The organism is Spirosoma validum (assembly GCF_014699035.1).
In the GTDB taxonomy this organism is placed as follows: domain Bacteria; phylum Bacteroidota; class Bacteroidia; order Cytophagales; family Spirosomataceae; genus Spirosoma; species Spirosoma validum.
Genome location: NZ_JACXAA010000007.1, coordinates 115,343 through 173,013 on the forward strand (window position 1 = coordinate 115,343; position 57,671 = coordinate 173,013).

Annotated in this window: 44 protein-coding genes (2 of these 44 running past the window's edge); 18 read left to right on the forward strand and 26 right to left on the reverse strand. The window is 48.1% G+C overall.

What is annotated here, in order from left to right:
- Positions 1-569, reverse strand: the 5' portion of a protein-coding gene (locus tag IC230_RS19095) for a M48 family metallopeptidase (protein WP_191040646.1). 256 nt of this gene lie to the left of the window's left edge; 569 of the gene's 825 nt are visible here — the first part of the coding sequence; it begins with the start codon at positions 567-569; its stop codon lies beyond the left edge, outside the window.
- A gap of 218 nt (positions 570-787) precedes the next feature.
- Here IC230_RS19095 and IC230_RS19100 point away from each other — a divergent pair, with 218 nt between their 5' ends.
- From IC230_RS19100 to IC230_RS19145, 10 genes are all read left to right on the forward strand, one after another.
- Positions 788-1,399: a fumarylacetoacetate hydrolase family protein gene (locus IC230_RS19100; RefSeq protein ID WP_191040647.1), complete on the forward strand. Its 612-nt coding sequence runs from the start codon at positions 788-790 to the stop codon at positions 1,397-1,399.
- Positions 1,400-1,630: 231 nt separating this feature from the next.
- Positions 1,631-3,568, forward strand: coding sequence for a M23 family metallopeptidase (locus IC230_RS19105; RefSeq protein ID WP_191040865.1), 1,938 nt, complete (start codon positions 1,631-1,633; stop codon positions 3,566-3,568).
- Positions 3,569-3,618: 50 nt separating this feature from the next.
- On the forward strand, positions 3,619-4,068 hold the full coding sequence (gene bcp, locus IC230_RS19110) for a thioredoxin-dependent thiol peroxidase (RefSeq protein WP_191040648.1): 450 nt from the start codon (positions 3,619-3,621) through the stop codon (positions 4,066-4,068).
- Positions 4,069-4,139: 71 nt separating this feature from the next.
- Positions 4,140-4,997 carry a transketolase gene (locus IC230_RS19115; RefSeq protein ID WP_191040649.1) on the forward strand — a complete coding sequence of 286 codons (858 nt, stop codon included), beginning with the start codon at positions 4,140-4,142 and terminating at the stop codon, positions 4,995-4,997.
- Between the two features lie 43 nt (positions 4,998-5,040).
- A complete protein-coding gene (locus tag IC230_RS19120) occupies positions 5,041-6,024 on the forward strand; it encodes an AAA family ATPase (RefSeq protein WP_191040650.1) in 984 nt (327 codons plus the stop codon).
- Complete coding sequence (locus IC230_RS19125; protein WP_191040651.1) at positions 6,018-6,587, forward strand: ubiquitin family protein; 570 nt, start codon at positions 6,018-6,020, stop codon at positions 6,585-6,587. Before IC230_RS19120 ends, IC230_RS19125 begins: the two co-directional genes overlap by 7 nt.
- A 45-nt stretch (positions 6,588-6,632) precedes the next feature.
- Positions 6,633-7,586 (forward strand): transketolase family protein, encoded by a 954-nt coding sequence (locus IC230_RS19130; RefSeq protein WP_191040652.1) that lies wholly within the window; start codon positions 6,633-6,635, stop codon positions 7,584-7,586.
- A gap of 84 nt (positions 7,587-7,670) precedes the next feature.
- Positions 7,671-8,243: an RNA polymerase sigma factor gene (locus IC230_RS19135; RefSeq protein ID WP_191040653.1), complete on the forward strand. Its 573-nt coding sequence runs from the start codon at positions 7,671-7,673 to the stop codon at positions 8,241-8,243.
- An 83-nt stretch (positions 8,244-8,326) separates the two neighbouring features.
- Positions 8,327-8,788, forward strand: coding sequence for a hypothetical protein (locus IC230_RS19140; RefSeq protein ID WP_191040654.1), 462 nt, complete (start codon positions 8,327-8,329; stop codon positions 8,786-8,788).
- Positions 8,789-8,795: 7 nt separating this feature from the next.
- The gene (locus tag IC230_RS19145; RefSeq protein WP_191040655.1) at positions 8,796-9,251 is read left to right on the forward strand and encodes a hypothetical protein; all 456 of its coding nucleotides are present in this window, start codon (positions 8,796-8,798) and stop codon (positions 9,249-9,251) included.
- Positions 9,252-9,350: 99 nt separating this feature from the next.
- Here IC230_RS19145 and IC230_RS19150 read toward each other — a convergent pair whose 3' ends face one another.
- The 15 genes from IC230_RS19150 to IC230_RS19220 form a co-directional block, all read right to left on the reverse strand.
- Positions 9,351-10,514 carry a Gfo/Idh/MocA family protein gene (locus IC230_RS19150; RefSeq protein WP_191040656.1) on the reverse strand — a complete coding sequence of 388 codons (1,164 nt, stop codon included), beginning with the start codon at positions 10,512-10,514 and terminating at the stop codon, positions 9,351-9,353.
- Positions 10,515-10,562: 48 nt separating this feature from the next.
- The gene (locus tag IC230_RS19155; RefSeq protein ID WP_191040657.1) at positions 10,563-11,600 is read right to left on the reverse strand and encodes a sugar phosphate isomerase/epimerase family protein; all 1,038 of its coding nucleotides are present in this window, start codon (positions 11,598-11,600) and stop codon (positions 10,563-10,565) included.
- A 157-nt stretch (positions 11,601-11,757) separates the two neighbouring features.
- Positions 11,758-12,978, reverse strand: coding sequence for a class I mannose-6-phosphate isomerase (locus IC230_RS19160; RefSeq protein WP_191040658.1), 1,221 nt, complete (start codon positions 12,976-12,978; stop codon positions 11,758-11,760).
- Positions 12,979-13,073: 95 nt separating this feature from the next.
- Positions 13,074-14,138: an aldose 1-epimerase family protein gene (locus IC230_RS19165; RefSeq protein WP_191040866.1), complete on the reverse strand. Its 1,065-nt coding sequence runs from the start codon at positions 14,136-14,138 to the stop codon at positions 13,074-13,076.
- A 93-nt stretch (positions 14,139-14,231) separates the two neighbouring features.
- Positions 14,232-14,978, reverse strand: coding sequence for a 3-keto-disaccharide hydrolase (locus tag IC230_RS19170; protein WP_394355495.1), 747 nt, complete (start codon positions 14,976-14,978; stop codon positions 14,232-14,234).
- 177 nt (positions 14,979-15,155) lie between these two features.
- Entirely contained in the window at positions 15,156-17,831 is a 2,676-nt protein-coding gene (locus IC230_RS19175; RefSeq protein WP_191040659.1) for a c-type cytochrome, read from the reverse strand.
- Positions 17,832-18,118: 287 nt separating this feature from the next.
- A complete protein-coding gene (locus IC230_RS19180) occupies positions 18,119-19,648 on the reverse strand; it encodes a RagB/SusD family nutrient uptake outer membrane protein (RefSeq protein ID WP_191040660.1) in 1,530 nt (509 codons plus the stop codon).
- 129 nt (positions 19,649-19,777) lie between these two features.
- The gene (locus tag IC230_RS19185; RefSeq protein WP_191040661.1) at positions 19,778-23,011 is read right to left on the reverse strand and encodes a SusC/RagA family TonB-linked outer membrane protein; all 3,234 of its coding nucleotides are present in this window, start codon (positions 23,009-23,011) and stop codon (positions 19,778-19,780) included.
- A gap of 219 nt (positions 23,012-23,230) precedes the next feature.
- Positions 23,231-25,435, reverse strand: coding sequence for a c-type cytochrome domain-containing protein (locus tag IC230_RS19190; RefSeq protein WP_191040662.1), 2,205 nt, complete (start codon positions 25,433-25,435; stop codon positions 23,231-23,233).
- Between the two features lie 83 nt (positions 25,436-25,518).
- Positions 25,519-26,973 (reverse strand): DUF1501 domain-containing protein, encoded by a 1,455-nt coding sequence (locus IC230_RS19195; protein ID WP_191040663.1) that lies wholly within the window; start codon positions 26,971-26,973, stop codon positions 25,519-25,521.
- 98 nt (positions 26,974-27,071) lie between these two features.
- Positions 27,072-29,387 carry a PSD1 and planctomycete cytochrome C domain-containing protein gene (locus IC230_RS19200; RefSeq protein ID WP_394355496.1) on the reverse strand — a complete coding sequence of 772 codons (2,316 nt, stop codon included), beginning with the start codon at positions 29,385-29,387 and terminating at the stop codon, positions 27,072-27,074.
- A 162-nt stretch (positions 29,388-29,549) separates the two neighbouring features.
- Positions 29,550-31,001 (reverse strand): DUF1501 domain-containing protein, encoded by a 1,452-nt coding sequence (locus IC230_RS19205; protein ID WP_191040665.1) that lies wholly within the window; start codon positions 30,999-31,001, stop codon positions 29,550-29,552.
- A 110-nt stretch (positions 31,002-31,111) separates the two neighbouring features.
- Entirely contained in the window at positions 31,112-33,472 is a 2,361-nt protein-coding gene (locus IC230_RS19210) for a DUF1549 domain-containing protein (protein WP_191040666.1), read from the reverse strand.
- Positions 33,473-33,593: 121 nt separating this feature from the next.
- Positions 33,594-35,090 (reverse strand): RagB/SusD family nutrient uptake outer membrane protein, encoded by a 1,497-nt coding sequence (locus tag IC230_RS19215; RefSeq protein ID WP_191040667.1) that lies wholly within the window; start codon positions 35,088-35,090, stop codon positions 33,594-33,596.
- An 11-nt stretch (positions 35,091-35,101) separates the two neighbouring features.
- Positions 35,102-38,215: a SusC/RagA family TonB-linked outer membrane protein gene (locus IC230_RS19220; RefSeq protein ID WP_394355499.1), complete on the reverse strand. Its 3,114-nt coding sequence runs from the start codon at positions 38,213-38,215 to the stop codon at positions 35,102-35,104.
- A gap of 390 nt (positions 38,216-38,605) precedes the next feature.
- Here IC230_RS19220 and IC230_RS19225 point away from each other — a divergent pair, with 390 nt between their 5' ends.
- Positions 38,606-39,622, forward strand: a complete 1,017-nt coding sequence (locus IC230_RS19225) for a GntR family transcriptional regulator (RefSeq protein WP_191040669.1) — start codon at positions 38,606-38,608, stop codon at positions 39,620-39,622.
- A 108-nt stretch (positions 39,623-39,730) separates the two neighbouring features.
- Here the strand turns inward: IC230_RS19225 and IC230_RS19230 are convergent, their stop codons facing one another.
- The 3 genes from IC230_RS19230 to trpF form a co-directional block, all read right to left on the reverse strand.
- Positions 39,731-40,786 carry a LiaI-LiaF-like domain-containing protein gene (locus tag IC230_RS19230; RefSeq protein ID WP_191040670.1) on the reverse strand — a complete coding sequence of 352 codons (1,056 nt, stop codon included), beginning with the start codon at positions 40,784-40,786 and terminating at the stop codon, positions 39,731-39,733.
- 85 nt (positions 40,787-40,871) lie between these two features.
- Complete coding sequence (locus IC230_RS19235; RefSeq protein ID WP_191040671.1) at positions 40,872-41,357, reverse strand: PspC domain-containing protein; 486 nt, start codon at positions 41,355-41,357, stop codon at positions 40,872-40,874.
- Between the two features lie 201 nt (positions 41,358-41,558).
- Complete coding sequence (trpF, locus tag IC230_RS19240; protein WP_191040672.1) at positions 41,559-42,179, reverse strand: phosphoribosylanthranilate isomerase; 621 nt, start codon at positions 42,177-42,179, stop codon at positions 41,559-41,561.
- A 208-nt stretch (positions 42,180-42,387) separates the two neighbouring features.
- Here trpF and IC230_RS19245 point away from each other — a divergent pair, with 208 nt between their 5' ends.
- From IC230_RS19245 to IC230_RS19260, 4 genes are all read left to right on the forward strand, one after another.
- A complete protein-coding gene (locus tag IC230_RS19245) occupies positions 42,388-42,726 on the forward strand; it encodes a PadR family transcriptional regulator (RefSeq protein WP_191040673.1) in 339 nt (112 codons plus the stop codon).
- Entirely contained in the window at positions 42,723-45,419 is a 2,697-nt protein-coding gene (locus tag IC230_RS19250) for an ABC transporter permease (protein WP_191040674.1), read from the forward strand. Before IC230_RS19245 ends, IC230_RS19250 begins: the two co-directional genes overlap by 4 nt.
- A gap of 89 nt (positions 45,420-45,508) precedes the next feature.
- On the forward strand, positions 45,509-47,107 hold the full coding sequence (locus IC230_RS19255) for a sodium:solute symporter (protein WP_191040675.1): 1,599 nt from the start codon (positions 45,509-45,511) through the stop codon (positions 47,105-47,107).
- Between the two features lie 160 nt (positions 47,108-47,267).
- A complete protein-coding gene (locus tag IC230_RS19260) occupies positions 47,268-48,212 on the forward strand; it encodes a dihydrodipicolinate synthase family protein (RefSeq protein WP_191040676.1) in 945 nt (314 codons plus the stop codon).
- 105 nt (positions 48,213-48,317) lie between these two features.
- On the opposite strand, the gene rplT is transcribed toward IC230_RS19260, so the two are convergent.
- From rplT to IC230_RS19290, 6 genes are all read right to left on the reverse strand, one after another.
- Positions 48,318-48,662, reverse strand: coding sequence for a 50S ribosomal protein L20 (gene rplT, locus IC230_RS19265; RefSeq protein ID WP_191040677.1), 345 nt, complete (start codon positions 48,660-48,662; stop codon positions 48,318-48,320).
- A 180-nt stretch (positions 48,663-48,842) separates the two neighbouring features.
- On the reverse strand, positions 48,843-49,037 hold the full coding sequence (gene rpmI, locus IC230_RS19270) for a 50S ribosomal protein L35 (protein ID WP_191040678.1): 195 nt from the start codon (positions 49,035-49,037) through the stop codon (positions 48,843-48,845).
- Positions 49,038-49,272: 235 nt separating this feature from the next.
- Positions 49,273-49,830 carry a translation initiation factor IF-3 gene (gene infC, locus IC230_RS19275; RefSeq protein WP_191040679.1) on the reverse strand — a complete coding sequence of 186 codons (558 nt, stop codon included), beginning with the start codon at positions 49,828-49,830 and terminating at the stop codon, positions 49,273-49,275.
- A 180-nt stretch (positions 49,831-50,010) separates the two neighbouring features.
- The gene (gene thrS / locus IC230_RS19280; protein ID WP_191040680.1) at positions 50,011-51,954 is read right to left on the reverse strand and encodes a threonine--tRNA ligase; all 1,944 of its coding nucleotides are present in this window, start codon (positions 51,952-51,954) and stop codon (positions 50,011-50,013) included.
- Positions 51,955-52,095: 141 nt separating this feature from the next.
- Positions 52,096-53,364, reverse strand: a complete 1,269-nt coding sequence (locus tag IC230_RS19285) for a tetratricopeptide repeat protein (protein ID WP_223860719.1) — start codon at positions 53,362-53,364, stop codon at positions 52,096-52,098.
- A complete protein-coding gene (locus IC230_RS19290; protein ID WP_191040681.1) occupies positions 53,361-54,254 on the reverse strand; it encodes a class I SAM-dependent methyltransferase in 894 nt (297 codons plus the stop codon). The genes IC230_RS19285 and IC230_RS19290 overlap by 4 nt, the downstream gene beginning before the upstream one ends.
- A gap of 347 nt (positions 54,255-54,601) precedes the next feature.
- On the opposite strand from IC230_RS19290, the gene IC230_RS19295 reads away from it, so the two are divergent.
- The 3 genes from IC230_RS19295 (at position 54,602) to IC230_RS19305 (ending at position 57,027) form a co-directional block, all read left to right on the forward strand.
- On the forward strand, positions 54,602-55,693 hold the full coding sequence (locus IC230_RS19295; protein ID WP_223860720.1) for an alpha/beta hydrolase: 1,092 nt from the start codon (positions 54,602-54,604) through the stop codon (positions 55,691-55,693).
- A gap of 34 nt (positions 55,694-55,727) precedes the next feature.
- Entirely contained in the window at positions 55,728-56,444 is a 717-nt protein-coding gene (locus IC230_RS19300; RefSeq protein ID WP_191040682.1) for a DUF92 domain-containing protein, read from the forward strand.
- 160 nt (positions 56,445-56,604) lie between these two features.
- Positions 56,605-57,027: a hypothetical protein gene (locus tag IC230_RS19305; RefSeq protein ID WP_191040683.1), complete on the forward strand. Its 423-nt coding sequence runs from the start codon at positions 56,605-56,607 to the stop codon at positions 57,025-57,027.
- A gap of 43 nt (positions 57,028-57,070) precedes the next feature.
- Here IC230_RS19305 and IC230_RS19310 read toward each other — a convergent pair whose 3' ends face one another.
- Positions 57,071-57,671, reverse strand: partial view of an MFS transporter gene (locus IC230_RS19310; RefSeq protein ID WP_191040684.1) — the 3' portion only. Its footprint extends 581 nt past the window's final position; only the last 601 of its 1,182 coding nucleotides appear in the window; its start codon lies off the right edge, out of view; the stop codon is at positions 57,071-57,073.

A 57,671-nucleotide genomic window follows, 5' to 3' on the forward strand; every position in this document is an offset into this window, starting at 1 on the left:
CCCACTACGCCAAATGCCTGCTGAAATATAGCCTGCGTCTGCGCACTCTTTCCTGCTGTACCAATGCCCGTTGCTACCTGACCAGCCTGCAACAATCCATTGGCAACCAATCCTTCACTCATCCGCTCGTTTCCGTGCTCAGCAATGGCATGCGACACTTCATGGCCCAGTACCGTTGCTAAACCCGCTTCATTCTGCGTATATGGCAATATGCCTGAATAAACCACGATTTTCCCTCCAGGCATACACCAGGCATTCACCTGATTGCTCTGTACTAAGTGATACTCCCACTGAAAACCTTCAAGCCGTTTGCTATACCCGTTACTGTTCATGTAGCTTTCAACAGCCTGACGAATGCGGGTGCCCACCCGGTTAACCATTTCGGCATCGTTGCTACTCGTCGGAACGACCCGGCTTGTGTCCAGAAATTGTTTGTACTGCGTAAAACTCATGGCAAGCATTTCACTGGGTGGCACTAAAATCAGTTGTTTACGCCCGGTTAGAGGCACTTTCTCGCAGGCCGTAACGGCGAATGCGAGTGACAACATGACAATTATGGCTTTTTTCATTTACGTGTGTGTTTTAGAATGATTGGGTATTCTGACGTTATATGACCCGTAAGTTACCCGATTTGTTCAAAATTTTCCGGGCCGGTACGATCAAGCCCTCTTTAGTCGTTAGATTTGCGCTACTGCTTTAGGTTTAAATAGGCATTCTTCATCATGTATATCATTGTTCACCAATGACTCTTGCGGATGGCTATCTAATACGTACTTAATGACTCTTTATGAAAATCATTTGTGTTGGCCGAAACTACGTTGAACATATTCAGGAACTTAATAACGAAAAGCCTGAAGACCCCGTCATTTTTCTAAAACCCGAAACAGCTGTCCCGCTCAAAAATGAGCCGTTTTTCTACCCTGATTTTTCACAGGATGTTCACTATGAAGTTGAGATTCTGGTAAAAATCAACCGAGTCGGGAAGAACATCGACGAGAAGTTTGCTCATAAATATTACGATGAAATTGGTATCGGTATTGACTTCACGGCGCGCGACGTGCAGAGTAAATTAAAAGCCAAAGGACTTCCCTGGGAGCTGGCCAAATCCTTTAATGGCTCCGCGCCAATTTCCTCCTTCGTGTCAAAAACTGATTATCCTGACTTACAGGATCTGAATTTCCGGTTGGATCTTAACGGCGAAACCCGACAACTGGGCAATACGAGTTTAATGCTGTTTAAAATTGATTACCTAATCTCGTTTGTATCCCGGTATTTTCTGTTGCAACAGGGCGATATTCTGTTTACCGGCACTCCAAAAGGTGTTGGTGCCGTACAAATTGGCGACCGACTGACTGCCTTCATTGAGGATAAAAAAATGCTCGAGATCGATGTAAAATAAAGTTCCTGTCGAGCTCTGCTACGTATCGCGGTAAGCTCGCCAAACAACTCTCTTCTTTTGAAACGATTCACCATTTCTCTTTTTTTTGCGCTATTATCGGGTCTCACCCACTCGTTTGGGCAGGTCGGGGTTACCCAGCCTCAATCAACTACTAGTCCTGCTGTACCCACGACGTCCAGGCTAACGGGTCTCATTCAGCCGGGTTATTTCCTGTTTCCCATTCAGCCGGGTATGGCGAATTCGCTGGCGGGTGGTTTGGGTGATTTGCGACCAAACCATTTTCATGCAGGTATTGACATCCGTACGGGCGGTCGCGAAGGGTTGCCGGTTCATGCCGCTGCTGATGGGTACGTTTCGCGCATTGCGGTTTTTACGGGCGGCTATGGCAATGTAATCTTCATCAAGCATCCGAATGGCCTGACAACCGTTTACGGGCATCTTAAAACGCTGAACGATACGCTCGGTACATATCTCCGCGCAAACCAATACCAGAAGAAAACCTTCGAGATTGATCTACGTCCGGCACCGGGGCAATTTCCGATTACGAAAGGCGATGTCATTGCTGCATCGGGCAACACCGGCGGATCAGGGGGACCGCATTTACACTTTGAAGTTCGCGATGGCAACGATAATCTGATCAATCCGCTTTTGTACGGCTTCTCCGAAATTCGTGATGAGGTCCCCCCCTATTTTGAACGGGTTGCCCTGAAAACCATGACCGCTACGTCGCGCATCAACGGCGAGTATCAACGGGTCAGTTACGCGCCGGTTCGCCAATCCGACGGTACGTATCGCATTACGCAACCCATTACGGCATCGGGCCTGATTGGTATGGAGGTTCTGGGATACGATAAAACGACTGGGTCACCTTATCGAAATGGGATTAGTTGTCTGGAAATTCGGCTCGATGGTCGGGAGGTGTTTGCGTACAATATGAATAGCTTCCCGAATGAGCAAACGCGGTTTATGAATGTCCATGAGAATTACGAAGTGGAACAAACGAATGGTCAACGTTATCACCGGGGCTACATTGCCGACGGAAACATTTTAAACCTATACAAACTGCAGAGCAACGTTGCCTACCGAGGCCGTTTGCCCTTGCTGGATGGAAAGCCTCACGAGGTGACATTGACGCTATACGATGCTTATGATAATTCGGCTCAGCTAACCTTTACCTTGCTGCCTGAAATTTCAGTTTCTAGTTCTTCTATAGTCGACTCACTTGGGGAAGAAGAAACGCTCAGCGTCGCTCCTGAGCCCTTACCAGTTGGTGACCCAACGGTGACCATTACGACCGACGAAAACGTATTAAAGTTAACAGCTAAAAATATATCGGTAAGCAATCCGCCAGTGGCCAAGCTAATTACGGGGCGAACGGTAACCGAACAACCTGTTAGCTATATACGCCGGGGCGCCGGACCGAACAACCAAGTGGTTTATCTTATAGATTTGCGTCAGACATTACCCGACTCCGTTCAGTTCGGTCGTGGGGTGGTGAGAACCAACTTTAAGAAACGGATCATACCAGGTCGGAATGATGTGTTTACAAACGCAACTACCCGATTGGAATTTGGGACGAGAACCTTATTTGATACGTTGCATCTGACTATGCGTTCGTTACCAGGAGGAATTTTGGAGATCAACCAGCCAACGATTCCCTTGAACGATTATCTAACTATTCAATACGTACCAAATTATCCGATCGCCATTGACACGATGCGGACTAAAGCCTATTGGGTGAGCGGTGGTCGTGAGAGTTTTCTTGGTGGAAAGTGGAATAAGGGCCGTATTGAATTCAAGACGCGTTCACTGGGCCGATTCCAATTACTGACGGATGCGACGCCACCCAGAGTAGACATTGTTTCAGCAACGCCTAAAGGTATTTCGGCAAAAATTCGGGATGATCTGTCAGGTATTGCCGAGTTTCGGGCACTGGTCAATGGCGAATGGGTGCTGATGCAGTACGATTATAAACGGGCTTTACTCTGGTCCGATAAATTAAATCCCGATGAACCGTTTGAAACAGGTTCCGAAGTGCTCGTCCAAGTAAAAGACCAGTCAGGCAACATCGGTTCAGACAGTACGACGATTCAGGAATATCGACCCGTTGTGAAGCGAAAAGCGGCCAAACAAAAAGCCGCGCCGAAACGAAGCCGAAAAAGACGATAAATTCGTTCAGACCTATAAGGTTTTGAAACCTTATATAACCAACATAAGTAATGAGCCTGACTATTGGCGATCCTGCCCCAAACTTTACAAGTACTGACCAGAACGGTAATCCGGTCAAACTCTCCGACTTCAGAGGTAAAAAAGTGGTGCTTTATTTCTATCCGAAAGACGATACGCCCGGCTGTACGGCTCAGGCCTGTAGCTTACGCGATAATTATACTAATTTGCAGGCAGCAGGTTACGAAGTTCTTGGCGTTAGCATAGATGATGAAAAATCACACCAGAAATTCAGTAAGAAATTCGACCTGCCTTTTCGGCTCGTTGCCGATACCGATCATCAGATTGTTGAAGCCTACGATGTGTGGAAAGAGAAATCGATGTATGGCCGCAACTTCATGGGCATCGTTCGAACGACGTTCGTCATCGATGAAAACGGCATTATCACCGAGATTATTAGTAAAATAGATACGCAAAATCACGCAGAACAGATTTTAACGTAGTGCGGACGTTCCGCCGATGCGGGGAAACCCGTGTAAATTGATCAAAAGCGGGTTTCCACCCGCGTTATTTTATGGAAATCGAACAACTCGAACACATTGCTACCGCCGTTCGGCGCGACATCGTCCGCATGGTTGCGGCTGTTAATTCTGGCCACCCCGGCGGATCACTTGGCTGCACGGATTTCATGGTTGCTCTCTATTTTGAGATCATGCGCCGGAAACAGGATGCCGATGGCAAACCCATCTTCGACATGGACGGTCGAGATGAAGATCTTTTCTTTTTATCGAATGGCCACATTTCACCCGTATTCTATTCGGTACTAGCACGGGCGGGCTACTTTCCCGTAGCTGAACTAGCTACATTCCGTAAACTCGATAGTCGTTTGCAAGGCCATCCTACCACGGCTGAACATCTGCCCGGTATTCGGATTGCATCGGGATCGTTGGGGCAGGGTTTATCCGTAGCTGCTGGAGCCGCTTATGGAAAAAAACTAAATGGCGATGACAAACAGGTATACGTACTAATGGGTGACGGTGAGCAGCAGGAAGGCCAGATCTGGGAAGCCGCTCAGTTTGCACCAAATAAAAAACTCGGCAACCTGACCGCTGTTATCGATTTCAACCATGCGCAAATCGATGGCTCCACAAAAAACGTAAACGACAACCGTGATCTGGGAGCCAAATACAAAGCATTCGGCTGGCACGTCGATGAGATGCAGGGCAACGACATGGCCGACGTTGTGAAGACGTTACGTAAAGCACAAGAAAACCCCGACGTACCGACGCTAATTCTGATGCATACAGAAATGGGCTTTGGGGTGGATTACATGATGGGAAGCCATAAATGGCACGGCATTGCCCCCAACGCCGAGCAGCTTACCCAAGCCTTAAACCAATTGCCACTGACAGTTGGTTATTCAGATTATTAATTTTCTGTAGAGATGTAACTCCTTACGTCTTTACAGCTGCTCCATGAAAATCAAACGCCTGGTCATTGAAAATTTCAAGTCTATTGAACGGATTGAGCTTATCGAGCCAAATCCGTTCACGGTCTTTGTCGGCCCCAACGGGTCGGGCAAATCGAATATTTTCGAGGCTTTGGAGTTTTTTAACCTGTCTGCCAGAACAAATCGAGGAACCGTTGAAAGTCTGTTTGGTGGTAAAGAATACTTTGTTAATCGAAAAAGTAATTCTGATACAGTCCAGATTGAGTTTGACTTGGAGGGGTCGTCTAGAATACGCCTTGTACAGCAACCTAATTCAAATGATCAACAGGAATATACAATAAAAGGTACACGTTGGGGTAAATATGATCCAACTGAAACACAGCAGTTAGTCGCCAATTTTTCCCGATTATTCGTTGGTCAAGCCGATAAGCAGAAGTTGAATTATGCAGATGATCTTCAATTAACACTTTCCACAAGTAACCTCGAAAGAGTCTTAAAACGAGTACTTAGCAATGATGTACTCAAAGCTGAAATATTCGAGTGGCTTGAGCTATTTATACCTGAATTCAAATCAGTTGAGATAGCAACAAATTCTTTCGATGGCCGTGATACGTTACTTTGGTACGAGCAATACACAGAAAAGCCTTTTAGTAAGGAATTAATCTCCGATGGTACGTATAATATCTTGGCTCTTCTAACCGCTGTCTATCAAAATGATGATAGGCCCCAATTTTTATGCATTGAAGAACCAGAGAATGGTCTTCATCCACAGGTCGCAGGTGAATTAGTCGATTTTTTCCGAATCATGTGTGAGGAACGCGGTCATCATATCTGGCTAAACACGCATTCGCAATCAATGGCTTCACGGGTTAGACCCGAAGAATTTATTGTTGTGGAGAAAAAACAGGGCGCGACAACGGCACGCCAATTTAATAAAGAAGATTTTAGTGGAATGCGTACTGACGAAGCCTGGCTTACAAATGCGCTGAATGGAGGACTGGCATGGTGAACGTTGGGTTTATATGTGAAGGTGATACAGAAGTTAAGATTGTAAAATCAGATGCCTTTCAATATCTGTTAGAGCAATTATCGCTTCGATGCATTTTTCCTGTCGAAGATGCAGATGGTAACGGAAACCTGTTACCACATAATATTCTTGCGAAGCGTAACACACTTGAGAAAGCAGGTGCTGACAAAATTTTTATTTTAACAGATCTGGATACAGATGCATCTGTTATAAGTACTCGTCAACGGATTGGTGAATACTTCAACCAACGTATCATTGTAGCCGTACAGGAAGCAGAAGCTTGGTTTCTAGCGGATTCAGCTACCCTCACTACGTTACTCGGAAAATCAATTTATTTCGACTATCCTGAGCAAGCAGTAGAACCGTTTGAAGTGATACGTCAGTTGTTTTTAGAAGAAACAGGTCGGGGTGTTGGCACAAAACCTATACTTGCCCGGCGGATGATTAAATACGGTTTTACCATCGAAAACGCAGCCCAACATCCGAATTGTCCCAGCGCCAATTATTTTTTGACCAAATTGCAAACCCTCGCTTCGGCGAATTAAACAGACGTACCGTAATTCCGCAACGGCGGACCGGTCTTATAAACAATGAAAAAATACGAGTATACTGACAAAAAAGATACCCGCTCGGGATTCGGTGCGGGCATTGCCGAACTTGGCAAAACCCACCCGAACGTAGTGGCCCTGACCGCCGACTTAGCCGGATCACTAAAACTGGAAGCGTTTATTAAAGATAATCCTGACCGGTATATTCAGTGCGGCATCGCTGAAGCGAATATGATTGGCGTATCAGCCGGCCTAACCATCGGCGGAAAAATTCCGTTTGCCACTACGTTCGCCAACTTCGCTACGGGTCGGGTGTATGACCAAATTCGTCAGTCAGTTGCTTACTCGAACAAGAACGTAAAAATCTGTGCCTCGCACGCGGGCGTTACGTTGGGCGAAGATGGCGCTACCCACCAGATTCTGGAAGATTTGGGGATGATGAAAATGCTGCCCAATATGACCGTCATCAACCCGTGCGATTACAATCAAACGAAAGCCGCAACCCTTGCCATTGCCGATCATGAAGGGCCTGTTTACCTACGCTTTGGTCGTCCCGTGATTCCGGTCTTTACGCCTGCTGATCAGAAGTTTGAAATTGGCAAAGCCTGGACCGTAAACGAAGGAAAAGATGTATCGATTTTCTGCACGGGCCACCTCGTTTGGGAAGCCATTAAAGCCGGTGAAATCCTGTCCGAAGAAGGCATCGAAGCAGATATTATCAACATTCACACGATTAAGCCGTTAGATGAAGAGGCTATCCTGGCATCAGTGAAGAAAACCGGATGCGCTGTATCGGCTGAAGAGCATATGATCAATGGTGGTTTAGGCGATAGCGTAGCGAACGTATTGGCGCGTAATTATCCCGCCCCACTCGAATATGTGGGTGTTCACGATACGTTCGGCGAAAGCGGTACGCCTGAACAGCTAATGAAAAAATATGGCCTCACCGCTGACAAGATTGTTGAGCAGGTGAAAAAAGTGATGGCAAGAAAGTAGAGACGCAGTCCCTTGCATCTCGTACTGGATGGTATTAGCAGATCCCGTATGAGATGCAAGGGATTGTGTCTCTACAGATAAAAAATGACTGACGCAGAACTCCTCGCCAAATACCGCGACCCGTCGAGCCGGAATTATGCCTTTAATCTGATGGTGCGGCAATACCAGCAGAAAATTTATTGGCATATCCGCAAGATGGTCATCGACCACGATGACGCCGATGATCTGGTGCAGGAAACATTTATAAAAGTATGGAATAGCCTGGAACAGTTTCGGGGTGACAGTCAGTTATATACATGGATATACCGCATTGCGACCAACGAGTGCCTCAACTTTCTGAACAAGAAACGGCGACGCTTTTTCCTGCCAATCGGCGACGTCGAAGGGGAGTTAATGGAAAAGTTGGAGAGTAATTCAGACTACGTTACATCTGGCAACGAACCAAGTGGCGAAGAAATCCAGATGAAGTTGCAGAAGGCATTGCTCAAACTTCCTGATAAACAGCGATTGGTTTTCAATATGAAATACTTCGATGATATGAAATACGAAGATATTTCAGAAATTACCGGCACGTCGGTTGGTGCGTTAAAGGCTTCGTATCACCTGGCCGTCAAAAAAATTGAGGATTATATAACAAATACTGATACAACAGATTAAACCTGAAACGCCTGATGCTGTCAAACTCGTAAAACCAGGAGCTTACGGGATTAGAATTGTGTAGTATATACACACCAATGACCATGAACGACAAGAATGAATTTCGGCTTGATGAATTACCACCAGAGCACCCCATGCGGCAACTGCCGTTTACAGCTCCGGATGGTTATTTTGATACGTTACCCTCGCGTGTGCAGGCCCGCGTAATGCGTAAGCCTAAACCAGCGTTTACGATCAGCTGGTCGTGGCAGCGGACAGCCGCATCGCTGGCGGGTGCTAGTCTTATTGCGATACTGGTGTGGCAAACACTGCCTCAACGTCAGGAGTCATTAGGCAGCGAGGCACTAGCAGGCGTGAGTAATGACGTAATCACAGCTTATCTCGATGATCAGGGAATCAATCCAGACCAATTCGCTGATAGTCAGCAAATTCATTCCTCACTGGGCAATGACACCACAGCTATTCAATACCTCAATGTGAAGCCTGCCGACATTCAGCGGCACATTGACGAAGCGAACGCTATGGGTAGTCCCCTCGACTCCTGATTTTAACATGGTTAACTTTACCACAATGAGACACCTATGGATTGGTTGGCTGCTGAGTTTAATACTGATAACGCAGATAGCCCACGCACAGAATGAACTCAACGGCCGTCAGAAAATCGAATCAGCTAAGATTGGGATGATTACGAATCGACTGAATTTAACGACCGAACAGGCTCCCCAGTTTTGGGCCGTTTACAATGAGTACAATGCAAAAAAGCAGGAGTTGAACCGACGGATTCGGCAATTGAATAATGAACCGTCACGGAGCAACTTAAATAACAATCAACTTTTAGATGGCTTACGGGAAGTGAACGCCACCAAACAGAAACTGGCGGACCTTGATGATGAATACATGAGCCGCTTTCTGAAAGTTATTAGCCCGGCGCAGCTGGCTGAGTTGTATAAAACCGAGCAGGTTTTTAATAAAATGTTGCTTAATCGGTTAAATAACCAGAACAATTAGGGGTCAAGAGTTGACCAAAGAAAAAGCCTGACTTCTGATGAGGTCAGGCTTTTTTATACAACGTAGCGTGGACCGCTGATCCGTGGTCTACGCTATTTTTCAGTCGAATGTACCCGAAACGCCTGTGTCTTTCCAGCTTTTCGAAGCAGCGGAATCCAGAACGGCTTCGCATACTTTTTGGGTTGCCAGCGAATCTTTGAACGTTGGGTTACAGGCTTTACCCGTTTCCAGACTTTTGAAAAAATCAGCCACCTGGTGAATAAAGCTGTGTTCGTAACCAATCCCTAAACCCGGTACCCACCACTTGTCCATGTAGGGTTGATCGCCATCCGTTACGTGGACGGACCGCCAACCACGCACAATCCCTTCGTCGCGATGATCAAAATATTCAAGCCGGTTCAGGTCGTGCAGATCCCAGCGAATGGAAGCATTTTCACCATTGATTTCAAACGTATAGAGCGCTTTGTGCCCACGAGCGTAACGCGTTGACTCAAAAAGTCCCAGCGAACCGTTTTCAAAATGGCAGTGGAAAATACAGGCGTCATCAATACCGACCGGTTCCACTTTGCCCGTTCCCTGGTGGAAACGTTCTTTCACAAACGTTTCCGTCACAGCTGATACGTCGGTGATGGCGCCGTTAAGCCACATGGCTGTGTCAATGCAATGTGCCAGCAGATCACCCGTTACGCCCGAACCGGCAGCCTCAACATCCATCCGCCAGGTACCGGTGCCGCCCTGAGGCACGTCGGCGCTAATGGTCCAGTCTTGCAGGAAGTTAGCCCGGTAATGGAAAATTTTACCCAGCTTGCCCGAATCAATAATCTGCTTGGCTAAGGTAACGGCTGGTATGCGTCGGTAGTTATACCAAACCGTCGTTGCTACGCCTGCTTCTTCAGCGGCATCGACCATCTTCTGGCCTTCTGCTATGTTGCGGGCAAGTGGCTTTTCACAAAGGATCATTTTACCCGCCTTAGCTGCCGCAATGGCAATTTCAGCGTGCGTATCGTTGGGTGTACAAATGTCTACCGCGTCGATATCGTCCCGTGCCACGAGCGCTTTCCAATCCGTTTCGATAGACTCGTAGCCCCACTGATCGGCAAAGGCCTGCACCTTCTCGGCGTTACGTGAACAAACCGCTTTTAAGACTGGCGTATACTCCAGTTCAGGGAAAAAATTAGGTACGCGATTATAGCCGTTGGAGTGCGTACGGCCCATAAACCCGGTACCGATTAAGCCAATACGTATTTCTTTTTTTTGTGCCATGTTTTATAGGGATAGGATTTTGTAGAGACGCAACTATGTGTCTCTACATTATTTCTCTGCTTCGTACCAGCCGTGCTGCTGACGGACTTTAATCATGGTTGCCAGAATATCGTTCCAGGTTTGCTGGCTGGTCATTACGCTATTCGGGAACATACAACCGTCCCAGCAAATGTGTTTGAACGCTTTGGTCAGTTGACCATTTTCGTCGCGTAACCAGTAACCCGCATCGTGAACGACATCGAGTTTACCATTCGGGTCCAGCGCCTGACAGTGACGGCCGGTTTTGTCGTGCGAACCTGAGCCGAATACGGTTCCGTCATTCTGCGCTACGTGGAAATCGATTGTCCAGGGACGTAGTGCATTCGTCAAGGTACGTAGTGCCTCGCTTAGGGCTTTGCGATCATTCCAATCAAAATCGGGCGGCAGAATACGGTCCTGCTCGCGGTTATAGCCCATTGTATACAGCAACGTGTGCGCCATGTCAGCCTGGAAACCCATATTCGGGCGATCAACTAATTCCAGCGTTTCGAGCATGGTTTTCCAACTGTGCATACCACCCCAGCAGATTTCACCCTCGGCTGCCAGTTTTTCGCCGTAATCAGCCGCTACGTCGCAGGCTTCCCGAAAAGTTTGAGCAATCAGTTTAGAGTTTCCCGACGGATCAGCATCCCAGGCTGTGGGCGACGTAGACGAATCAATCCGCACAACGCCACTTGGCCGAATACCAAGCTCCGTAAGTTTCTGACCGATATGACACGCTTTACGTACCATGTCGACGAACGTTGTTCGTTCTTCTTTCGTACCCATAGCTGAGCCGCCCCAGATCGGTGCAACCAGCGAGCCGATTTTCAAATTATAGCCCCCAACTTTATCAACTAGTTTTTTGATCTCGTCATCCGACATATTGACGTCCAGATGTTCGAACAAAGCGAGATCGACGCCATCAAATTTCACGCCATCGACCTCAGCACCAGCGGTCATTTCCAGCATGGTATCGAATGGAACAACCGGTTCGGAGTCGGGGCCTTTTCCAACGACACCCGGCCACATTGCGTTGTGGAGCTTTGGATAATTATTCTCGTTCATGAAGGTATTATGGTTTAAGGTTTTACTTGTGCCGTCGGTTACTATAACCGACAAGTGAGGTTTCTTAAAACCGGGTCTGATTACTCAGTTCGGTTTTAAGAATTGCAACGGCGAACCGTCCTCACTTATCAAATTTAAGAATCCAACACCACTCAGTTTATAACACTAGATCTGGATTCATTGGGCCGAAGTGTTTCAGCATGACAATAGGATCGGTCGATGAGAGATTCGTAATAACGACGCCTTCCAGAGCCGCTTTTTCGCTGACGAAGAACTCATCATTTGTCAGTTGACCGTAGCGAATCATCGTTGGGGTTTCGATATCCCAGTCACCCATTTTGCCGTGGCCTTGCATCATAATCAGGCCATAAGCAGCACTGTCTTTAATGGTTACAGTTTGGCCAGGAAAAACGGTTAATTCTTTGGCACTGAACGCTTCGTTTTTATAGCAAACCCATACTTCGCTATAGCCTTCGGTTTGTATCGTCTCATGGACCGGCTTGGGACGCATAAACCGATTGGCCATCATTTGTGGGTCCGTGTTTAATTCCCAGTCGATGGCTTCCATCAGCTGATCATAGTCTCCGATACGTTCTTTGGGCGTACCGTTCCAGAGCAGTTCTTCCGGAATGATCGCTTCGTTTACCAGCGACTGATACATGGCGAAAACGTCAGAGGCTTTCTGTGGCTCGTAGGTACATAGACTACCCGGCGCGTGAAGCAGGCCAGGCGGTACGTCCCAACCCGTTCCCGGTTCGAGCCGATACGCTGACGAATAATTTGTGATTTTATTATCGCCTTTGGTAAAATTCATCAGGCACTCTTTGATCTGCTCTTTTGTGGTACCGGGCGCAATGCCGATAAATGTGTAGGGGAAATCTCCGCCGTGGTTGTTGACCTGGGGTGGGAAATAATACGCTTCCGGTTTACCCAGTTGCCCGATCAAAGCTGCCTGCTCGTCGTTATGATGCAGGTGATGCGGCAATGGTCCCATGTTATCGAAGAACTTGGAATACATTGGCCAACCCTTGTATTCATCCCAAAGACGGTCACCAATCAGTTCGCCTTTCAGCTCTTCAACGGCGTCTTTCAGCAAAAACTGATGTTCTTTGCCGTCTTCATCGGTGAAAACGATATGACTTAAGCCTTCATTTTCACCGGTTAGGGGGCCATTCTTGGCAGGTGTAGTCGACGAGAACCAGCGTTCGTCAATACCACCCCGTTCACCACCCAATACGTAGTAATCGTCGGGGTGAAGTTTGATACGTCGACCCGGCACGCAGAATGATCGGGGAACCCAGGTTGGAGTCAGTCGAAAAATGCCTTTCCCTTGTTCTAATGCCTTGCTGGCCAGACTTACTGCTGAGGTTGTTTCCATACGAATTAGTGTTACTGTACTTGGGTTTAATGGACCGCCGATTCTCATGATTGTTAAGATTTTATAAGATCTTAATCATCATAAGAACCGGCAGTCTATGTCTGTTGTATTTTCAAAAATTCACCAATTGCAGCCTGTTCCGTTAGAATCTCCAGTTCCAGATCATACGTCCGGGTTCCTCCGGGTTCCAGAAACAGGAGTTCGTTACGTTCGCGGGCCTTGGCCTGGCCAATAAGTGGATTGGTAGCGGGTTCGAGACCCGTTACGTATTCGCCCTTGCCCCAGTGCTGCCAGTTGATAAACCAGGGAAGTTGAGACTTCTGAAACCTCAACGCCAGTGCTACGCCGAGTTGAGCGTTATGCAGACCGACTGTGCAAAGCCCTGAACTATCGGGCGTAACATCAATCGACGCAACAGCCTCACCCGTACCATTATGATCCTCCAAAGGAGCCGGGCACTTTTTGAAATCGTTGCCTTCGCGGAAGATTCGATCATTGATACCACCTTCGCGCGCTTCCCAGTTTCCCTTCCAGATAATGTCAGTCCCTTCATCGACCAGCGGCCAACCGAAGTTGAAATGATATAACAACATGTGGGGCGCCGACGTATTACCGCGATTTGTTACTTCGTCATGAATCCGAATAGTAGGCTGGCCTATAGTGCCGGATATGGTCCGTTTCAATTCCAGACTGGGACCAAATATTTTCGTTTCTTTGATACGTCCCGTAATGCTCATTTCCAGCTTACCCAACATTGGATCAGGCTGAATAATGGATTCGATCTCGGCCGGACTATTACTGATTTTCCCGTGTACTCCCCGCTCCCCGAACGCATCCGTTTCAGGACCACCTACATGCGAAAGACCACAGGTTATCAACAACCCACCGCCGAAGGTTCTGAGCCAGTCAGCGCCTTTGTCTGAAAAAGGTTCGGGTGGAGTTATGCCTGTATGGTTTAACCAGGCCAAACTGTGCTGGTTGTAAAAGGCATCGAAAATATCCATCGCCCGGTCCAGGACGACTTTATAACGGAAACCCGTTCCGGTATTGATCCAGGCGATGCGGGTGCCTCGTCCGATCCCATTGTCTAAAATGGAGGTTTCTATGCCGCCAATCTGGGCCGGATTGCCTACTTTATCTTTCCAGGGTTGTTGTGTCAAAACAGCGTCTTTTTCACCCCTTAATCCCCTGAAGGGAACTTTGCTCACACGTAGGCTAAGTTCCTTTCAGGGGATTAAGGGGTATTTCATTTTCTACATTTCTTTCAGCATCAAATTCCGGTACTGTACCTTCATGGGTGGTCCTACGTGTACCTGTACACCCAACAGACCTTTCGCTTTGCCGTTGACGGTATCGTCGTCGGTTACGTCGCTCATCAGTACGTCGTTGATATAATGCTGTAAGTGATTACCTTTTATAACCAGATGAAACGTATTCCAGTCGCCGGGTTTAATCAAGGTTTTGAGCGAATCCGAGCTGCCGAGAGAGCCCACTACGTTCATACCCGTCCAAGCATTTCTACTAACCTTCGCCCGAATGGCTTCTGGCGTATTTTCACCAGTATAAGGAGCAATGGTTGTTTTCTGACCACGATACGCTAACGTGGTCCGTTTACGCTCTTCGTAGTTCTGACCTGTATAGTTATTTTTACCATCGATGTCGGCCTGATAACCGCGTAACGCAAACGGTACGTCAGTCAGCTGATCGCTACGGTAATTGATGCCTGAGTTACCAGCTTCTGTAATCTTGAATTCACCTTTAAACTCAAAATCGGCAGGTTCACCACCTTTCCAGATAATGAAATTATTGGTTTTCAGCAACGTACTAGGTGTAATCTCACCCGTTAAGTTTCCGTCTTCCACCTTCCAGTACGTAGGATCACCGTCCCAGCCTTTAAGGGTCTTCCCATCGAAGATCTGTACATAGCCGTCTTTTTTACTCTTCTTACTCTGCCCTACACAAGACGTCTCAATACTACCAGTCAATATGACCGTCAGCATGAGTCCTATCGGAAGGAATTTGCTATTCATTTTTGTCAGCATCATGATTCTGTTTTGTAAATGTCAGGCTGTTTGTTTTTTGTCATGCTGACGTAGGAAGCATCTTCTGTAGCTGGATAAATAGTCTCACCCGAAGATGCTTCCTACGTCAGCATGACAAAAAAGTAACCCGGCTATTTATTTCCCACCTGATTTATATACTTCATTTTTCTCATTACCGCCAGACTTAAGATAAGCCATCAGGTCTCTGAGCTCCTGCGGATTCAGGCTATTAATCAGTCCAGGATACATGATTGACTCAGGCGAATACCGCTTCGACGTAACGTCTTTCTTCGGAATTTTGCGGAGTTCATTAGCGGCAAATGGATTCTGAGAAATCGAATAGTTTGTATTGTCTTCATTCACTAATCGACCGACAACCGATTGGCCATTTTTCAGCACAAAGACCGTCGAAGCGTATTGATCGGAAACCGCTTTGCTCGGATTGATAATGGCGTCCAGAATATCCTTATTTGAGAAACGGGTTCCGAGCTGAGTAAGATCAGGACCGATGTCTCCGCCAGACCCCTGCATAGCATGGCAATTACCACACAGAATTGCTCCGTAGATTTTCTTACCTGTCTCAAAATCCAGCGCTGTCTTTCCGCTATCGACTGCCGCCACGGCATTGTCCAGTGACCAGCGTCGGCCCGGTCCTTTAGGTGTATACCCTGTTTGGGCAATATCATTTCCGTTACTTGTCAGCAGATCAGCACCCGACATTTTATTATACTTATCGAACTGATCTTTTGGTACGTGGGCCAGCGCCAGTTTCCGGGCTCTGTCGATAAAGCCAACGTAGCTCCGTCCACCCTCATATTTGAAGGCATTGCCGAACCAGCTGAAGTATTTATCCCGAAGCGCTGGCGTCCAGCCATTTTCTGCCCGGCTCATCATTACGGCGTAGTACGTTTGCTGAAGTGGTGGCACTTTCGCCAGCATCTTGGCGATGTCCATCCCGTATTGTGGATTACGCAGAATCAGATCAGAGGACGCTGTAGTTGTTTCCAGACCTAAATCCTTCATACCCGGCTCAGTTTTCAGATCCATCAGTGCCAGCGTTTTATTTACAACATCGGGTGCTTCCAGGTAAATCAGATCTTTGCTGAGACCACGGTTCAACAGCGCGTTTTTTGCCGGATAATGCGGATTCAGATAGGCAACGATTTTTGCTTTATCAGCCGCTTCAGGCGCACCCATTCGCAAGAAAATCAGTTCGAAGGCACGTAACAGATCAAATTGCTGAGACTCAGGCAATTTGTCATAATTAATTTTCAACAACGTAGCGATGGCTTTACTTTTCAGATCAGTACTCCCTTGACGGGCCAGCGCTACAATGGCTTGAGTTGCGCGTTGTGGATCGGTTTCGGCCAGTGCTTTCTCCTGCCATTGCGCCACCGGCTGATGTTCAACGGCAATGCGAGCGGCATAGCGAACAAAACGGTCCGGGTGGTTCAGGTTAGGCCAGGCAGCAGCAATAGCAGCAGGATTTGCTCCTTCATGGAACTTCTCCAGGCTGGTTCTCAGCTTGTGTTCTGCAGTCAAATTGGGTGTTGGAGCCGTAGTCGCTTCGTTGCCCGCATAATAAACCCGATATAAGTCAGATTCCAGACGACGTCCGCCGGTCAGGAAATACATCGCTCCGTCAGGGCCTATAAATCCATCCGTTAATGGTAGTGGGGTCCCTGAAATAAACTCTTCTCGTTCGCCCTCATACGTAGCACCTTTGGGCTTCATGTGGATGGAATAAATGATCCCGAAACTCCAGTCAAAGGCAAAGATGGACTGACGATATTTTTGCGGGAATTTAGCATTCAACCCCGACATTACGTTCGTCGGCGATCCCTGACCAATGTTTACGACTGGCGGCAGGTTATCCGGATTGCCGGGTAGCCATTTACTATCGCCCGTACGCCAGCCAAATTCAGCACCGCTGGGAACATGGCAAATTCGAGTCGGACGATACCAGGGCAGACCAAAGTCCCACTCCATGTCCGAATCATAGGTAAACAAATCTCCGGCTTCGTTAAAGGCAATATCAAACTCATTTCGGAAACCCGCACCCATCAGCTCCCAGCGTTTCCCTTCGGGATCGATTTTAGCAATCCAGCCACCCGGCGCGTAGCGGTCGTTCGCGTGGCCTCGTGGGTCTTTGATCAACGGAAACAGGTTATCTTCTTTCCAGTTCGATGGTAACCGATACGCATCCATTTCCGGTACGTCGGTATGGTTACCCGAACATACGTAAAGTGATTGCTTGTCGGGCGACATGACGATACTGTGTGGTCCGTGTTCGCCCTCCCCTTTCAATTCTTTCAGCATCGTTACTTTATCGAACTGATCGTCGCCGTCGGTATCCTGCAGTCGGTATAAGCCGCTGGGCTTGGGGAACTGCTTGCTGGGCCGATTATTGACCATTACGTATAGGCTATTGAACGCATACAGCAACCCATGCGCATAGCCCATTTTAGCACTAGTATCCTTGCTAATCACCAGCTTTTCAACAGTTGGCTGAGTCGAACCCGAACCGATAGCCGGTATTTTTAATCGATAAAGACCACCGTACTGATCGGATGCAATCATACGACCTTTATCGTCGAACGTCATCGATACCCAGGACCCTTCGTGATTTTCTGAGATACTGTACAGATGTTCCGCCTTAAAACCGGGCTGAAGCTTGAGTTTGTCGACTTTAGGGTTCTCGGCTCCCTGTCGGTTATTTTCCGGGTAGTGTAAGCCGACCCAGGATGCGCCGACCAGAACTAGCGCCGATACCGCTAATCCGAGTTTAGCTTTGTTGAATTGAGAAAGCATAGTATTTCATAGATAAGGTTTACTACTAGTACCAATCCAGCCTGATGGAACTCAGGCTGTACCGGCTTTATGGTTGTATTCAGGTAATAAGAGACAAATACGTAGCATTTTCTACTGATTAACCGGACGAACATTCAGCACATGAAGTAAGGCCAGTGTAATTTTTCTCTTGGCGGAGTGAAGCAGTTGCAAAAACTCTATTTACTTAAACACAGTGCCGCGGAGAACACAAAGAAAACGTTCTAACTATGAGCCTTTGTGCCCTCTGTGGCTCTGTGTTTTCACCATCAGAAGTTTGGCGTTAAAGCGGCTTCAACGGCTGGCAGACCGTAGTAGTCATCCAATACAGTAAAGGCATTCGGTGGAGGGACAGCCCCAGCCGGGAAATAGTAATCGGCAGGCTTGGCTTTTACCTTTGCTCCATAGGCACTAATGATCTCCTTCACGCGGCCTGTTCTGGTCAGATCGAACCAGCGTTTGTTTTCAAAGGCTAACTCAACCCGTCTTTCTTTGAAGATAGCTTCCCGCATAGTGGCCTGCGACGATGCTGTCGTAGCCGCTAGTCCTGCCCGAGCGCGCACTCGATTCAGATACGTAGCAGCCTCACCCGTTCTCCCCTGTTCGTTTATGGCTTCAGCCATAAACAGCAACACTTCGGCAAAGCGATAAACGGGCCAGTTCTGACCGGTATTTTGATTCAGCGAGTGCGTCCGTGCGTATTTTTTGATATACGGATAGTTTTTTTCGGCTCGGAGACTAGTACTCAAAAAAACGTTTCCAATAGAAATATCTTTCCGTTTATCGCCTGGTTCGTAGGCTTGAATAAGATCCAGGGTTGGAATGTTGTTGCTCTCCTGAGATGTAGCCTGTGGGTTCGATGTACCGACAATAGGTTTGATTTCATCCGCTGTAATCGGGGAGGGAAGAAAGCGGTAAATCTGGTTACCATTATACCCGGCCGAACCTTCCATATACTGAATCTCAAACACCGATTCCTGATTATTCTTGTTTGTGCTGGTGTATGAAAAGGCGTCGTTGTAATCCGACATCAGCGCGTAGCCATCGTTGGTTATTACGTCTTTCATCTGCGTTTCAACCTGCGCCCATTTTTTCTGGGTCAGATAAAGATTTGCCAGCAGCGTTTTCGCGGCTCCCGACGTAACCCGCCCTTGTTCCTGATCTTTTTTGTTAGGCAACAACTTACTTGCTTCCGTGGCGTCCTTTTCGATCTGCGCGTAAATTTCCTCCGTCGTCGAAAGTGGTAAGGCAGCATCTTCCCGACCCGTAATAGGTACTAAATGCAGCGGTACTCTGCCAAACAACCGAACCAGATCGAAGTAAGCAAAGGCTCTTAGAAAGAGCGCTTGTCCTTTCTGATTATTCTTGTTCGCAGCGCTGGAAAAGGTGATTCCGTCGATGAGTGACAAAACCTGATTCGCACGGGCAATGATCACGTAATTTAACCGATACTGTACCAACACGTTGTCATTCGCTGTGATTGTTGTGTTTGGTATAGTTCCAGCCGTTGTTGGAACCGCAAAATCAGCAACGTTTTCGGTTGGGTCAACAGCTCCATAGAGCGTATTCCGGGCATAATACGTGTTGTCGGAGTGCATTTCCTCCAAAACCCAGGCCCGCTCGTTATACATCTGCCGAAGCGGTACATAAGCCCCATTAACCGCCTGCTGAAAGTCAGACTCGGTCTTAAAAAACGTTGCCGAACTCAGCAGTGTTTCGGGCACTACATTTAGAAAATCTTTCGAGCAACTGGTCAGTGCGATTGCTAAAAACCAGGCTGCTATGAATTTACGTTTCATATAATTCAGTATAAGTTTATAGGTCATTAGATTGTCATTCAGTAGTCATTGTTTGTAGCGATAAACAGGATAATGCATCACCACCCAATGACAATTAATGACTACCGATAACTATTCATGACACTAGGTTTAGAAGTTCAGGTTGACACCAAGCGTATACGTACGTGGCACTGGGTAGTTCGAGAAATCAACGCCCTGACTCAAATTATCTCCAGGTCCATCGCCAGCTCCATTGCCGCTAGTCTCTGGATTAGGGCCACCCCAGTATTTCGTGAAGATGTACACCTGTTGTACGCTTCCATACAATCGGGCCGACTTGAAAAACTTGTTCATTGGTCCGAAATTATAGCCCACCGTTATGTTCTTAATGGTGAAAAACGACGCATCGGCCAGGAACTGTGTACTATGCCAGTCGCGCTCGACTCCCGTATAATTTCCGCCATTGTTCGTTGCGCCGAACATACCCGCTCCTGGGGTGATCACATTGGTCGCTACGCTGGTCGGATTACCGCCAACATTGACGATGGTGTTTTGAACGCGGAAACGGTCTTTTACACCTTCAACCATGTTAAATACAGCATCCAGATTGGCCGTGCTATATAAGTGGCGCACCCACAACTGATTTCCATAGGAGCCAGAACCCGTAATTGAGAAATCGAAGTTGCCGTATTTCAGATCGTTGGTAATTCCATAGGTAAATTTCGGGAATGGGCTGCCAATAATTGTGCGGTCATCCACATCACCACCGTTCGTAATAACGCCATCGCCGTTCAGATCTTTAAACTTAATGGTACCGATAGCCGAACGTCCTGGAATAACGGGTGACGTTCTGAGTTCTTCAGCACTCTGATAATACCCTTCCTTGACCAAACCATAGAATTGGCCGAAGGGCTTACCGACCTGCGTAATGTGGAAGCCCGTACCACCATATACCCGGTCAATACCCGGAGCGAGCGAGACAACCAGATTTCGGTTAAACGAGATGTTGGCGTTGGTCGTCCATTTCAGTCTTCCCGTTGTATTTTTGGTCGTCAGCGAGAATTCATGTCCCCAGAACTTAATTTCACCAATGTTATCCGAGAAGAAACTAAATCCCGATTCCTGTGGAATCTGCACATTATAGAGCAGATTTGTCGTACGTTTTGTATAGAAATCGTAGATGAACTGGATACGGTCATTGAATAGACCCAAATCAAGGCCAGCATCAAACTGTTTGGTTGTTTCCCAGCCTAAGTTTGGATTAGCCAATGACGTAACAACAGAACCTGTAGCCACATTACTGCCAAAAACCGCATTCGTTGTGTTGTTCACCAGAGCATAGGACGTATAGTTACCAATATTGTTGTTACCGATTACGCCGTAACTGGCCCGGATTTTAGCAAATGAGATCTGCTGAATCGGTTTGAGAAATTCTTCATCCGAAACAACCCAGCCAACCGAAGCTGATGGGAACGTACCAAACTGGTTGTTCGCGCCAAATCGGGACGAACCATCGGCCCGGACGGCTGCGGTGAATAAATACTTGCCTTTGTAGTTATACGTCAGACGGGACAGGTAGGAAGTTAGTGTCCATTGATTGATGCCATTTAACGTACCGCCCCGATTTATATTGAGCGCTCCCTGAATGGTTGGCAATCGATCATCGGTATACGTATCGGCCTGAATACGATTGAACTCCTGCCGATAAAACTGGTTCGTAAAACCAGCCAGCAGTTCAAAATTGTGATCGCTAAAGCTGCGGGTATAGGTTGCCAGGTTTTCGTTCAGCCAGGACGTATTTTCCAAACCCTGCCGAATCGAAACAGCTGTGGTTGGGATTGGTACGTTAATAGCACTGGTTGCCGTTGACGGGTTAAAGAAGAAGAATTTAGAGTTTTGGTACTCTATGTTCATGGTCGACCGGAGGGTTAGTCCCGTGATCGGCCGGTATTGCACATAAGCATTGGCCAGCAGGTTTGTATTCTTGGTTTCGTTGACCAACTCGCTGGCGGCTCGCACCCAGTTCGGATAGGAGAAAATATTACCTGTATTATCTGGCAGTTTATTAACCTTGGTCAGTTCGCCGTTAGCGTCATAAATTGGATAGATTGGCCACGTATGCAGTGCGTTGAACAGAATCCCGGTACCCCGGTCACCATCGGTTCGGGGCGTGTTGTCGAACACGTACGAGGGTGCTACGTTAAAGCCAACCGTTACCCGATCCGATATGTTATAGTTTGAGTTCAGACGCAGCGAGTACCGTTTATATTTATTGTTCAGTACCACCCCATCCTGACTGAATATACCGGCTACCAATGACGTATTGGCTTTGCCTGTATTGTTGGAAACACTCAGGTTATAACTCTGAATGGGTGCTACACGCAACAGCGCATCGTACCAGTCGTTATTTTTCCCCTCATACTGTGCGGGATTCTGAAATATTTCCGGCACGGCCTGCCCCTGATCTTCGTAGTATTCTTTCTTAAACTGAGCAAATTGTACAGCGTTCAGCATTTTTACGCGACCTCGTACGGGTACCTTCTGCACACCTGCAAACGCGCTGAAACTAATGTTTGTCTGACCAGGTTTGCCTTTTTTCGTAGTGATCAGCACAACTCCGTTGGCCGCCCGCGAACCATACAACGATGTTGAAGCGGCATCTTTCAGCACCGATAGATCCTCAATTTCATCGGGGTTAAGCTGGGCAATGTTCCCCGTTATCGGGAAACCATCGACTACATAAAGCGGGTCACTACCCGCCGAAACCGATACCTGCCCCCGAATACGGATGGAAATTCCCTGACCAGGCTTACCCGTAGCCTGGTTAATCTGAACACCCGCTAACCGTCCCTGCAGTTTCTGACCAATCTGCGAAACCGGCAAATCCTTGATTTCCTGTGCACTTACCGTCTGAACGGCACCCGTTATTTCCTTTTTCAGCTGACTACCGTAGCCAACCACAACGACTTCATTCAGTGTCTGATCGTCTGGCGCCAGCGTGACCGTCAGCGTAGCCTGACCGCCAATAACGACTTCTTTACTCGCGTAGCCAACAAAGCTAAAAACCAACGTTGATTGGGCACTTGGTGCATTGAGCCGGAAACTGCCCGAAGCGTCGGTTGTCGTTCCCTGCGTGGTCCCTTTAACAACTACACTTACGCCCGGCAGTCCAGACCCTTTCTCATCAATCACTTTTCCCGACACTGATACGTCCGCAGACAGGGTGTTTACGTGCAATTGTTCCGGTTTGGGAATGTGCAAAGCCAGTAACTGGCCGTTAGTAGTCTTAGTCTCCTTCTGTAGAATTGGCTTAAGTTCCTGGGCAAAGCTGGGGAATGAGCCTGCCATCATACTTAGCGCTGCTAACTGATAGAGTCGTTTCATGAATTTTAGAGTAAAAGAGATAGGATTGTAGAAGTAAACAGGTTAGAGAAAAAGCCAATCGAATACCCAAATATTACCAGCTTTGGTCCGGGAACTTTCCCATACCTACCCAAGTTTGGCACTATTCGGATAATTTTCTTGTAATTTTCAACAATATAAGCTTAGACCCACAAAGTTTTACCCTGCGATTTGCGCTTTTAATTTGGCGTACAATCGGCCTTAATTGATAAACACCTCGTCGACCAGCAGTAGGGCCTGCTTGCCTTTATTACCATGCCATTCGGGAAGCTTAGGCACTGGTTTTGCAACGATTTTCAGGTAAGAAACGGTATGCGGTTTGAACGTACATCCGATTGCTTTCAAAACCGGATCGCTTTTTTTGATGGGCATTTCGGGATGCGCAGTGGCGATCAATTTCAGGTTATCCCGCTTATCACCGCCCCATATTTCAATCTCAGCCGGAGGAAAGATGCCCGTTTCTGGCTCAATCATTGTCCGTAAATCAACAGACGTAACGTTAACGGGCTTTTTAAACTCGGAAACCAGCACCAGATCATTTTTTCGGACACCTGCCCAGTTATTAGCCCAGGCCGGGCTGTTAGCATTAAACGTACCCAGCTTGTGATCAAAAAACGTATTGGCTCCCTCCGCCTGATGCACCGGATTGAGCGGCATTAGTAAGTTCGCACTATCGGGTTTATAACCACTTTTATAGTAATTGAACGTAACGACAGGGCTACTGAACCAGCCTGATTTATAAGCCTTTGCCTTAATTATTGTGCTTCCGGTAATAATCGTTTTATCGTTATTAATAGGCGAATGAATACTATCAGGATCCGTTCCGTCTGTTGTGTAGCGAATTTCAACACCTTTTATAGGATGTCTCAACTGAATGGGCGTTGACTGTGCGAAAATGGCCGTATTCTTTAACTGGGGCGGATTCAGCCGGATAGGTTCGCTTTTCTCACCGTCAAATCCGGCAATGAACTGAATACGGGGATTCGCTTTTTGCAGTTGGTGAATCTCTTCGTCAGTTAATCTGGTTTCCCAAAGAGCAACGGTTTTCAGCTTTTTGAACGTACCAATTTGGTTTCTCAGATCGGCATATTTAACGGCTGTACCCGACAGGGCCAAACTTTTCAGATGATTTAACGACGCCAGTTGGTTTAATTCTTTACCCGTTATATCGGTAAAATTGACATCCAATTTTTCCAGATTCTCGAACTGGCCTATGTACTTCAGGTCAGCATCTTTCACAGGCATCTTATTCAGATTCAGATAAACAACCTGACTTTTGATCGGACTTAATTCCTGTAATTTCTCTGGTGAATACGTGGCTTTGTTGTACAGATTAACGGCCAAAGCGGGGGACTCCTTCGCCAGTGGGGCAATGGTTCGGTAATCAGTGTTCAGTTTTTTGACGGTTTCCTCGTCGGCAGCGTCGAAGGCAAATCCGGGTTCAGCCTGTTTAGTTGGCTTGAATAGAGCAACCGCCATGATACGTAGCGAATCGGTAGCTGGAAGATCAACCACTTTCTTAGTAAACTCAGCACGCCCTTTCACCCACAATGCCAAAAGCCTTATTTCGGCTTCGGTTAGTTGCGCTTTCCCCGAAGGTGGCATATGTTTCTTTTCGTCTACCGGTAGGTGTATACGTTTGAGCAATAAGCTCACATCAGGATCACCCGCTACGTATAATTTTCCACTCTTCCCTCCTTTTCGAATCGCTTCAGCATCGGTCAGTGCCAGTTCGCCTTTCAATTTCTCCGGATTATGGCAACTGGTACATTTCTGCTCAAAAATGGGTTTGATCACGTCGTTGAAAACAAGCGCCTGTTGAAGATCGACCGGTGCTGATTTCAGCTGATGCGTAACGGGCGCCAGTATAAAATCCTCGCCATGCGTAATAACCGAACCGTAATGTCCCGCACCAATCAGAACGATACCCATCAACACAGCTCCCGTTTGAGCGATAGCGGGCGAGTACCAGGTCTTTCTTCGGCTCCAGTATATAAGTGCCGCCAGATAGAAAGTCAGTACACCTGTCCATTTATGCCATTGTACGACTGCGCCCGTGTAACCATCTTCTCTCGACAGAAACAAACCCATAATGACCGTAACGGCGGCCAGCAAAGCGCCTACTAAGAGCAGATTCGTTGAAAACGTCCGGTAAAATTCCGAAATGTCGGGGATGCGACTTTCCGACCTATTAATTGTATTCGCTTTGTTGAAGCGAAAGACTTCCATCACCACCGCCAGCAGCAGAATGACGATTGGAAAATGCAAAATTAACGGGTGTAGGCGCCCAATGGGTTGCAACCAGACAGGAATTACTATTTTGCTTTCAAATAGTAGCAAAACTAAAATAAACACTGCCGAAGCAAACAACGCCTGTTCTGCCAGTCCAGCTAACTTTTTCTGCATCTTGTGTAACGCGGGTGGGAGCCCGCGATTGCGTATTAAAATCGCGGGTTCCCACCGTAACGGCGGCCCCGCTTTACAACAGCTTACGCTATAATATCGTGAACAACTTTCCCGGATACGTCGGTTAACCGATACCGGCGGCCCAGATGTTTGAAAATCAGCTTTTCGTGGTTGAGCCCTAGCTGGTGTAGAACTGTAGCCTGGAAATCGTGGACGTGCACCGGATTACTGGCAATGTTATAACCCATTTCGTCCGTTTCGCCATACACGATACCGGGTTTGATCCCACCGCCCGCCATCCAGATTGTAAAGCAACGGGGATGGTGGTCTCTACCGTAATTTTCCTTAGTTAATTTGCCCTGCGTGTAGCTGGTACGTCCAAATTCACCACCCCAGATCACCAGCGTTTCGTCTAGCAATCCCCGCTGTTTGAGATCGGTAACCAGTGCCGCCGATGCCTGATCGACATCTTTAGCCTGCTTCGCTATTTCGAACGGCAGATTTCCGTGCTGATCCCAGCCCTGATGATACAACTGAACAAAACGAACCCCGTTCTCAGATAATTTACGAGCCAGCAAACAGTTAGCCGCAAACGTCCCAGGCACTAAGCAGTCTGGACCGTAGAGCTTAATGATGTCGTCCGGCTCTTTCGACAAATCCATTACGTCTGGTACAGCGGTTTGCATCCGGTACGCCATTTCGTATTGTTTTACTTTGGCCATAATTTCCGGATCACCGAATTCCTGATAGCCCATTTCATTCAGTTGGGCCAGATTGTCGAGCATGTCACGGCGGTCCTGCCGGTTCATGCCTTCGGGGTCACGCAGGTAAAGTACAGGGTCTTCACCTTTGCTAAACTGAACCCCCTGGTGGATGGAATCCAGAAAACCATTCGACCATAATTTAGAGTAGACACCCTGCCCATTGCCAATACCCCGCGAAAGCAGTACGGTAAAGTTGGGTAAATTTTTATTTTCATTGCCAAGTCCGTAGCTCAGCCAGGAACCCATACTCGGCCGATTACCCTGTTGCGAGCCCGTTTGCAGAAACGTCAGCGCCGGGTCGTGGTTGATAGCTTCGGTATACATCGATTTCACAATGCACAGATCATCGACGATTTTAGCCGTGTATGGAAACAGATCACTTACCCACGCCCGCGACTGGCCGTATTGTTTAAAATCAACGAAGGAACCCACCAGTGGAAACTCCTTCTGATTGGCGGTCATACCCGTTAATCGTTGCGTTCCTCGTACGGATGGCGGTATTTCCTGCCCCCACATCTCCCGCAGCTTCGGCTTGTAATCGAACAATTCCTGCTGCGAGGGCGCCCCGTTCTGAAATAAGTAAATGACTCGTTTGGCTTTGGGCGCAAAATGCGGCATTCCGGGCGTAAATCCCTCTTCATCAGCACCGTTTCCCCGAAACAAATCAGGAATCAGCAGCGATCCTAAAGCCGCACTTCCCAGCCCCAAACTTAGTCTGGACAGGAAGCGACGTCGGTTAAAATTAAATCCGTGTTCTAAGATTTCTTTTTCCATAATACGTATCCACGGACCGGGCCGCGTTTCTTAGCCTATTTGGTGCCACGGACTTTAGTCCGTGAATTCAGAAAAACGGACTAAAGTCCGTGGCACCATTACGACTTTGTAATGGTTTCTTCCAGATTATAGATCGTTGATACAATCCGCATCATAGCCGCTAGTTGTACTTTATCGACTGTTGCGGGAATCGGATATTCACCAACGGCCAACGCTTTCTCCGCGCGTGACTTGTTAAGTTGTTTCAACTCCTTTTCGTAATACGTCGTTAGTACAGCAGTTTCTTTTTGATTGGGTTTCCGACTTACAATCAGCCGGAAAGCTTTATCGATCTTATCGGAAACGGCGCTATTCTCCTGTAGCAGTTTAGCCGCCAGTACGCGCGACGCTTCCAGCACAGTCGGGTCGTTGAGCATGATCAGTGCCTGCAAAGGTGTGTTGGTTTTCAATCGTCTTACTTCGCAAAGGTCGCGGTTGCTGGCATCGAAAATAGCCATTGAAGGCGGAGGAACGGTACGCTTAATGAGCGTGTACATGCCCCGGCGATACAACTTGGCGCCATGATCCTGTACGTACATAGACAACAATCCTCTGCCCGACGTAGCGCCTTCCCACAGCCCCGGCGGCTGATACGGTTTTACACTAGGCCCGCCAATCGTTCGGTTCAACAAGCCACTACTACTCAGAACAATATCCCGAACAAACTCAGCATCCACCCGGTAGCGCGGCCCACGAGCCAAATATTTATTATCCGGATCAGCCTGCAATTTCTCCGGACTAATCACCGCCGACTGCCGATACGTAGCAGACGTAACCATCTGTTTCACTAGTCGTTTGATATCCCAGCCGTGGCTCATGAAATCGACCGCCAGCCAGTCCAGTAATTCAGGATGGGATGGTAGTTCGCCCTGCATACCGAAGTCACCGGGGGTTTTGACGATACCTTTTCCGAAAAACTCCTGCCACAACTGATTCACGTACACTCGTGCCGTCAGCGGATTCTGTTTGTCAAACATCCACTTTGTCAGACCCAGTCGATTCTTCGGATAGCCTTCATTAAAGGGCAAAATAGCATTTGGCGTACCGGGTTGCACTTCATCGCCAGGCGCGTCATATACACCTCGTTTCAGGATAAACGTTTTCCGGGTGGTATCCAGATCGGTCATCACCGAGACAATTAATTTGTTAGTATCCCGCTTACTGACAAACGACAAAATATCTTTTACATCCTCGTCGCAGATTTCCATCAGTGGCTTCTTGGCATACGTATCGGGCCCGCCAATGACGGACTCAATTCCGACTTCCTTTACGTTGTTGAAAAACGCAAAGAGCTTGTAATACTCTTTCTGTGAAAACGGATCGTATTTATGGTCATGGCAATGTGCGCATTCCATCGTTACGCCCAACAATCCTTTCCCAAACAAATCCGTGCGATCTGTTACGTAGGAGATGCGATATTCTTCCGGAATGACGCCCCCTTCTTCGGTTATTTTATGATTACGGTTGAAACCCGTCGCCAGCAACTGCTCTTTGTCTGGTTTACCAGGCCCGCTCCAACCTTTCGGACTGGACAGGAAATCGCCCGCCAGCTGCCAGGTGACGAAATCATTGTAATGCATGTTTTTGTTGAAGGCATGAATCACCCAGTCACGCCAGGGCCATTGGGTTCGGTAGCCATCATCCTGGTATCCATGTGAATCGGCATAACGGGCTATATCGAGCCAGTGAATAGCCATTTTTTCGCCATACGCCGGATTGCGAAGCAACAGATCGACCGCTTTTTCATAGGCATTGGCACTTTTATCGGCCATGAACTGATCCATTAGCGCCAGACTTGGTGGCAATCCGGTCAGGTCCAGGCTGAGTCGTTTCAATAACCGTTCCTTATCCGCTTCTTCGTTTGGTTTTAAGCCTTTCTGCTCCTGTTTCTGTAAAATGAAATAGTCAATTTCATTCTTTGGCCAATCTTTTTGATCAACCTTAGGCAAAGCAGGTTTCTTTGGCGCGACGAAAGCCCAGTGTTTTTCGTAAGGTGCCCCCTGCCTGATCCACTTTTCGATCAGCTTAATTTCTCGACCGGACAATTTCAGTCCTGAGTTGACGGGCGGCATTAGCGTTGACGTATCCTGAGACGTAATGCGCAAAAACACTTCCGACAATTCAGGTTTTCCGGCGACCAAAGCATGCGCCTTCGGGTGTTCTTTCAGGGCTTTAAATGCACTCTCGGGCACGTCGAGCCGTAAACCTGCTTCCCGTTTGTTGGCATCCGGGCCATGGCAGGCCGAGCATTTGTCCGATAGAATGGGCCTGATATCGAAGTTGTAACTGACCATGTCCGGCAGTTTTTCTTCTTCGGTCTGATTTGACGAATGGTTGGTACAAGCCTGTACGAACCAGACTGTGCCGGCCGTCATGATAAGTAGATAATACGATAGTTTCCTCATCGTAATATGTAGTATTTTATATTGAAGTAGTGATGTCAGGTTCTTAAACCTGACCAGAGCGGTTTCTCAAAACCGCGTTATCCCGTTTTATTCAGTCGGGCTTAAGAACCGACATCACAGCATAGATTTACTTCATACCAAAAGATCCATCACGGGTTTAGCTACTCCGTCGGGCGTAATGTAGAAAGGCCGTTTTTCAACTTCATAATGTGTGTCAGATGCAATGCCCAGCGCGTGATAGATCGTTTGGTGGATTCCCTCGATATGTATCGGCTTTTCGATGGTCTTGCAGGGACGCTCGTCGGCAGTTTTGCCGTAAACGAATCCTTTTTTAATACCTCCGCCAAACATCAGCACCGAACAGCCATCTGTAAAATGACGGTGCATACCATAAAATTTCGGATCTGTGAGAATATCAGGCTGTTTAACTTGTTCCTGTACCTTGGCATCTGGTCGGCCTTCCACCATCATATCCCGACTGAACTCACTGGCCAGAATAATCATGGTACGGTCCAGATGACCCGTTTTTTCCAGATCCAGAATCAGTTGCGCAATCGGGCCATCAATCTGGCACTTCATATCTTCCAGACGTGAGTGACCGTTTTCGTGCGTATCCCAACCTTTGAAGGGCTCGTATTCCGTCGTCACGCTGATAAATCGCGCACCCTGTTCGGTGAGTCGACGGGCTAATAAACAACCCAATCCAAACCGACCAGTATTATATCGCTCGTAGATGTGCTTCGGTTCGGTGCTCAGATCAAACGCTTTCGCTTCCGGCGAATTCAAAAGCCGGTACGCCTGCTCCATCGACCGACGTAATGATTCTTTCTGATAATCGCTACCAAACTCACCCACCGGACTGTTGCTGATCAGTTCGTTATAGAGTTGATTCCGACGCTCAAATCGACGTGCATCCATGCCAATCGGCGGACGAACGCTTTCCAGTCCCTGACTGGGATCGGGAATAAAAAACGGGCCGAATTCATTGCCCAGAAAACCCGCCGTGTGGAAGGCTTTCAACTCTTCGGCCTCTCCTACCGTAAACCGCTGCCCAATGTCGATGAAGGCCGGAATAACCGGATTTTTCGGACCTAACTCTTTGGCAATCCAGGAGCCGAGGTGCGGAGCCGCAACAGTCTGGGGTGGTTCGTAACTTGTATGCCAGTGGTACTGATGGCGCGAGTGCAGGATATGACCCATGTCGGCCGCTACGTAGGAACGGATCAACGTACCCCGGTCCATTACTTTACCAATAGACTGAAGCCCATCTGAAAAATGAATGCCGTCCAAGGCTGTTGGCATCGATTTGAACGTACTGAGCACCCGGTTACCTTCCATACCCGTTTCATAGGGTGTGTAGCGTTTGGGATCAAACGTTTCGGTATGTGCCATGCCACCAGCCATCCAGAGCAGAATAACTGTATCAGCCGTTCCGCGCACATTAGCCTGTTTTTTGGCTTTATCTTTTTCAGCACCTGAGCAGCCCGAGAGTAAGCCGGGTATAGGTGCGCCAGCCGCCAGTGCCGCTAACGTAGCCGCGCTTGTTTTCTGGAGAAACTCCCGCCGATTCCATCTGTTTATCATAGCGTTACGATGTTTAACTGTTTGAAGAAAGAGTAAAGACTCAAGATGAAAGACTACCAGTCTGCATCTATATACTTTCTTTCGTCTTACATCTTTCTTCCCTATCTGACTCAATAAATCAACTGAAATTCCGGGTGGAGCGAAATCGCCCAGACCAGATCTTCTATACCTTCTACACTAGGCTGGACGCCAACAATCTTCTGAGCAACAATCATTTCTTTAGGCTTTGGATCACGACCCAACGATTTTCGATAAAGTTCTTTGACCAGCAGATCCGACGACGGGTATTTTGCTTTCCATTGTTCCGCTCCCCGCTTAAGGGCTTCGTTAAACGTAGTACCATTCGTTAGTTCCAGGGCCTGTAACAAATTTGCCTGCGAAGTCCGACTGGTGCTGACCGTTTCGCGGTTAGGCCGACCCAATGCCGTCAGAAACGGATCGTTTTTCACCAGCGACGCGCGAGGAAAAGCTATCTCTTTCTGAATCGTTTTCGGCAACATTTTTACGATCGACGTATCCTGGTAGATCGGATTGAAGGCCAGGCTAACTGCATCCGCAAATTGTTCGGCCGTAAGCCGACGCCGTACCATACCCTCAAACACGTAGGTGGGAGCCATTACCAGATCCGCATCCTTAACGCCAACCGAGGGCAATTGATAGGTTTTAGACGTAGTAATCGTATAGATCAATTTTTTGATGTCGTACCCATTCTGCACGAAATCATATGCCAGCCAATCCAGTAAGTCCTGGCTCCACGGCTCATTGTCCATCGCATCGACGGGTTCGACAATGCCTCGGCCCATGAGTTGCGCCCAGATTCGGTTAACCAGCGTGCGATACAGGCGGCCATCTTTCGGTTGAACCAGAAAATCAGCCAGTTCACGAAGGCGTTTTTCGGTCGGCGCATCGACACTGATCTGACCTAATTCCTTAAATAAAACCTGACGGCCAGCCATTTTACCCGTAGGCTTATCGCAACGGTTAATTTCTAACGTAGTATCAGCGAACACGTTGGCGAAGGCATAGGCATCCGCCAGTTTCCAGTCGCTGATAAAACTATCGTGGCAGGAAGCGCATTTGAGGTTCAGTCCCAGTAATACCTGCGCTACGTTCTGAGCCGCCTGCATTTCCGTTCGCTGACTCGAATTGATCGTACCGCGCCATTTAATCCCTTTAATAAAACCGGACGATTCTTTGGTGGGGCTAATCAACTCCCGGACAAACCAGTTGTATGGTTTATTCTTCTTCAGTGACGCATATAGCCATTGCGTAATGTCGAATCGTCCACCCGTAATATATCCCGTTCCACTGTAATCATTCCGTAACGCGTCGTTCCAGAACGTGATCCAATGCTGGGCATAATCGCCGTTTCGGCTGAGTAATTCCTTCACTAAAGCCTCTCGCTTATCAGGGCGCGTATCAGCCTCGAATGCCTGAATCTTAGCGGGTGTTGGTAGTAATCCAATGATGTCTAAATAGACCCGGCGCATGTAGGTCCGGTCGTCAACGACGCTTTTCCATTCAATCTTGTTTTTGTGGAAATAGACATTGACCAACCGATCAATTGGATTGTTGATATCAACCGTAGCAGCTGGCAGAATGGGTAAACGAGGTTCCAGCGCAGCCACCCGGTAAATGCTCTTTTCGGCACCACTGGGCCAGGGTGCCCCGGCTTTTATCCATAAGGAAAGAAGTGCTACTTCGTTTTCGGTGAGCCGCTTACCTTTAGTCGGCATCGCTTCTTTATCGTCGGCGGGTAACGTAATGCGTCGGATGATCTCGCTGTCTTCCGGATGACCGGCTTTCAGGATAGCGCCGTGCTTGCCGCCTTTCATGATCAGGGCCTTGCTATCCAGCCGCAGCTCGCCTTTGGTTTTTGTAGCACTGTGGCAACTATAGCAGTTGTGCGCCAGAATCGAACGAATTTCCAGATTCAGCTCCTGTACTTGCTTAGCTGTCAATTGCTTACTCGTGTTCAGACTCGCAAACATTGCATTATTTGCGGGCGAGTTTGCTACATTGGGCTGATCCCCAAAAGGCAATACACTGCTGATGTAATCTTCACCGTGGGTTAGCAGGGCACCGTAATGACCCGCCACACTAACCCCAACGACGGTTAGAATCAATAAACTTCGGTATAGATTTACCCGTCCCGAACGTAGCGCGATTACGGTTAGAATAGCCAGAACCATTGTCGCCAGACCTGACCACTGGTGGACCAGAACCCCTTTACCCGCGTAGTCTTCCTGATTGACCAGCACCAGGCCGAGTCCAGCTGCCAGAATTGCACTGATGGTGCCAATCCAGAGCATGGCATTAATGCCCGCCCTCAGCTCCGTTGATTTACGAAACCAGCTGATAACTTCCAGTACTAAAGCAACGCAAAGTAAGCCAACCGGAAAGTGAACAATAAGGGGATGTAAGCGCCCCAGAAACTGCCAAAGCCAAAATGATTCTGCTACGATTGTCACTAGTTGTTCAGAAAATTGATACGTTGAATAGTCTTTTCAAATGATTTTTCTGTACGAATCACTGTTAAGCAACAGTAACCCGTACAGAAAAGTGCCTGGTTATTATTGATTTAATCCTGTTTTACTGGTACCCCGGGTTTTGTGTCAATTTCGCGTTAATCAAAATCTGGGGTGCCGGAATCGGGAAAAAATACTCAAAATCGCTGAACACGTAATCCTGGGCATTAAAAGCAATGCCCCCCCGGTCCACCGTTGGTTTGGCTTTTTCTTTCGCGCCATACGCATTCATAAAGGCCGCTAATTCGGCGGGTGTCATGGTACGTTTCAGGTCAAACCAGCGGTGATTTTCGAAGGCTAATTCAACACGCCTTTCTTTCAGTACGGCTGTTTTGAAAGCCGCTTTATCCAGTCCGCTTAACGCAGCCAGCCCAGCCCGCGTGCGTACCTGATTCAGATACCCGAAGGCTTCTGCCGTTGGACCCGACTGCTCGTTAATGGCTTCGGCCATCATCAGCAACACATCGGCATACCGCAGCACCGGCCAGTTATCGTCCGTCCGTCCGGTAATGGTGTGCGCATGGGTAAATTTAATTACATACGGAATCGGAACAACCGTACCGTTCAGCGTATAACTGGTTTTCAGGGAAGCATCCTTACGCAGATCACCGGTTTCATAAGCCGCAATCATGTCGTTGGTAGGTACATTACGACCGCCGGGCGTTGTGTTGGCGAACCCTGTTACGGCTGCCCCCGACAGGCGGGGGGCAAACGTATAGGCAAACGTGCTCCATTCGCCCAGGTCATTTCCACCCTGATACTGCACTTCAAAAATGGATTCTGGCCCGTTCTTTTTGGCCGGATTGAAATTATCGGCGTATACCGGGTTCAAGGAATAGCCGGTTACCTGCTTCAGCGTCGTGACGGCATCGGCGTATTTTTTCTGAGTGAGCTGCGTCTTGCCCAGAAGCCCCAGCGCTGCCCCTTTCGTGATACGCCCTATCTGAGCAGCCGGATACGTAGTGGGTAATAACGTAACGGATTCCTTCAGATCCTTCTCAACCTGCGCCCAGACATCTGCCTGCGGAGAGCGAAGCAGATCAAACGCCTGGTTCGGATTTTGTAGCGTTGACGTAACGAGGATAACATCCCCAAAATACTGAACCAGATTAAAATAAAAGTAAGCCCGTAAAAACTTTAACTGACCTTCGATAGGCGCTTTCACCGTTGCGTCGAGCCCACTGCTCGCCAGCTTCTCCAAGGTAAAGTTGGTGTTATAGAGCGCTGAATAATATAGATTCCAGACGGTGGCAATCTCGCCATTACCCTGGTTGACCGTCGAGAACTCAAACGCTTCCCAACCAGCAGCGCCCCCCCGGTCGAGCGGGTTAAAATCGAGTGTAGTATTATCCGAGGGGAATTCCTGAAAGATATACGCCGAGTTCGTTATGTTCTGTAGCTGGCCGTATACACCACTCAGGGCCTGCTGAAACTGGGTTTCATTTTTATAAAACAAATCGGTACCAATCCGCGTCGGATCGGTTGTGACTAACATATCTTCTTTGCACGAAAATTGACTCAGGCAAAGGAAAAGAACTCCTAGAACAGTTATTTTTTTCATGTTCGTGCCGATTAGAAGTTGAGTTTAATACCGGTTGCAAACGTTCTGGGAACAGGATATGACTCGTCGTCATTATTCAGCTCAACATTGTTCGAGGACGTGGACGTGCCCCTTACGCCCGCATCCGGATTATTGCCAGGGTACTTTGTGAAGATGATCAGATTATTGCCCGTCACGAAAATCCGGGCACCACTCAGAATCGATTTGAACTTGGGCAGATTATAGCCAATGGTGACGGTTTTAAGCCAGACGTAGCTGCCATCGTATACGTAGCGGTTGCTGCTTTCGCGCGACCATTTAAAATAGCTCGTGCCGCCCTGTGCATGAACATCCGATGGATTGGTTCCGGGATTCGTTGCCGACCGCCAGCGGTCTTTCGCTTTGTCCAGTACGTTGAAAACGCCGTCCATGTTCATCGTCGAAGCTTCGATATTTCGGTAAATGTCAAAGCCCTGAACGCCGAGGAACATAACATTAAAATCAAACTTTTTATAATCGCCGGCGAATGTCCAGGCCCAGGTGAACGCCGGATTTGGATTGCCGATTTCGACCATGTCCTGCGTATCGTAGGAAATCACGCCGTCGCCGTTCGTATCCTGAAACTTCATAGCACCCGGAATAGCACCGTCCTGTTTGGGAGCCGCATCGATTTCAGCCTGCGTATTGAAAATACCCAATTTATTGTACCCATAAATCATCCCGATTGGGCGACCCACTTTTTGTACGTTGTAGCCGCCGTAGAAACTGCCGTAGTACAAGGCGTCGTTAGCGCCCTTAATGGCCAGAATTTTATTGCGGTTAAAGCTGATATTGGCGTTGGTCCGGAAGTTGAACTGCCCAAAGCTGGTCCGGTATTCCGCGCCAATTTCTACACCGTGGTTTTCGACTTTACCGATGTTGTCGAGTACCGTCGTAAAGCCCGATACGGAGGGTATCGAAACCGGCAATAGCATGTCATTCGTGATTTTCTTGTAGTACTCGACGTTGAAAATCAGCTTACTATTAAACAGGGCCAGATCCATGCCTATATCCAGCTGATTTGACTTTTCCCATTTCAGGTTCGAGTTGGCAAACGAACTGACCACTTTACCCGCCGAGAAAGAATTACCCAGGATGTAGTTGTAATTGCCGGAGTTAGCCCCACTGCCACTCGTGACAAAGGCCAGGCTAGGGTAATTGCCAATGGTTAGAAAGTTATTATTTCCTGTTATACCCCAGCTCGCCCTGAGTTTCAGGTCAGAAAGCCACGACGTTTTCGGCATAAAGGATTCTTCCGTAAGACGCCAGCCAATCGAAGCCGCCGGAAAATCCCCGTATTTATTATTCGCCCCAAAGCGCGAACTGCCTTCCCGTCGGAAGGTCGCCGAAAACAGGTACTTGTCTTTATAGGAGTAATTGACCCGGCCCAGAAAAGCCAGCAGCGACCATCCATATTCGTAGGAGGTGGATGATCGAATCGAGGCCGCTCCCAAAAACGGAACCAGGTCATCGGGGAAGGTATTGCCAGTACCCGTAAACCCACGGACTTTCTCCTGCTGAGAAGTGTAGCCAAGCAAAACATCCAGACTGTGATTGGTCCCCAGTTGAGGCTTGTAGGTCAGTAATTGATCCAGCGAATAGTTCGTCAGCTCTTCCGTATTATCCGTTTCGGTGGCAATGCGAGGAGGAGCGCCCGCCGTACCCGAAGCTACCGATAAGCCGATGGTCGACGGGACATACTCTTTATACGTATTGTTATTGAGCTTAATATTCGCCGACGTTTTGAACTTAAAATTCCGGAGGAATGACACTTCAATGAAGGCATTACTCAACAGATCGGAAATGTTTCGTTTCCTATACACATTTTCCAGTACATACAACGGATTCGGAAAGCCGAATACGCCGTCGACGCCGTTAATGTAGGGAATCAGCGAACCATCGGCATTGTAGGGCGTAGCGCGGGGATCCATCAGCAAAGCACCCCCCACCAGCGCGCTGCGCCCGTCGGTATTCGCCAGATTTTGCCGGGTATAGGTACCATTAATATTCAGGCCTATATTGATAAATTTATTAACCTGTCCACTTAAATTAGAGCGAACCGATATCCGGTCATAATCCGTTTTTTTAATAATTCCATCTTCCTTATAATACCCAACCGACAACAACGCTTTGATGGGTCCTGCTCCCGATGAAACACCCAGGTTCAGGTCAGAATAGGGAGCGTTATCATGCATGATCAAGTCAAACCAGTTGGTCGAATACTGGGTCTGTTCCGGAAACCGGTACCCAATGGGTACTTCGCTCTCGGCAGGTTCCCGATTCTGGAGAATCCGAATCTGATCCATGAAAATATCTTTCTTGAACTGCGCAAATTCGACTCCGTTGAGCATCTTTGTTCGCCTGGACCGCGGGACACTCTGAATACCATAATCGAGCGACAGATTGACGGCCACTTTCCCTTCTTTAGCCTGCCGGGTAGTGATCAGAACCACCCCATTGGAACCTCTGGCCCCGTAAATAGCGGTAGAGGCTGCATCCTTCAAGACCGTGACATTTTCAATATCATTGGGATTTAGGTTCTGCCCGACCGACGTACCGACCACAAACCCGTCAATAACGTAGATTGGGTCACTACCTCCCCCCAGTGAGCCAATGCCCCGGACACGCACTTCAAACTGACCGCCCGGCGTACCACTTTTTTGTTTAACGACAACGCCCGGCGCCCGGCCCTGCAAAATCTGGTTCGGGTTGTTGGCGGGCTGTTCGCCAATGTCGCGCATATTGATGACCGAAACAGCCGACGTAATGTCCTGTTTGCGCTGCGAACCATACCCCACTACAACCACTTCGTTCAGGGTCTGGTCGTCCGGTAACAACGTAACGGTTAGCGTCGTTTTGCTGCCAATAACGATCTCCTGCTTTTGATAGCCCACAAAACTGAAGACTAACGTAGCATTGGTGTTTGGCGCAGAGATACGATAACTCCCCGTACCATCCGTGGTCGTTCCCTGCGTAGTTCCTTTTACAACCACGCTAACACCCGGCAACGCGCTGCCTTTCTCATCAATTACTTTACCAGATACCGTTACGTCTACCGGTAGGGTGCCTGTCGATAATGACCCAGCTTTCGGCATGAGCCGAGCCATCAACTGCCTACTGGCTGAGGTAGTTTCTTTTTGTAGAATAGGTGTAGGCTCCTGGGCAAAACTGCTGACGGCGCCTGCGACCATACCTAGCGATACTAGTGTGTAGAGTCTTTTCATGGGTTAAAGGAGTAGGAATTGATAACCTAGAGTCTCGGAAAAGGACAATTAGTTAGTCCAATATGACAAGTCTGAACTCGTCAACTTTCCTATACCTACCCATATTTGGCATTATTAGAATAATTTTCTTGGAATTTTCAATATATCCGCCCCGTTTTCTTCTTTCTACATGTATAAAAAAAGAGTTCGCTCTTGTCTGGCGAACTCCTGTCAATACGTGCAACTTTGTGTACTCTTTTACCTTGGGTTCAACCCGAAATTAAGTTCTATACTATGCTTTATCATATTAAAATCAACGACTATTCAAATACGCCCAAGTATCAGCAGATTTACAATTCGATTGTAGAAGGTATCGAGAATCGGGATATTTTACCCGGTGACAAGCTACCTTCTATCCATGAATTATGTGCCGAGTTTGACGTATCAAAAGGCACCATCGAGCGGGCATATGAACTCCTGAAAGAGAAAGAAATTATCGGGGCCGTAAAAGGAAAAGGATTTTACATTAACTATACGCCAACGGGGAAAAACCTAAAAATATTCCTGCTGTTCAATAAGTTAAGCGTGCACAAAAAAATCATTTACGATTCATTTGTCGAGTTGCTGGGTCCGACCGTAGCGATTGATTTTTTTATCTACAATAACGACTTCCGGCTGTTTCGGGATTTAATTCAGCGCCAGACCCGTAATCATACTCACTACGTTATTATCGGCCATTTCTTCGACGGGGGCGAAAAAGCCGACGAGTTGATCAATAGTCTGCCGAAACACAAACTGGTGATTCTGGATAAGCTTCTGGAAGGAATAACGGGCAACTATGCGGCTGTCTTTCAGAACTTTGAGAAAGATCTCTATCAGGCTTTGGTAGAAGCGCTGCCCCTTCTACGGAAATACAATACGCTAAGTATTCTTTTCCCTTCCTATTCGTATCACCCAAAAGCCATTCTGAACGGCTATTATAAGTTCTGCTACGAACACGGTTTCCAGACACGCGTCATTCATAATATTCAGAATGAATCGATCGAACCGCAGCAGGCTTACATCAATTTAATGGAGGAAGATCTGGTTGAGTTAATCAAGAAAATAAAGCAGACCAATTACGTATTGGGTCAGGAGGTGGGGATTCTGTCGTACAACGACACCCCGTTAAAAGAATTCCTGCTGGAAGGCATCACGGTCATGTCGACCGATTTTGCTCAGATGGGTAGAACAGCCGCAAAACTGGTATTAGACGGCAGTGTAGAACACGTAGAGAATCCATTTAAATTAATTATTAGGAAATCATTATAAACTTATTAACCCCAAAGCGGTCCGCCGTCGCGGCACGGAGAATACAGAGATAGTTGAAGCCCTATGTTCTCCGTGCCGCGACGGCGGACCGCTTTGGGGTTAAAAAACCTAATACCGTACTACTCTGAAGCTTGAGATGCCGCCATTGTAGCGAATGGTCATTTTCTTTTGAGAGGCATCGTAACCAGGACTAACGAATTCGCCACCGCCGACATCCGTAAAATCATCGAGATGTTCGACATTGAGGGCACCATCTTTCTTGATCCGGCAACCTACTTCTTTTGGCACGTGTACCGTTACCGACGCAGCCCCAACGTCTAGCTTTATGTCAGCCTGATCAGCTTTCGCGCCAAGTTTTAGATCAAGGTCGGCGGCACCGGCGCCAATTTTCATGTTTTTAACAGCGTATTGGCTTAAATCCAGATTGCCCTGTCCCGCACCGAGTGCTACGTCCATTGTCCAGATAGGCGTAGCATTTAAGTGTACATCAACACGGTTCTCAAAATCGCCATCTTTCAGATTGATGTGCTCATGCTCATTCTTAGGCTTTAATTCGATGGTTGGTGTATGCGTCGTTGGGTCACGATCAACTGACATCGAATATGTACCAACAGTCTGTTTCGTATCAGCTTTAATGAGTTCGCTGGTCGGGTCACTAATGAAAAATCGCCCCGCTCCTCCCGACAGTTTCAGTACAGCCTCGTGGGCGTTAGCATCCATTGCCTCCGAAAAGGTATTGGAATGCGTTTCAGCGCTTTCGACATTCCGACGTTCACGCTCTTCCCGATAATCGTCGTCATTATTATCATCATCGTCGTCGTTATCACCGGAATCATTATCACTGTAAGTATGATCATTGTCGTCGTCATCGTCATCATGATTCCAGCGCATATGAAACCCATCGTGGTCCCGATCTCGATTATGGGAGAAAAAGCCAAACAACGTTGTCGGTAGTGCTACGGCCAGCATTATCGTTGTGATGAATGCCGCTGGGTTCCCGCGCCGTTCCAAAATCAGGTTAACACCGGCCAGAATCAAAAGCACCGGCCATAAATTCACCAGCGAGTGCCAATCGACATCGAGCCAACCAGCCCGGCGAGCGAGAAAAAGTACGCCTAGTGTCAGCAAAAAAATACCCCAGAACAATCCGTTTCGTCGTTGCATAGCAAAAGTGTTTTTTATGATGCCGACTAGATGAAGTTGACTACCAGATTAGGCTATTATACTCCATCCAGCCGGCATCATCTGGTTAAAGAGTTCCGTTCGGATCGTTGTTGGTTGTATCGCCATAATTGGTTGTATTATCGTATGGCGGTTTAATCCGATCCCTGAAAATCAGCCATATACCGATTGCAATCAGAAGGAAAGGCCACAGATCGCCGAAGTCGATATCGAAGTAGCGGTCGATCAGAAACATGATACCGAGCAGAATCAGAACGGCCCCGCCGATAATGCTACGGTCGGGTGATGCGGGCTTGTTGGGATTGTAGGGATTCATGGAAAAATAAGGATTAGAAAACGCGGTTGATTGGGCCACATACCCATCCGAATGCCGTTCGGGTAGTGCGATCCAGAGGATAATATAAATGATTATAGCCGGAAAATGGGGCAAAAAAATTCCGATTACAAAAAGCACGCGTACCAATGCGCGATCAATTCCAAAATAATCGGCCAAACCAGCACATACGCCCCCAATCTGGGCCTGGTCGGCAATACGTTCTAAGCGCTTGTTCATGGCATATATCTGTTTAAAACGATGTAAACCTAGCAGACAACGAGGACCAGTGGAAGCAGAATTGGAAGAATGGACGCGGCTATGGATGGAAGTATGTTTTCAATGATAGTAGGTAATGCATAGTAGTGAATTATAGTTGTCAGTCAATAGTCGCTAGTAGTTGTCGATTAACTTCTTTGAGTTATTTACGCTAACGACTAACTATTCTTCCTCGATTGCTTCCAGGATATCCATTAACTCACCAAATTCTTTGTAGCCGGGTCGTTCTTCATCGCCACCACTCAGCGCAATACCCCGAACAGGCAGGTCTGTCAACAATGTATGGACATTTTGAAGAGAGATCCCCGTTCCCAGTAAAATAGAATATCGGGACGAGAGTCGCTGAATAGTAGCTTTCAAATCAGCATCGAAATGGATAGAGCCATTGCTTTCGAGCAGAATATAATCAGCACCAGCCACGCCCGTCTGAAACAACGTATCGAGTTGATCAAGCGTTAGCTGCGACAAATCTACGCGCAGAATGAGCGGCTTACCAAACGTACCAAGATAGGGTAACAAAGCCGATTCGTCCACTTGCAACACATCGGGCTGGTATGTATCCAGGAGTTGCTCGATAACTTCAGGATCAGCCGATGCCGTTTCACCAACAATCTGCACACCGGCTACCCATCCTCTGATGTCGTTAAATTTTTTCGGTTCAATATAATCCGGGGATTCAGCATCCATTGAAAAGCCGAGCATATCAACGCCCATTCCGGCACAGTAGCGGGCATCACTGAGGTTGGTAACGTTAGAAATTTTGACGAGAGTTTGGAGAGACATGATAACAGGTATCGGTTTCGTGGCGGCAAAGTTACGGACAGCCGCCCTCTCTAAGACTTGCTTTCACAATAGTTTGTTCGGCTTCGGACAAGTCGTGTACAGTTTCGGACATTCTATTTTAATCAAAATAGCTTTAATGGGCACGTATAGGCACTTTTTCAAAATTGGCAGAGTATTTGTTCTACAAAAGTTAATGTAATTCATCATTATGAAACGATCGTATCTAGGTGAGTTTGAAGAAATCGTATTACTAACCGTTGCCGTTCTGAACGAGCGCGCTTACGGCGTGGCCATTACCGACGAACTGGACCGACAAACAGGGCGCTCAGTAAGTATCAGTGCGGTGCATGCTGCGCTACATCGTTTGCAGGAAAAAGGGATGCTTTCGTCGTACATGGGCGAAGCAACGGCTGAGCGTGGGGGGCGTCGTAAACGCCTGTTTACCGTTACGGCGCTGGGTAGCCGGGCGCTTCACGACATTCGATCCATGCGCGACCAGCTCTGGAATTCGATTTTGCCAAACGCTTTACCAGCTATCAGCCTATGAAACCGACTCATCGAACCGCTCCACCTCCTTTTGCAGATCGTCTGCTCGAACTCTTCTGTGCTCCACACCTGCTGGAGGAATTACAGGGCGACTTACATGAACGCTACAAACGGGACGTAATGCGGCTCGGGAAAACCAAGGCCAATCGTCGGTACTGGCGTAATGTGCTGGGCTTTTTACAGCCCCGGGCTGGATTGCCATTTGTACTTAAACGTCAAGCAACAGACTATTCATCTCCCTCCTTACTACATCCTGTTATGTTACGTAATTACATTAAAACCTCGCTACGTAGTCTGACAAAGCACAAAGTCAGTACGCTCATTAATCTTTTCGGGCTTACGCTGGGCGTTACCGCCTGTCTGGCTATTTACCTCATCACAAATTACGAACTCAGCTATGATACGTTCCATCCCGACAGTGAGCGTATCTATCGGCTGGTGGGCGAAGCGCAATACGAAAAAAATGGTGAGAAGCACCCGGTCGGGTTCATACCAGTCCCTGTACCGGGGGCGATTCGCAAAGAAATTCCCGGACTGGGAACTGTGGCTGCTTTTCATACGATCGAATCGGACGTGCTAATCCCGAACGGAGATGAAAAACCGATCCGTTTTGAAAGCCGGAGACGCACGGGCGGTAATGCCGACCTTGTGGTTGTGGATCCTAAGTACTTCGATATTTTCAAGTACCAATGGCTGGCTGGCAATCCAAACGTTGCGTTAAATGAACCGTTTAAGGTGGTTCTATCGGAACAGAAAGCCCATAAATATTTTGGTGATTTACCCCTCGATCAATTCCTTGGGAAAGACGTAATTTATCTGGATTCGGTGCGAGTCAACGTAGCCGGTATCGTTAAGGACTGGACCCAGCCAACGGATTTTACGTTTACTGATTTTATTTCATTAGCTACGGTCCGAGCCAGTCAGTTAAAGAACGAAATCAACCTCGATCAATGGGAAGATATCTGGTCAGCCTCGCAGGCGTTTGTCAAGCTTCCGGAAGGCTCAACGCCCGCTCAGTTCACGGCACAATTTCAGCGATTTAGCAAAGCACACTACTCAAAGGATTTCAGCTTTACGCCCGCTCTCCAACCGTTGTCGGACGTTCATTTCAACGAAAATTACGATGATAATTACTCCCGCAAAGCACACTTACCGACACTCTACGGTCTGATAGCCATTGCCGGGTTTATTCTGCTGATTGCGGCTATCAACTTCATCAATTTATCGACCGCTCAATCGGTTCAGCGGGCTAAGGAAACCGGTATCCGCAAAGTGATGGGCAGCAGCCGCGCCAATCTGATAACCCAATTTTTGAGTGAAACCGTTTTCCTGACGCTCATCGCTGTCCTGATCTCATTAGCGCTCGTTAAGCCCATTTTATTCGCCTTTCAATCGTTAACGCCCAAGGGTCTCGTGGTTGAATTGTTTAGCTTACAAACAGGGCTGTTTCTGCTCGGGGTTACAGCCGTTACGTCGTTGTTAGCAGGCTTTTATCCGTCCTGGGTATTGTCGTCCTATATACCTGCGCTAACCCTCAAAGGCCAAACCACGTTGACAGGTGGACAGAAAGGATATTTACGTAAAACCCTGATTGTATTCCAGTTTACGGTCTCGCTGGTGTTTATTATCGGAACGCTGATGGTTGGGCGACAGTTGAGTTTTATGCGCAACAAAGACCGTGGCTTTTCAACCGATGCCATTGTTTCGATACGTCCTCCCCAGACTGATAAAGGGCCTGTACTGGCTCAGAAAATCAAACAACTGTCGAACGTTGAAGGTGTAACAATGGAGTGGTTTCCGCCGATGGGCGACGCTTATATGGTAACCAAACTAAAATACCATGGCAAAAAGCGGGACGTAGAGATGGACGCATCCGTAAAGGTGGGCGATGAAAATTTTATTCCACTGTATCAGCTTCGGCTTCTGGCGGGGCGGAATTACGTAAAAAGTGATTCAATGCGGGAACTGGTCATCAATGCTACGTTTGCCAGGGCGCTGGGGTTTCAAAAACCAGCAGATGCGATAAACCAGTTGATCGAATTTCAGGATAAAAGGTATCCTATTGTAGGGGTCGTCGCTGATTTCCATGAGCAGTCATTCCACGAAAAAATCGGAGCCCTATTCATCGCCAATATGCCGCAGGCCCGAAACATTGGCGTTAAGTTGGCAACGACCGGAAAGCCGATGAACGAGGTTAAAGCCACGCTGGCTAGTATCGAGCAGGCGTGGAAATCAGTATATCCAGATAATAAGTTTGAGTATTCCTTCCTGGACGACTCGATCGCCAGACTTTATGAAAAAGAGCAGAAAACCGGGCAACTTGTCAATACAGCAACGGCTGTTGCCATTCTGATTTCGTGCATGGGCCTATTCGGCCTGGCGATGTTTACGGCTGAACAACGTACCAAAGAAATTGGCGTCCGGAAAGTGCTGGGCGCCACCGTAATCAGTATTGTGGTACTTCTTTCGCAGGATTTCCTCAAGCTCGTATTGATTGCGATGGTTATTGCCAGCCCATTAGCCTGGTGGGCAATGGATCAATGGCTTAAAGACTTCGCCTATAAGGTTTCGATAGAGTGGTGGGTATTTTTGCTGGCAGGGTCGATAGCTGCCGGCATTGCGCTCTTAACAATCAGTTTCCAGAGCATTAAAGCCGCGCTTGTGAATCCAGCCAGAAGCCTCAGGAGTGAGTAACGCAGCTACGTTGATCGTTTATTTTCTGCGTGATTGACTGGTATAAATCAGGGACCATGTCTTTTTATAGCAGAACGTGTCCCTGAATAATGAAATCACTCCCAATTATCGATTTGCTGGTTATTGCGCTCTATTTAGTGGGCATGGTAGCCGTTGGAGTTTATTTTTCCCGAAAGAATCAAGCGTCTGGTCAACAGAACGCTCATCAGTTTACGACGGCCTCGGGCAAAATTCCGGGCTGGGCTATTGGGATGTCGATTTATGCTACGTTCCTGAGTAGCAATACGTTTCTGGGCGTACCGGGTAAAGCATTCGGCAGTAACTGGAACTCGTTTGTGTTTAGTTTGTCTATGCCGTTAGCCGCCTGGGTAGCAACAAAGTTTTTTGTCCCGTTTTACCGCCATACTGGTGAGGTGTCGGCCTATACGCATCTGGAGCACCGCTTTGGTCCCTGGGCCAGAACGTATGCCGTTATCTGTTTTCTGCTTACGCAGTTGGCCCGAATGGGGTCGATCTTCTTTGGAATTGCACTTAGCTTACAGGCGTTGACGGGTTACCCGATGGCCACTATCATGGTCGTGGTAGGCACTTGTATTATCATTTACACGGTACTGGGCGGCATGGAGGCCGTTATCTGGACGGAAGTTGTTCAGGGAGTCGTCAAAACCGGCGGAGCACTGCTGATTTTATGGCTGGTGATTCAGGGAATGTCCGGGGGTGTCGATCGAATTGTTTCCATTGGGCAGGCTGATGATAAATTCAGCCTGGGCAGTTTTGCACCTGACTTTACCCAGTCGACGTTTTGGGTCGTTCTCTTGTACGGGTTCTTCATGAATCTGAACAATTTCGGTATGGATCAGAATTACGTGCAGCGGTATCATACCACGACGTCGGCACGGGAAGCCAGCCGATCAATCTGGCTATGTGTTTATCTGTATGTACCGGCCTCGCTCATGTTCTTCGTGATCGGTTCCTCACTATACGCTTATTATCAGGCGAATCCTGACATGCTGAATGCCGTGAAGTGGCAGGTAGCCTCCGAACGCTTACCAGGTGGTAGCCAGGCCGCCATTCAGCAATTGGCGGCTACACTCAAACCCGCCGATATTGGCGATAAAGTGATGCCGCATTTCATGGTCAACAAAGTACCAGCGGGATTGGTCGGGTTAATTGTAGCCGCTATCTTATCGGCAGCGATGAGCACCATCAGTTCGGGCATGAACGCATCAGCTACCGTTTTTTCGGTTGATATCTACCAACGATACATCAAATCGTCACTATCTTCCAGGCAGACCATGCGGCTGTTATACACCGCCACTACGTTTTTTGGGCTGCTGGGGATGGGCACCGGCATTGCTATGATCGGCATTAAAAGCGTGCTGGACGTCTGGTGGTTGTTGTCAGGCATTTTTGCGGGAGGCATGCTGGGCTTATTTCTCCTGGGGATGATTTCGAAGATGACACGTAACGCCGAAGCCCTGACCGCTACGTTAGTCGGTTTGCTGGTCATTATCTGGATGACCTTTTCGAACCAGCTTCCCGACGCCTATGCCGCCCTTCGCAGCCCTTTTCATCACAGCATGATTATCGTTATCGGCACCCTAACGATTTTTCTGGTAGGTTTGCTACTGACCCGCATTCGGCGAAAAGAGGTAGCAACCCTTGATGTTGAGGTTCCGGTAAAATAACCATTAAAGAATTATCGGGAAGAGTATGAGTTTACGGGTAATAATCGATTTGTTTTGCACTTGGTATTGGTTGACTCCGTTGTTGCAAAATTGACGGCTAACCGAAACGTAAAACCTGGTTTAGTACTTCGTATGCAGCCACTTTATAGTATCTTTTCCAATGAATAGTACACAATCCTCGCTCCCACACGGTTTCATTCCGGTTATGCTTACGCCTTTCCTCGACTCAGGCGAAGTTGACTATACCGGACTCTCCCGACTAACAGACTTTTACCTAGAAGCGGGTGCGGCCGGTCTGTTTGCCAACTGCCTGTCCAGCGAAATGTATGAGCTTACCGAATCCGAACGGCTGGACGTAACAAAACATGTCGTTAAGCAGGTGGCCGGTCGGGTACCGGTCGTCGCTACGGGTTCCTTTGGTGGTACCATGCTCCATCAGGCCGATTTCGTTAAACGCATTTATGATACGGGCATACAGGCGGTGATTTTAACAACCTGTCAACTAGCTTTTCCCGAAGATTCGGATGCTGTCTTTCTTGATAATCTGCACCAGCTCATGAATCAGACGGTCGCGATTCCCCTGGGTTTATACGAATGCCCGGTTCCCTATAAGCGACTTATTAGCAGTCAGCTTCTGGCGAATATTTTACCGACGGGACGTATCATTTACCATAAAGACACGAGTCTGGATGCCGATGAAGTTGCGCGTCGACTAGCGGTGGCTGAGAGTTATAAGTTTGGCCTATACGATGCTTACATGGTTAACGCTGTATCGTCATTAAAAGCCGGGGCCGCCGGGCTATCCTGCATTCAGGGGAATTACGTTCCCGAACTGATTGTCTGGCTGTGCGAAAACTACGATAACGAAGAACGCGAAACCGATGTTCAGCGCGTTCAGCAGTGGTTGGTTGACTCAATGGATTTACTACACACGGCTTATCCTACTGCGGCTAAATACGCACTTCAAAAACGCGGTCTACCGATTTCGCTTTACACGCGTCGGGTCGTTGATCCACTCACACCTGCTGTTCAGGAACAGCTCGATACGCTGCTAAGAACAGCCGGGCAATTGCAGGAAGACTTAGGAATTGGACAAGTTGCGTAAAGCAACGTAGCGGTTGGTGCAGAAATCTCCACAGCCGAATTCTGTACTATATACAAACAAAAAGCCCTGGCTAATCACCAGGGCTTTTTGTTTAATCAAGTCTGTTTACTTTACTTGTTCCACAACGGCGGCAAATGCTTCCGGGTGGTTCATGGCCAGATCAGCCAGTACTTTACGGTTTAATTCGATTCCTGATTTGTTCAGAGCACCCATCAGGACTGAATATGAAAGACCGTTGATGCGGGCACCAGCGTTGATCCGCTGAATCCAGAGCGCACGGAAATCGCGCTTCTTAGCCCGGCGATCGCGGTAGGAATAGCCTAACCCTTTTTCGACGGCATTTTTAGCAACCGTCCAAACATTTTTACGCCGACCAAAATAACCTTTGGCCAGCTTCATTACTTTTTTTCGACGCGCCCGTGAGGCAACGTGATTGACGGAACGTGGCATTGTTTTGTTAGTTGTTTTTTGATGACAGGCGGAAGAAAAGTGTAGAGTGTAAAATGTAGAGTGAAGAATAGTTTGTTGATTCTTCTACTTTTCATTTTTCATTCTTCATTCTTCATTCTCTTTTGGCCTGGCCTCGGGTGAAACGTGAAACCAGGACGCAACCGCGTCCTTTTTTTGTTCTTAGATGCCCAGCAACGCTTTGACACGACGCTCATCAGAACCATTAACCAGCGTATCGTGCACTAAATTGCGCTTCTGCTTGGTTGTTTTCTTCGTCAGAATATGACTGTGGAAGGCGTGCTTCCGCTTAATTTTTCCGGTACCGGTCAGCTTGAAACGCTTCTTGGCAGCCGAATTAGTTTTCATTTTTGGCATTGCAGTAAACCGCTTTTATGGAAAAATTTGAGTAAACAGGCCGCAAAGATACGAAATAAAGTCGATAACCAACGGATGTAAGCCAATAGTCGTCAGTAACTCAACTAGTGCCAGTTACTAGGAAAACCAAACCCCGGACAGACGTATCTTTTAACGACAGTCTATCCAGGGTTTTATCGTTTAATAGCTAGTTATAGTGCTCTTATACGTAGCAATTTACCAGCATCCGACCACTTTATTTTTTCGCCACAACAACTTTTGGCGACAGGAACATGCTCATACGTTTGCCTTCAAGTTTCGGCTCAGCTTCCACTTTGCCATAATCTTCCAGCCCTTTCGAAAAGCGCTCCAATAGCTGGAAACCGCGATCTTTAAAGACAATTGCCCGCCCAACGAACTGCACGTAAGCCTTTACTTTCGCGCCTTCTTTCAGAAAGTTAATTGCATGTTTGAGCTTAAACTCAAAATCGTGATCATCGGTGTTGGGACCGAAACGAATTTCTTTGATAACGACTTTTGTCGCATTCGCCTTAATTTCTTTCTGCTTTTTCTTCTGCTCGTATTTGAACTTGGAATAGTCAACAATGCGGCAGACAGGCGGCACAGCGTTGGGTGATACTTCAACGAGGTCAAGGCCCTGTGCCGAAGCCAGTGCCTGCGCCTTATTTATATCGTAGATTCCCTGCTCTACATTTTCACCGACCACCCGTACTTCACGGGCCAGAATGCGCTCATTTACTTTGTAGGGTTCTTCAACCACGCGACGGGGTGGTCTGCGTTGGGGTAATGCCATAAATTGTGTTTAGGGTGACTAATTGTTAAATTGACGATAAAGTCGCTTGGATAACATAGCGAGTTATAAAAAGTTCGGGAAACTATTGAAAATACTCATTCTAGTCAATAGTCGTCAGGCAATGGTACGTAGTGAGCTAGTCGCTAGCCATCACGTACTATCGCCCGACGATTCAATAACTTACATTTTTACTTCTGCCTGGAAAGCTTTGACAAACTCCTCAACGCTCATGCTGCCGAGATCACCCTGGCCTTTACGCCGGACAGAGACTTTGCCATCAGCAGCCTCTTTCTCACCAACAATAAGCATATACGGCACTTTATTTACCTCCGCATCCCGAATTTTCCGGCCGATTTTCTCGTCTCGTAAATCCACAAAACCACGAATATCGTGTTCCTGTAGACTAAAAAACAGATCGTTAGCGTAATCTTCGTACTTCTCCGAAATCGGCAGAATCGCAATCTGATCGGGCGACAGCCAGAGCGGAAAATTACCAGCTGTGTTTTCGATCAAAATCGCAATAAACCGCTCCATCGAGCCAAATGGCGCCCGGTGAATCATGACAGGCCGGTGCTTCTGGTTGTCGGCGCCAATGTATTCCAGTTCAAACCGATTGGGCAGGTTATAATCGACCTGAATGGTACCGAGCTGCCACTTCCGACCGAGTGCATCCCGCACCATGAAGTCAAGCTTAGGCCCGTAAAAAGCGGCTTCGCCTAACTCCGTTACGGTCGGTAGCCCTTTTGCGGCTGCCGATTCAATAATGGCCGACTCCGCTTTTTCCCACAGATCGTCAGAACCGATATACTTCGTTTTGTTTTCAGGATCACGTAACGAAATCTGCGCACTATAATCCTCGAACCCAAGTGATTTAAAGACATAGAGCACCAGGTCGATTACCTTCATGAACTCGTCTTTCACCTGATCGGGGCGACAGAAAATGTGAGCGTCGTCCTGCGTAAAACCACGTACGCGGGTTAACCCGTGTAACTCGCCCGACTGCTCGTATCGATACACCGTTCCAAACTCGGCTAAACGTAGCGGCAAGTCTCGATACGAACGCGGTTTGGTTTTGTAGATCTCGCAGTGATGCGGGCAGTTCATTGGCTTCAGCAAAAACTCCTCGTTCGGATCGGGGGTTCTGATTGGCTTAAACGAATCCTCGCCGTATTTCTCCCAGTGACCCGACGTTACGTAGAGTTGTTTACTGCCAATATGGGGGGTTACGACGGGCGAATACCCTGCCCGTATCTGCGCCTTTCGCAGAAAGCTTTCCAACCGTTCGCGCAGCATGGTTCCTTTCGGAAGCCACAAGGGCAACCCCGCTCCTACTTTCTCCGAAAAGGCAAATAACTCCAGCTCTTTACCCAGCTTGCGGTGATCGCGCTTTTTGGCTTCTTCGAGCAGATACAAGTAATCGTCGAGTTCTTTCTGTTTGGGGTACGTAACCGCGTAAATCCGGGTCAGCTGCTTATTTTTTTCGTTACCGCGCCAATAAGCACCCGCTACGTTCATCAGTTTAGCGGCTTTAATGAAACCCGTGTTCGGAATGTGTGGCCCCCGGCACAAGTCCGTAAAATCGCCCTGGGTGTAGAACGTAATAGTCCCGTCGTCCAGGCCTTCAAGCAGATCGAGCTTGTACGGGTCACCTTTTTGGTCAAAATAAGCGATAGCGTCGGCCTTACTCACTGGCTTGCGGATATATGCCTGTTTCTGGCGGGCCAGTTCAAGCATTTTATCCTCTACCTTCTTGAAGTCTTCCTGCGAAAACGGCTGTCCACCAAGATCTACGTCATAATAAAAACCTGTTTCAACGGCGGGTCCAATACCAAACTTCACGCCCGGATAGAGCGCTTCGAGTGCTTCGGCCAGTAAGTGAGCCGATGAATGCCAGAAGGTTGATTTACCTTCCGCATCATTCCACGTCAGAAGTTGGACGTTGGCATCCTGATCGATAGGACACGTGGCATCCTGCACAACCCCATTGACTTTGGCAGCCAGCACATTACGCGCCAGACCTTCACTAATTTGAGCAGCAATTTCTAACCCAGTGCTTCCTTTGGGATATTGCCGAACGCTACCGTCGGGTAACGTAACGCGGATTTGTTCGTCCTGCGCAATCATTTCGTACTAATTTAGTTTGTGGGTACCCGCAGCTTACCTACAACTGTAAGCCACTTAACTTTTTAGTGAAGAATGAAGAATACTTCAGTGATTGTTATTCTTCATTTTTCACCGCACCGGCGGCCCGGTCTTCATGCTTCACTAATTCAACGGTTTTACGCTTCGTCGGAGCGAATCGCTGGAGCCGGTTGACGTTCGAGCTTTTGGCTGAATCGTCGAAATACGCACCCGACTCGTATCCAGTTGCGTACGACTTTTGGCTGCGTTGACGGCTTCGTCCGATGCTTCTGGCAAAAATAAGGAGTTCCGCGAGTATTGTCGACGACGTGACCGCCATAATCCCGCATTGGCCTGTCGATCAGCTACATTTTGCTGGGTCGCTTTAGTGTAAGCCTCAATGGCCAGATCATACTGCCCCAACTGCTCGTAGCAATAGCCAATGTACGTATCAATACGTGGAAATTGGGGCCTTAGTTGCTGAACTCGCTGATAGCTTGCCAGCGCGGGATAATAACGTCGGTAAGCCTGGTTAATCAATCCCGTCTGAAAATACGCCTGATAATAAGTCGGTTGTACTAGTATAGCTTGTTGATAACAGGCAATTGCGCTGTCGAGTTTCCGGGATGTGTGGTAAATAAGCCCCCGGCCATAATAGAGCCTGGCGTTGTTCGGAAAATACCGTAGCGCCTGGCCGTTGTAGACTAAAGCAGCATCGGGGTTACGCAGGGTCCGATACAGCGAAGCCAACTGATTATAGGTTTCCAGATAGCGCGGTTTTAATCGCAGTGATTGTTGATACAGTGTCAGCGCCTGCACCGTATCGCCCTCGCGAGCCGCTAAGAGACCTTTAAAAAAATAAGCTTCTCCATCGTAAGGAGCCATCTGCAACGCTTTCGCTACGTATAGTTTCGCTTTGTCGAATTGATTTTGCTGTTGCAATAAATCGCCCTGCAAGGTATACAACTCCGGCGTATCGATCCCCAGAATCTCAGCGCGTTGTGCGTTCTGCAAGGCTTTGTCGGGTTTACGAAGGGCCCGCAGAATCTGGGCACGTGTCAGGTAATACGATCCGGCGTTATCATTTCGGCTGATCGCTTCGTCAATGTCCTCCAGCGCATCGGCCACGCGTCCCATCGCTAGCAAAATAACGGCCCGTTTAGCATAGGCAGACGCAGGCGACGACTGATTGATGGCTCTCGTTAGGGCACGTAGCGCGCCCTCGGCCCGGCTACTATCACCCGGTTTCGGGAAATCCGGAATACGAGCCGACTGCCGGTTGTCGTTACCGCACCCAACGAGCATGAGCACTATAAAAAGCGAAAGAGCCAATGACCAAATTGGTGAAAGAGCTTTACGCCAGCCAGTCACTCGTTCATTCGTTCGTTCGTTCGCTCTTTGACGTTTCCTCATGACGAGAACCGATAAAACACCCCCAAAGGTAGTTTCTTTTGCGCCTGATCGGTAACGGCTAACTCGCCCCACTCGGAATTCGGTACGTTACCGAAGATCTGCTGGATGAGGTTGTCCAGAATAAGTGACGAGAATCCTAACGAATAGAGGTTAATGATAAAAAAGAAATCCGATCGGTCGAGCAGATCAGCGCAGGATTTAAGCAAATCGTTCAGATGCTCTTCCAAGACCCATTTTTCCCCATCGGGTCCGCGACCGTAGGCAGGTGGGTCCAGAATGATACCGTTATACCGATTACCACGCCTGACTTCACGTCGAACGAATTTAACTGCATCTTCCACCACCCAGCGAATATTGTCCAACTCGCTATGATCCATGTTCTCCCGAGCCCAGCTGATAACCGGCTTTACGGCATCGACATGCGTTACGTCGGCTCCGGCCTGGCGGGCGGCTAATGAAGCTCCGCCCGTATAGGCAAACAGGTTCAGCACCTTCGGCCGCGGAACATCCACCGAAAGCGCCTTGATTTTATCATGAATGTAGAGCCAGTTATCGGCCTGTTCAGGAAACAGGCCGACGTGCTTGAACGTAGTCAGCGCCAGTTTGAATTTCAGGTTCAGGCCTCCTTGCCGAAATCGAACGTACCAGGGATCACGCATATCCGGCGTGGTCTGCCAGTCCCCCCGCTCAGGTGACTGGCGATCGCGCCGAAAAATGGCATGCGCCCGACGCTCCCAATCGTTGTCTGACAGGGACTTATTCCAGATGGCCTGTGGTTCGGGACGGGACAGGATGAAGTCGCCGAAGCGTTCGAGTTTCTGGAAATCGCCCGAATCAATCAACTCGTATTCGTCCCAGGGGGCCGGGGTAATCAGTTGTATACTAACCATATTTCGCTAAAACGTACATCGGACCACAGAAGCGGTCGAAAGTCTTCCGTTGTACGTTATCAGAATCAGAACTGCTTGCTAATAAGTAAGACAGGGGAATGCACCTCAGAAAGAGGGTTCACCCTGTCTTACCTAGTCAGCTATATTGGCAAATTGACCGATGAATCAAGTCTATTTCGTAAAGCACAAAATTACGATCCTCTACGGATATTCGCTATGGAGAGAATCAACATTCCTATAAACTCTCTGCCCGTCAACGCGTCAGGTGTAGAAGCGTAGTCAGTTGAAAAGACGAGCATAAGGGATTTATTTTAGATTAGATATATCAGCGCATCCACTTTTGGTTCATGTCTGCTAATTCGTTTGCCATGAATCGAAACGTGCCTGTCAATCCTTCCTTTTATCGGTATGCCCTTACCGGTATCTTTCTGCTGCTTTTCTTTTCAGCTGTTCACAGTCAAACATCACTACGGGGTTCAGTAGAACGTATCAAAGTACACGGAAAAGGGCTGGAAGGTAATCTGGAAGGTGATTCACCCGATCGGGACGTATCGATTTATTTGCCTCCCAGCTACAAAGCCGAGTCAAAGCGTCGTTACCCGGTCGTCTATTTTTTGCATGGATTTACGGATAATGATGCACAGTGGTATGGCGTTACCAAGCACTGGATCAATCTGCCAACTGTTGTGGACAAGGTTTTCAGCGAAGGTCAGCTACAGGAAATGATCATCGTTACGCCCAACGCATGTACCCGTTATCGGGGCAGTATGTATTCCAATTCAGCAACGACAGGGAATTGGGAGGATTTTGTGGCAAAAGAACTGGTAAGCTACATTGATCAGCACTACCACACGATTCCCAAATCGACTAGTCGTGGCCTGGCCGGCCATTCGATGGGCGGTTATGGGAGTATGCGGATTGGCCAGAAACATCCGGAAATTTTTTCCAGTCTCTATCTCCTCAGTCCCTGTTGCCTCACGCCCGGAAACAATCGACCCGTGAGTCCGGAAGCGATTGCTAAGCTGGAAGCCGTCAAAAGCCCGGAGGATATTGAGAAAGCGGATTTTGGCACCCAGGCTACGTTCGCTTCAGCAGCAGCCTGGTCACCCAATCCGACCAAGCCCCCATTTTTCGCAGATCTGCCGATTGAAAATGGACAATTGCAACCAACTATTGCCGCTAAGTGGGCCGCTAACGCTCCTTTGGCCATGATTGATCAGTACGTAACAAACCTGAAGCAACTGACGGCGCTGGCCTTTGATGCGGGCAACCGGGATCAAAGCATTGCGGCTAGTATCAAGGTTTTAGATCAGGTGCTGACCAGCTATAAGCTCCCCCATACGTATGAGGAATACGAGGGCGATCACCTGAACCGCATTGCCGAACGTATTGAACAAAAGATGCTTCCATTCTTTTCCAAAAATTTATTGAAGCGGTAAGCCTAATCTGGTCAACCCCTTTCATCAACTACGTATGCAGCTACAGTACTGGCTTGTATTGAGCATTCTCATCGTGGGCATGTTCCTGAGTGTAAAAGCAGGTAAACTCAACCAGACAGGAGCCTTAACCGGGGGTGTGTTAGGATTCGCTATTTTCCTGGGAGCTGGCCTAACCGGCTTAGCGATGCTGGGTCTGTTTTTCGTTTTAGGTTCGTTTGTTACCTCCTGGCGACTAAAAGACAAAGTAGCGGTTGGTCTGGCGGAGCCAAACAAAGGTCGACGAACGGCTTCGCAAGCCATGGCCAATGCGGGCGTAGCGGGCATTTTAGGATTACTAGCCTGGCTCTATCCGGCCAAAGCCGATTTATTTCGACTCATGTTAGCCGCGGGTTTTGCGTCAGCAACGGCGGATACGTGTTCGTCCGAATTAGGCAATGTATATGGCCGCCGATTTTATAATATCCTTACCCTACGACCCGATTCGAGAGGATTAGACGGTGTAATTAGTCTCGAAGGCACTTTGCTAGGATTTCTGGGAAGCTGCCTGATTGCGGCTTTGTATGCCATTGGATTTGGCTGGAGCTGGCATGTCATCTGGATTTTAGTGGCCGGCACAATCGGCAATTTATCCGACTCCGTGTTGGGAGCTACGCTCGAACGTCAAGGTTCCCTGCCCAATGACGCGGTCAATTTCCTCAACACGCTGGTGGCTGCATTCGTGGCTATGTTCATTTATTTTGCCTTCCAATGACCAGTTGCTTTCCCTGGCTTTAGACAAAGCAGATAAACGGATAGGGTCAATTAGTTCACAATTAACAAAACTCAGCTAACCAGATGACGAGCGTCAGAATGGAGGCCAAGTAAAGCACCTACTTTTGCCGTAGAACGTTTTCACTATCCATTCTACGACAATGACAGACTTACTGCTCACGCTGGCGATGGAAGACGAATTTTCGGACGACCCAACCTGCCGAAATCAGGACCAGCCTTGGATAAAATCGACAATAAACACAGAATTGGAAATAGAGCAGCTCTTAACCATTCTGGTCGAGCTACTGCAACACCTTACGTATCGAAGGCTGCAACAACGCGCTATAGACTATTTCAATGCACTAAGCCAGCTCAAAAATCGCTTTCAGCGTTTACGCCTTAACGTAACCTGCGGCATGAGCTGTCTGGGTTTATCGAAAGACCCCTGTTTTAATCCATCCATCAATGAATACACGACGAGGGTTATTGACGCACAACTGAGTAAGCTAACCGAATCGCTCGACCGCACCAAGACGGGATGCTACCAATTTTTATCGCGGCTGGTAACGCTGAATTTATTTTAGAAGCGACCTGGCACTACGTGGCTGATCAGTGTGCTCCATCTAGTCAATCACATTGGCTCATTCGTCGCATAGCAAGAAGTCCTAATACCGGTCCGGGAAGCAACATATAGAACAGCCAGCCCGACATACCAACCTGGTCGATTAACCAGGCCATCAATTGGATGGATATTACGGTGAGGAGAAAGCCAAAACACGTAACCAGGGTTAGAACGCTTCCCCGGTTTTCTGTACTGGCATAATTGGCAACGAGGGTTGAAAACTGGGGCGAATCGCCAGCTACCGAGGTTCCCCAAACCAGCAGAAACAGGCCAAACAGAAAAGGTGGGGCCGCTATGAACAGCGGTGTCAGGATGATACACAAGCCTGATATTAGCAACAGAAGCCGGGCAACCTGTGCACTCCCGACTCGTAAAGCAAAATAGCCGCCAACTACGCATCCTAAAGCCCCTGCTGCAATAGACCCAAACGCCCAGAGCGAACCCATTAACGCTACGTCAGAATGTTCTTGTTTGTAATAGACAATCAGAGTCGGTAGAAAAGCCCAAAGGGTGTATAACTCCCACATATGGCCGAAATACCCCAACATAGCGGGCCGAAAGCCCGATGGTTTAACCAACGAAGTCAGTACCTGGAAGCGAAAGAAA

Bases quoted from the DNA above. Each gene is read 5' to 3' on its own strand.
- IC230_RS19100 (WP_191040647.1), top strand. From the start codon at position 788: ATGAAAATCATTTGTGTTGGCCGAAACTACGTTGAACATATTCAGGAA.
- IC230_RS19105 (WP_191040865.1), top strand. From the start codon at position 1,631: ATGGCGAATTCGCTGGCGGGTGGTTTGGGTGATTTGCGACCAAACCAT.
- bcp (WP_191040648.1), top strand. From the start codon at position 3,619: ATGAGCCTGACTATTGGCGATCCTGCCCCAAACTTTACAAGTACTGAC.
- IC230_RS19115 (WP_191040649.1), top strand. From the start codon at position 4,140: ATGGAAATCGAACAACTCGAACACATTGCTACCGCCGTTCGGCGCGAC.
- IC230_RS19120 (WP_191040650.1), top strand. From the start codon at position 5,041: ATGAAAATCAAACGCCTGGTCATTGAAAATTTCAAGTCTATTGAACGG.
- IC230_RS19125 (WP_191040651.1), top strand. From the start codon at position 6,018: ATGGTGAACGTTGGGTTTATATGTGAAGGTGATACAGAAGTTAAGATT.
- IC230_RS19130 (WP_191040652.1), top strand. From the start codon at position 6,633: ATGAAAAAATACGAGTATACTGACAAAAAAGATACCCGCTCGGGATTC.
- IC230_RS19135 (WP_191040653.1), top strand. From the start codon at position 7,671: ATGACTGACGCAGAACTCCTCGCCAAATACCGCGACCCGTCGAGCCGG.
- IC230_RS19140 (WP_191040654.1), top strand. From the start codon at position 8,327: ATGAACGACAAGAATGAATTTCGGCTTGATGAATTACCACCAGAGCAC.
- IC230_RS19145 (WP_191040655.1), top strand. From the start codon at position 8,796: ATGGTTAACTTTACCACAATGAGACACCTATGGATTGGTTGGCTGCTG.
- IC230_RS19150 (WP_191040656.1), bottom strand. From the start codon at position 10,514: ATGGCACAAAAAAAAGAAATACGTATTGGCTTAATCGGTACCGGGTTT.
- IC230_RS19155 (WP_191040657.1), bottom strand. From the start codon at position 11,600: ATGAACGAGAATAATTATCCAAAGCTCCACAACGCAATGTGGCCGGGT.
- IC230_RS19160 (WP_191040658.1), bottom strand. From the start codon at position 12,978: ATGGAAACAACCTCAGCAGTAAGTCTGGCCAGCAAGGCATTAGAACAA.
- IC230_RS19170 (WP_394355495.1), bottom strand. From the start codon at position 14,978: ATGCTGACGGTCATATTGACTGGTAGTATTGAGACGTCTTGTGTAGGG.
- IC230_RS19175 (WP_191040659.1), bottom strand. From the start codon at position 17,831: ATGCTTTCTCAATTCAACAAAGCTAAACTCGGATTAGCGGTATCGGCG.
- IC230_RS19180 (WP_191040660.1), bottom strand. From the start codon at position 19,648: ATGAAACGTAAATTCATAGCAGCCTGGTTTTTAGCAATCGCACTGACC.
- IC230_RS19185 (WP_191040661.1), bottom strand. From the start codon at position 23,011: ATGAAACGACTCTATCAGTTAGCAGCGCTAAGTATGATGGCAGGCTCA.
- IC230_RS19190 (WP_191040662.1), bottom strand. From the start codon at position 25,435: ATGCAGAAAAAGTTAGCTGGACTGGCAGAACAGGCGTTGTTTGCTTCG.
- IC230_RS19195 (WP_191040663.1), bottom strand. From the start codon at position 26,973: ATGGAAAAAGAAATCTTAGAACACGGATTTAATTTTAACCGACGTCGC.
- IC230_RS19200 (WP_394355496.1), bottom strand. From the start codon at position 29,387: ATGACGGCCGGCACAGTCTGGTTCGTACAGGCTTGTACCAACCATTCG.
- IC230_RS19205 (WP_191040665.1), bottom strand. From the start codon at position 31,001: ATGATAAACAGATGGAATCGGCGGGAGTTTCTCCAGAAAACAAGCGCG.
- IC230_RS19215 (WP_191040667.1), bottom strand. From the start codon at position 35,090: ATGAAAAAAATAACTGTTCTAGGAGTTCTTTTCCTTTGCCTGAGTCAA.
- IC230_RS19220 (WP_394355499.1), bottom strand. From the start codon at position 38,215: ATGGCTCGGCTCATGCCGAAAGCTGGGTCATTATCGACAGGCACCCTA.
- IC230_RS19225 (WP_191040669.1), top strand. From the start codon at position 38,606: ATGCTTTATCATATTAAAATCAACGACTATTCAAATACGCCCAAGTAT.
- IC230_RS19230 (WP_191040670.1), bottom strand. From the start codon at position 40,786: ATGCAACGACGAAACGGATTGTTCTGGGGTATTTTTTTGCTGACACTA.
- IC230_RS19235 (WP_191040671.1), bottom strand. From the start codon at position 41,357: ATGAACAAGCGCTTAGAACGTATTGCCGACCAGGCCCAGATTGGGGGC.
- trpF (WP_191040672.1), bottom strand. From the start codon at position 42,179: ATGTCTCTCCAAACTCTCGTCAAAATTTCTAACGTTACCAACCTCAGT.
- IC230_RS19245 (WP_191040673.1), top strand. From the start codon at position 42,388: ATGAAACGATCGTATCTAGGTGAGTTTGAAGAAATCGTATTACTAACC.
- IC230_RS19250 (WP_191040674.1), top strand. From the start codon at position 42,723: ATGAAACCGACTCATCGAACCGCTCCACCTCCTTTTGCAGATCGTCTG.
- IC230_RS19255 (WP_191040675.1), top strand. From the start codon at position 45,509: ATGAAATCACTCCCAATTATCGATTTGCTGGTTATTGCGCTCTATTTA.
- IC230_RS19260 (WP_191040676.1), top strand. From the start codon at position 47,268: ATGAATAGTACACAATCCTCGCTCCCACACGGTTTCATTCCGGTTATG.
- rplT (WP_191040677.1), bottom strand. From the start codon at position 48,662: ATGCCACGTTCCGTCAATCACGTTGCCTCACGGGCGCGTCGAAAAAAA.
- rpmI (WP_191040678.1), bottom strand. From the start codon at position 49,037: ATGCCAAAAATGAAAACTAATTCGGCTGCCAAGAAGCGTTTCAAGCTG.
- infC (WP_191040679.1), bottom strand. From the start codon at position 49,830: ATGGCATTACCCCAACGCAGACCACCCCGTCGCGTGGTTGAAGAACCC.
- thrS (WP_191040680.1), bottom strand. From the start codon at position 51,954: ATGATTGCGCAGGACGAACAAATCCGCGTTACGTTACCCGACGGTAGC.
- IC230_RS19285 (WP_223860719.1), bottom strand. From the start codon at position 53,364: ATGAGGAAACGTCAAAGAGCGAACGAACGAACGAATGAACGAGTGACT.
- IC230_RS19290 (WP_191040681.1), bottom strand. From the start codon at position 54,254: ATGGTTAGTATACAACTGATTACCCCGGCCCCCTGGGACGAATACGAG.
- IC230_RS19295 (WP_223860720.1), top strand. From the start codon at position 54,602: ATGTCTGCTAATTCGTTTGCCATGAATCGAAACGTGCCTGTCAATCCT.
- IC230_RS19300 (WP_191040682.1), top strand. From the start codon at position 55,728: ATGCAGCTACAGTACTGGCTTGTATTGAGCATTCTCATCGTGGGCATG.
- IC230_RS19305 (WP_191040683.1), top strand. From the start codon at position 56,605: ATGACAGACTTACTGCTCACGCTGGCGATGGAAGACGAATTTTCGGAC.